At 59.7% G+C, this 56,599-nt stretch carries 55 protein-coding genes and 1 pseudogene (2 of these 56 running past the window's edge); 44 read left to right on the top strand and 12 right to left on the bottom strand.

The window, feature by feature from the left end; all coding sequences use genetic code 11:
- A protein-coding gene (gene hrpB, locus IE091_RS06895; RefSeq protein WP_189463166.1) for an ATP-dependent helicase HrpB crosses the window boundary here: on the top strand, positions 1-845 show its end. It extends 1,600 nt beyond the left edge of the window; 845 of the gene's 2,445 nt are visible here — the last part of the coding sequence; the start codon falls outside the window, past its left edge; it ends in the stop codon at positions 843-845.
- A 21-nt stretch (positions 846-866) separates the two neighbouring features.
- Here the strand turns inward: hrpB and IE091_RS06890 are convergent, their stop codons facing one another.
- Entirely contained in the window at positions 867-1,079 is a 213-nt protein-coding gene (locus IE091_RS06890) for a hypothetical protein (RefSeq protein WP_096922917.1), read from the bottom strand.
- A gap of 240 nt (positions 1,080-1,319) precedes the next feature.
- On the opposite strand from IE091_RS06890, the gene IE091_RS06885 reads away from it, so the two are divergent.
- From IE091_RS06885 to IE091_RS06865, 5 genes are all read left to right on the top strand, one after another.
- Positions 1,320-1,493, top strand: a complete 174-nt coding sequence (locus IE091_RS06885; RefSeq protein ID WP_084123813.1) for a DUF2970 domain-containing protein — start codon at positions 1,320-1,322, stop codon at positions 1,491-1,493.
- A 124-nt stretch (positions 1,494-1,617) separates the two neighbouring features.
- Positions 1,618-2,736, top strand: a complete 1,119-nt coding sequence (gene coxB / locus IE091_RS06880; RefSeq protein WP_039181877.1) for a cytochrome c oxidase subunit II — start codon at positions 1,618-1,620, stop codon at positions 2,734-2,736.
- A 45-nt stretch (positions 2,737-2,781) separates the two neighbouring features.
- Entirely contained in the window at positions 2,782-4,440 is a 1,659-nt protein-coding gene (gene ctaD, locus IE091_RS06875; RefSeq protein WP_039181874.1) for a cytochrome c oxidase subunit I, read from the top strand.
- A gap of 28 nt (positions 4,441-4,468) precedes the next feature.
- Positions 4,469-5,053: a cytochrome c oxidase assembly protein gene (locus IE091_RS06870; RefSeq protein ID WP_039181871.1), complete on the top strand. Its 585-nt coding sequence runs from the start codon at positions 4,469-4,471 to the stop codon at positions 5,051-5,053.
- Complete coding sequence (locus IE091_RS06865; RefSeq protein WP_039181869.1) at positions 5,050-5,910, top strand: cytochrome c oxidase subunit 3; 861 nt, start codon at positions 5,050-5,052, stop codon at positions 5,908-5,910. The genes IE091_RS06870 and IE091_RS06865 overlap by 4 nt, the downstream gene beginning before the upstream one ends.
- A gap of 4 nt (positions 5,911-5,914) precedes the next feature.
- Here the strand turns inward: IE091_RS06865 and IE091_RS06860 are convergent, their stop codons facing one another.
- Positions 5,915-6,106 (bottom strand): DUF2909 domain-containing protein, encoded by a 192-nt coding sequence (locus tag IE091_RS06860; protein WP_039181867.1) that lies wholly within the window; start codon positions 6,104-6,106, stop codon positions 5,915-5,917.
- 55 nt (positions 6,107-6,161) lie between these two features.
- Here IE091_RS06860 and IE091_RS06855 point away from each other — a divergent pair, with 55 nt between their 5' ends.
- The 13 genes and pseudogenes from IE091_RS06855 to IE091_RS06795 all read left to right on the top strand — a co-directional run bounded on the left by IE091_RS06855 (position 6,162) and on the right by IE091_RS06795 (position 18,360).
- Positions 6,162-6,809: an SURF1 family protein gene (locus IE091_RS06855; protein WP_308428120.1), complete on the top strand. Its 648-nt coding sequence runs from the start codon at positions 6,162-6,164 to the stop codon at positions 6,807-6,809.
- A gap of 4 nt (positions 6,810-6,813) precedes the next feature.
- A complete protein-coding gene (locus tag IE091_RS06850) occupies positions 6,814-7,317 on the top strand; it encodes a hypothetical protein (protein WP_039181860.1) in 504 nt (167 codons plus the stop codon).
- 37 nt (positions 7,318-7,354) lie between these two features.
- Entirely contained in the window at positions 7,355-8,407 is a 1,053-nt protein-coding gene (locus IE091_RS06845; RefSeq protein WP_189463165.1) for a COX15/CtaA family protein, read from the top strand.
- Positions 8,408-8,454: 47 nt separating this feature from the next.
- Complete coding sequence (locus IE091_RS06840; RefSeq protein ID WP_096922921.1) at positions 8,455-9,378, top strand: heme o synthase; 924 nt, start codon at positions 8,455-8,457, stop codon at positions 9,376-9,378.
- Positions 9,379-9,469: 91 nt separating this feature from the next.
- Positions 9,470-9,937, top strand: coding sequence for a DUF2489 domain-containing protein (locus tag IE091_RS06835; protein WP_144984616.1), 468 nt, complete (start codon positions 9,470-9,472; stop codon positions 9,935-9,937).
- Positions 9,938-10,181: 244 nt separating this feature from the next.
- Complete coding sequence (locus IE091_RS06830) at positions 10,182-11,051, top strand: OmpA family protein (protein ID WP_039181848.1); 870 nt, start codon at positions 10,182-10,184, stop codon at positions 11,049-11,051.
- A 206-nt stretch (positions 11,052-11,257) separates the two neighbouring features.
- Complete coding sequence (gene thrS / locus IE091_RS06825) at positions 11,258-13,180, top strand: threonine--tRNA ligase (RefSeq protein ID WP_189463162.1); 1,923 nt, start codon at positions 11,258-11,260, stop codon at positions 13,178-13,180.
- Between the two features lie 12 nt (positions 13,181-13,192).
- Complete coding sequence (infC, locus tag IE091_RS06820; RefSeq protein ID WP_081135803.1) at positions 13,193-13,732, top strand: translation initiation factor IF-3; 540 nt, start codon at positions 13,193-13,195, stop codon at positions 13,730-13,732.
- Between the two features lie 81 nt (positions 13,733-13,813).
- Positions 13,814-14,008 carry a 50S ribosomal protein L35 gene (gene rpmI / locus IE091_RS06815; RefSeq protein WP_039181842.1) on the top strand — a complete coding sequence of 65 codons (195 nt, stop codon included), beginning with the start codon at positions 13,814-13,816 and terminating at the stop codon, positions 14,006-14,008.
- Positions 14,009-14,061: 53 nt separating this feature from the next.
- Positions 14,062-14,415 carry a 50S ribosomal protein L20 gene (gene rplT, locus IE091_RS06810; protein WP_009097607.1) on the top strand — a complete coding sequence of 118 codons (354 nt, stop codon included), beginning with the start codon at positions 14,062-14,064 and terminating at the stop codon, positions 14,413-14,415.
- Between the two features lie 157 nt (positions 14,416-14,572).
- Positions 14,573-15,555, top strand: a pseudogene (gene pheS / locus IE091_RS06805) (phenylalanine--tRNA ligase subunit alpha).
- A 26-nt stretch (positions 15,556-15,581) separates the two neighbouring features.
- Positions 15,582-17,963 (top strand): phenylalanine--tRNA ligase subunit beta, encoded by a 2,382-nt coding sequence (gene pheT / locus IE091_RS06800; RefSeq protein ID WP_144984621.1) that lies wholly within the window; start codon positions 15,582-15,584, stop codon positions 17,961-17,963.
- A gap of 79 nt (positions 17,964-18,042) precedes the next feature.
- Positions 18,043-18,360 (top strand): integration host factor subunit alpha, encoded by a 318-nt coding sequence (locus IE091_RS06795; protein WP_039181832.1) that lies wholly within the window; start codon positions 18,043-18,045, stop codon positions 18,358-18,360.
- 71 nt (positions 18,361-18,431) lie between these two features.
- Here IE091_RS06795 and IE091_RS06790 read toward each other — a convergent pair whose 3' ends face one another.
- The gene (locus IE091_RS06790; protein WP_039181829.1) at positions 18,432-18,638 is read right to left on the bottom strand and encodes a DUF2788 domain-containing protein; all 207 of its coding nucleotides are present in this window, start codon (positions 18,636-18,638) and stop codon (positions 18,432-18,434) included.
- A 140-nt stretch (positions 18,639-18,778) separates the two neighbouring features.
- Between IE091_RS06790 and IE091_RS06785 the strand changes: the two genes are divergently transcribed.
- The 8 genes from IE091_RS06785 to IE091_RS06750 all read left to right on the top strand — a co-directional run bounded on the left by IE091_RS06785 (position 18,779) and on the right by IE091_RS06750 (position 28,160).
- Positions 18,779-19,240: a flavodoxin domain-containing protein gene (locus IE091_RS06785; RefSeq protein WP_039181827.1), complete on the top strand. Its 462-nt coding sequence runs from the start codon at positions 18,779-18,781 to the stop codon at positions 19,238-19,240.
- Positions 19,241-19,242: 2 nt separating this feature from the next.
- Positions 19,243-19,611, top strand: coding sequence for a hypothetical protein (locus tag IE091_RS06780; protein ID WP_189463161.1), 369 nt, complete (start codon positions 19,243-19,245; stop codon positions 19,609-19,611).
- Positions 19,612-19,785: 174 nt separating this feature from the next.
- Positions 19,786-21,138: a trigger factor gene (tig, locus tag IE091_RS06775; RefSeq protein WP_039181821.1), complete on the top strand. Its 1,353-nt coding sequence runs from the start codon at positions 19,786-19,788 to the stop codon at positions 21,136-21,138.
- Between the two features lie 66 nt (positions 21,139-21,204).
- Positions 21,205-21,822 (top strand): ATP-dependent Clp endopeptidase proteolytic subunit ClpP, encoded by a 618-nt coding sequence (gene clpP / locus IE091_RS06770; RefSeq protein WP_016913935.1) that lies wholly within the window; start codon positions 21,205-21,207, stop codon positions 21,820-21,822.
- A gap of 73 nt (positions 21,823-21,895) precedes the next feature.
- Positions 21,896-23,176: an ATP-dependent Clp protease ATP-binding subunit ClpX gene (gene clpX, locus IE091_RS06765; RefSeq protein ID WP_189463159.1), complete on the top strand. Its 1,281-nt coding sequence runs from the start codon at positions 21,896-21,898 to the stop codon at positions 23,174-23,176.
- A gap of 163 nt (positions 23,177-23,339) precedes the next feature.
- Positions 23,340-25,766, top strand: a complete 2,427-nt coding sequence (gene lon, locus IE091_RS06760; protein ID WP_144984627.1) for an endopeptidase La — start codon at positions 23,340-23,342, stop codon at positions 25,764-25,766.
- A 192-nt stretch (positions 25,767-25,958) separates the two neighbouring features.
- Positions 25,959-26,231, top strand: a complete 273-nt coding sequence (locus tag IE091_RS06755; protein WP_009724302.1) for an HU family DNA-binding protein — start codon at positions 25,959-25,961, stop codon at positions 26,229-26,231.
- 111 nt (positions 26,232-26,342) lie between these two features.
- Complete coding sequence (locus tag IE091_RS06750; protein ID WP_189463157.1) at positions 26,343-28,160, top strand: SurA N-terminal domain-containing protein; 1,818 nt, start codon at positions 26,343-26,345, stop codon at positions 28,158-28,160.
- A gap of 50 nt (positions 28,161-28,210) precedes the next feature.
- Here IE091_RS06750 and IE091_RS06745 read toward each other — a convergent pair whose 3' ends face one another.
- Positions 28,211-29,002: a UDP-2,3-diacylglucosamine diphosphatase gene (locus IE091_RS06745; protein ID WP_189463156.1), complete on the bottom strand. Its 792-nt coding sequence runs from the start codon at positions 29,000-29,002 to the stop codon at positions 28,211-28,213.
- Positions 29,003-29,016: 14 nt separating this feature from the next.
- Positions 29,017-29,517, bottom strand: a complete 501-nt coding sequence (locus IE091_RS06740) for a peptidylprolyl isomerase (RefSeq protein ID WP_189463154.1) — start codon at positions 29,515-29,517, stop codon at positions 29,017-29,019.
- Between the two features lie 156 nt (positions 29,518-29,673).
- Between IE091_RS06740 and IE091_RS06735 the strand changes: the two genes are divergently transcribed.
- The 10 genes from IE091_RS06735 (at position 29,674) to IE091_RS06690 (ending at position 42,262) form a co-directional block, all read left to right on the top strand.
- The gene (locus IE091_RS06735) at positions 29,674-31,353 is read left to right on the top strand and encodes a glutamine--tRNA ligase/YqeY domain fusion protein (RefSeq protein WP_189463152.1); all 1,680 of its coding nucleotides are present in this window, start codon (positions 29,674-29,676) and stop codon (positions 31,351-31,353) included.
- A gap of 11 nt (positions 31,354-31,364) precedes the next feature.
- On the top strand, positions 31,365-32,750 hold the full coding sequence (gene cysS / locus IE091_RS06730; RefSeq protein WP_189463150.1) for a cysteine--tRNA ligase: 1,386 nt from the start codon (positions 31,365-31,367) through the stop codon (positions 32,748-32,750).
- 104 nt (positions 32,751-32,854) lie between these two features.
- Entirely contained in the window at positions 32,855-33,778 is a 924-nt protein-coding gene (osmF, locus tag IE091_RS06725) for a glycine betaine ABC transporter substrate-binding protein OsmF (protein WP_039181798.1), read from the top strand.
- Positions 33,779-33,781: 3 nt separating this feature from the next.
- Positions 33,782-34,981 (top strand): ABC transporter permease, encoded by a 1,200-nt coding sequence (locus tag IE091_RS06720; protein ID WP_189463148.1) that lies wholly within the window; start codon positions 33,782-33,784, stop codon positions 34,979-34,981.
- Positions 34,978-35,937 (top strand): ABC transporter ATP-binding protein, encoded by a 960-nt coding sequence (locus IE091_RS06715; protein WP_039181792.1) that lies wholly within the window; start codon positions 34,978-34,980, stop codon positions 35,935-35,937. Before IE091_RS06720 ends, IE091_RS06715 begins: the two co-directional genes overlap by 4 nt.
- A gap of 98 nt (positions 35,938-36,035) precedes the next feature.
- A complete protein-coding gene (locus IE091_RS06710) occupies positions 36,036-36,746 on the top strand; it encodes an ABC transporter permease (RefSeq protein ID WP_308428121.1) in 711 nt (236 codons plus the stop codon).
- Positions 36,747-36,880: 134 nt separating this feature from the next.
- Positions 36,881-38,083 carry a thiamine pyrophosphate-dependent dehydrogenase E1 component subunit alpha gene (locus tag IE091_RS06705; RefSeq protein WP_189463146.1) on the top strand — a complete coding sequence of 401 codons (1,203 nt, stop codon included), beginning with the start codon at positions 36,881-36,883 and terminating at the stop codon, positions 38,081-38,083.
- Between the two features lies 1 nt (position 38,084).
- Positions 38,085-39,062 (top strand): alpha-ketoacid dehydrogenase subunit beta, encoded by a 978-nt coding sequence (locus tag IE091_RS06700; RefSeq protein WP_189463144.1) that lies wholly within the window; start codon positions 38,085-38,087, stop codon positions 39,060-39,062.
- A gap of 17 nt (positions 39,063-39,079) precedes the next feature.
- On the top strand, positions 39,080-40,381 hold the full coding sequence (locus tag IE091_RS06695) for a 2-oxo acid dehydrogenase subunit E2 (RefSeq protein WP_189463142.1): 1,302 nt from the start codon (positions 39,080-39,082) through the stop codon (positions 40,379-40,381).
- An 18-nt stretch (positions 40,382-40,399) separates the two neighbouring features.
- On the top strand, positions 40,400-42,262 hold the full coding sequence (locus IE091_RS06690) for a protein kinase domain-containing protein (RefSeq protein ID WP_039181777.1): 1,863 nt from the start codon (positions 40,400-40,402) through the stop codon (positions 42,260-42,262).
- Here the strand turns inward: IE091_RS06690 and IE091_RS06685 are convergent.
- From IE091_RS06685 to IE091_RS06655, 7 genes are all read right to left on the bottom strand, one after another.
- The gene (locus IE091_RS06685) at positions 42,259-42,924 is read right to left on the bottom strand and encodes an ABC-type transport auxiliary lipoprotein family protein (protein WP_189463140.1); all 666 of its coding nucleotides are present in this window, start codon (positions 42,922-42,924) and stop codon (positions 42,259-42,261) included. The two genes, IE091_RS06690 and IE091_RS06685, sit on opposite strands and share 4 nt — an antisense overlap.
- Entirely contained in the window at positions 42,921-43,862 is a 942-nt protein-coding gene (locus tag IE091_RS06680; protein ID WP_144984661.1) for an MlaD family protein, read from the bottom strand. Before IE091_RS06680 ends, IE091_RS06685 begins: the two co-directional genes overlap by 4 nt.
- A 5-nt stretch (positions 43,863-43,867) precedes the next feature.
- Positions 43,868-44,689, bottom strand: coding sequence for an ABC transporter ATP-binding protein (locus IE091_RS06675; RefSeq protein WP_039181771.1), 822 nt, complete (start codon positions 44,687-44,689; stop codon positions 43,868-43,870).
- The gene (locus tag IE091_RS06670; protein WP_052196465.1) at positions 44,683-45,795 is read right to left on the bottom strand and encodes an MlaE family ABC transporter permease; all 1,113 of its coding nucleotides are present in this window, start codon (positions 45,793-45,795) and stop codon (positions 44,683-44,685) included. Before IE091_RS06670 ends, IE091_RS06675 begins: the two co-directional genes overlap by 7 nt.
- Positions 45,796-45,879: 84 nt before the next feature.
- Positions 45,880-46,701 carry an IclR family transcriptional regulator gene (locus IE091_RS06665; RefSeq protein ID WP_039181768.1) on the bottom strand — a complete coding sequence of 274 codons (822 nt, stop codon included), beginning with the start codon at positions 46,699-46,701 and terminating at the stop codon, positions 45,880-45,882.
- Between the two features lie 100 nt (positions 46,702-46,801).
- On the bottom strand, positions 46,802-48,010 hold the full coding sequence (locus IE091_RS06660) for a 3-oxoadipyl-CoA thiolase (RefSeq protein WP_039181765.1): 1,209 nt from the start codon (positions 48,008-48,010) through the stop codon (positions 46,802-46,804).
- A gap of 46 nt (positions 48,011-48,056) precedes the next feature.
- Positions 48,057-49,589: a 3-hydroxyacyl-CoA dehydrogenase gene (locus IE091_RS06655; protein WP_189463138.1), complete on the bottom strand. Its 1,533-nt coding sequence runs from the start codon at positions 49,587-49,589 to the stop codon at positions 48,057-48,059.
- Positions 49,590-49,831: 242 nt separating this feature from the next.
- Between IE091_RS06655 and IE091_RS06650 the strand changes: the two genes are divergently transcribed.
- From IE091_RS06650 to IE091_RS06620, 7 genes are all read left to right on the top strand, one after another.
- Complete coding sequence (locus tag IE091_RS06650; RefSeq protein WP_039181760.1) at positions 49,832-50,983, top strand: acyl-CoA dehydrogenase family protein; 1,152 nt, start codon at positions 49,832-49,834, stop codon at positions 50,981-50,983.
- On the top strand, positions 50,983-52,584 hold the full coding sequence (locus IE091_RS06645; RefSeq protein WP_189463137.1) for a class I adenylate-forming enzyme family protein: 1,602 nt from the start codon (positions 50,983-50,985) through the stop codon (positions 52,582-52,584). Before IE091_RS06650 ends, IE091_RS06645 begins: the two co-directional genes overlap by 1 nt.
- The gene (locus IE091_RS06640; protein WP_189463134.1) at positions 52,581-53,051 is read left to right on the top strand and encodes a PaaI family thioesterase; all 471 of its coding nucleotides are present in this window, start codon (positions 52,581-52,583) and stop codon (positions 53,049-53,051) included. The genes IE091_RS06645 and IE091_RS06640 overlap by 4 nt, the downstream gene beginning before the upstream one ends.
- On the top strand, positions 53,048-54,433 hold the full coding sequence (locus IE091_RS06635; RefSeq protein ID WP_189463133.1) for a hypothetical protein: 1,386 nt from the start codon (positions 53,048-53,050) through the stop codon (positions 54,431-54,433). Before IE091_RS06640 ends, IE091_RS06635 begins: the two co-directional genes overlap by 4 nt.
- Positions 54,434-54,581: 148 nt before the next feature.
- Positions 54,582-55,331, top strand: a complete 750-nt coding sequence (locus IE091_RS06630; protein ID WP_189463132.1) for an electron transfer flavoprotein subunit beta/FixA family protein — start codon at positions 54,582-54,584, stop codon at positions 55,329-55,331.
- A gap of 14 nt (positions 55,332-55,345) precedes the next feature.
- Complete coding sequence (locus tag IE091_RS06625) at positions 55,346-56,272, top strand: electron transfer flavoprotein subunit alpha/FixB family protein (RefSeq protein ID WP_096923145.1); 927 nt, start codon at positions 55,346-55,348, stop codon at positions 56,270-56,272.
- Positions 56,273-56,476: 204 nt separating this feature from the next.
- Positions 56,477-56,599 carry the 5' end (the start) of an NAD(P)H-dependent flavin oxidoreductase gene (locus tag IE091_RS06620; protein WP_189463131.1) on the top strand. Its footprint extends 837 nt past the window's final position, so only the first 123 of its 960 coding nucleotides appear in the window; the start codon lies at positions 56,477-56,479; its stop codon lies off the right edge, out of view.

Below are 56,599 nucleotides of genomic sequence, written 5' to 3'. Positions count from 1 at the left end.
CGTATCTGGTGGCCGTTCACCTCGACAGCGCTAGCCGTGATGCACCGATCCAGAGGGCAGTGCCCCTCTCCGAACAGGCTTTGCGAGCCCTTTATCCGGCGACGGCGAGGTGGCACGAACGAGTTGCCTGGCAAGAGCCGCCAGGCAAGCTGGTGGCCGAAACGGTGCAGTGTCACGGTGAGCTGGTATTGGCGGCACGCCCGCTACAGACGCTGCCCGCCGCCGCTGCCGAACAAGCGCTGATGAGCGCTTTGCAGCGCCGCCCTTCAGCCTTGCTGAATGACGAGGTCAGGCGCTTGCAGGGGCGCATGGCGCTGCTCAAGCGTACTTTCCCTAGGCAATGGCCCGACTGGTCCGATGCTGCGTTGGTGGATGATTTGGACGAGTGGCTGGCGCCTTACGTGGCCGGTATGACTCGGCTGGCACAAGTCGAAAAACTGCCTTTCGCGCGGTGCCTGCTGGATACGCTGACCTGGGAAGCGCAGAGTGCGTTGGCACGTCTGGCGCCTATCGGCCTTACCGCGCCGAGCGGTAACACGATTACGCTGGACTATCTTCCCTGCCTGGAGGGCAGGCCGCCGGTGCTGGCATTGAAGCTGCAGGAGGCCTTTGGCTGGCAAGAAACACCGACCGTGGCCGAAGGGCAAGTGGCCGTGATGATTCACCTGCTGTCACCGGCCCGACGCCCTCTGCAGGTAACCCAGGACTTGCGCAGCTTCTGGCTGACCGGCTACCCGGAGGTGAGAAAAGAGATGCGCGGGCGGTATCCAAAGCACCCGTGGCCAGAAGACCCCTTGACGGCGCAAGCCACGGCACTGACCAAGCGCCGCTTGGGCAACGCTTGAAGGTCAGTCAAAGCGTGCTCTTTACTCTTGTGCAGGTTCCGGTACTTCTCCAGGGCGTTGATAGCGTACGCCGTCCGCGCGAGGTTCTTCGTAACGCTTGTTCTCATCTTCGGAAACCACCCCAAAGACCGTTTCCTGAGAGCCATCCGGCCATGTGTAAGTGGTACAGCCCGCCAGGCTCGACAGACCAAGAATAAAAACGAAACCAGACAGCGTGATACGACGCTTGGGCATGAAAAGCTCCCTGAAAATGGCACATGCTCATGAAAAAGGGTGACGACGAGTGCTGCGTAGTGTGAAGCGCACCGCCACTGCTCGCAAGCTAATTTCAATGGTGTCGATGCAGCAATGGAGATGATGGTCGGTGGCGGGCATGTTCACCTTGTGTCTATGCTGGGATATCAGTCAGGTGTCCTTGTAAAAGGGCGCCAGGAAGACGCCCAGGCGGTTGAGTGCAGAAGGTGGGGAGGGGACATGTGGTCAGTCTTGAAGTCGGTACTGGCAGCCCTGATCGGGGTGCAGAATGATCGGCAGCGCAGGCAGGACTTCTCCAGCGAGCGACCTGCGGCGTTCATTGTGACGGGGGTCGTCGTCACGCTCCTGTTCGTACTGGCGATTGCCTGGTTGGCCAAGTGGGTCGCCGGATGAAACGTTGAGGCAAATCACGCAAGGTTTGCGTGACGAATGGCATTTGTTTTCTATACTGAGATTGACGTCTTAATCCTGCTTTAATAAAAGCATGGCGAGAACAACAATAATAAAGGAGGTTTCTATGCCCCCAGTGTGGCGATGGCTACTACTTCCCTCATCGAGTCTTGCCGTCGCGTCAGCGGCGTCGGCCAATAGTTGGAATATGCCGGTGGGTGTCACGGACGTCAGCCGTGATATCTTCAATCTGCATATGACCATTTTTTGGATCTGCGTCGTCATTGGCGTCGTGGTGTTTGGCGTCATGTTCTACTCGCTGTTTCGCTATCGCCACGCCAAGGGAGCCAAAGCAGCCCATTTCCACGAGCACACCACGGTGGAAGTGTTGTGGACGGCCATTCCCGTGCTGATTCTGGTCGGTATGGCGATTCCCGCCACCGCTACGCTCAAGAACATGTATGACGCCTCGGAAGCCGACCTGGATGTGATGATCACCGGCCAGCAGTGGCGCTGGCGCTACGAATACCTGGGCGAAGACGTTGCCTTCAACTCCAACATGAGCACCCCTTGGGAGCAGATCCGCGGGCAGGAGGAGCGAGGAGAGCACTATCTGCTCGACGTGGACGAACCCCTGGTCTTGCCAATCAATCGCAAAGTGCGCTTTCTGATGACCTCAGACGATGTCATCCACTCCTGGTGGGTGCCCGAGCTGGCGGTCAAGCAGGACACGATTCCCGGCTTCATCAATGAAAACTGGGTGCAGATCAATACACCCGGTATTTATCGCGGACAGTGTGCCGAACTCTGTGGTGTCAATCATGGCTTCATGCCTGTCGTGGTACATGCCATGGAAGAAGAGGAATTCGATGCCTGGCTGGTAGAGCGGCGTGAAGCGGCCGAGCAGGAGGCCATGGGCGTCGACCGTGAATGGGAAATGGAGGAACTGATGGCCAGAGGGGAAGCGGTGTACCGCGCCATCTGTTCTTCTTGCCATCAAGCCGAAGGGCAAGGGGCGATGCCGGCCTTCCCTGCATTGGCCGGTAATGATCAGTTGATCGAAGACCTGGATTGGCATATCGACAGGATCGTCAATGGGGTCTCTGGCGCGGCGATGCCTGCCTTCCGGGCAACTCTGAACCCCGTTGAAATTGCCGCAGTGGTCACCTATACCCGCAATGCCTGGGGAAATGACACGGGTGAAACGGTACAGCCTGCAGCCATTGCTGAGCTGATAGCCCAATAACTCCACGTTTTTACCCATAACAACGAAAAGCAGGCGGAGAAGCTCATGGCGCCCCAACTACCCCCTCAGCATCCGTTGCAGCATAGCTCTACCACTCACGCTGGCACTCATGCCAGCGCCGGTTCTGCCCACCATGAGCATGCGCATCACCCGAAAGGACTCATGCGCTGGCTATTGACCACCAATCACAAGGAGATCGGTACGCTCTATCTGATCTTCTCGCTGACCATGTTCTTCATTGGGGGCATCTTTGCACTGGTGGTCAGGGCAGAGCTTTTTCAACCAGGACTGCAGCTGGTACAGCCCGAGTTCTTCAATCAGATGACCACCATGCATGGCTTGATCATGGTGTTCGCAGCCGTCATGCCTGCCTTCACGGGACTGGCCAACTGGATGATCCCGCTACAGATTGGAGCGCCTGACATGGCGCTTCCTCGGCTCAACAACTTCAGCTTCTGGCTGCTGCCCGTCGCCTTCACGCTCCTGCTTTCAACACTGTTCATGCCGGGCGGCGGGCCCAATTTTGGCTGGACCTTCTATGCGCCCTTGTCCACTACCTACGCGCCACCCTCCACGACCTTCTTCATCCTGGCCCTGCACATCGCCGGTATCAGCTCCATTCTGGGGGCGATCAACATCATCGCCACCATCCTCAACATGCGTGCCCCCGGTATGCGCATGATGGACATGCCGCTGTTCGTCTGGACATGGCTCATTACCGCTTTTCTTCTGATTGCCGTCATGCCCGTGCTGGCGGGGGTGATTACCATGATGCTCATGGATATCAATTTCGGAACCAGCTTCTTCGATGCCTCGGGGGGCGGTGACCCGGTGCTGTTCCAACACCTGTTCTGGTTCTTTGGGCACCCCGAGGTCTACATCATGATTCTGCCAGCCTTCGGTATCGTGTCGGCGATCATTCCAACCTTTGCGCGCAAGCGTCTGTTTGGCTATGCCTCCATGGTGTATGCCACGGGAGCCATTGCGCTGCTGTCGTTTCTGGTATGGGCGCACCACATGTTCGTGGTGGGCTTGCCGTTGGCGGCAGAGCTCTTCTTCATGTACACCACCATGCTGATCGCCGTGCCAACCGGCGTGAAGGTATTCAATTGGGTAACCACGCTATTTCGAGGCTCCATCAGCTTCGAGCCACCCATGCTGTTTGCACTGGCATTCGTGGTGCTGTTCACCATCGGTGGTTTTTCCGGGCTGATGCTGGCCATTGCACCGGCCGACTTTCAATACCATGACACGTACTTCGTGGTCGCTCATTTTCACTATGTGCTCGTGCCGGGGGCCATCTTTGCCATCATGGCAGGCGTGTACTACTGGCTGCCCAAATGGACCGGCCACTATCCCAACGAGCGTTTGGCTCAGTGCCATTTCTGGTGCTCGATCATTGGGGTCAACCTGACCTTTTTCCCCATGCATTTTGCCGGGCTGGCGGGCATGCCCAGACGGATTCCCGACTATGCGCTGCAGTTCGCCGACTTCAACCTGCTGTCCAGCATCGGCGCGTTCTTCTTCGGTTTCTCTCAACTGCTGTTCGTGCTGGTCGTCGTACTGTGTGTCAAGGGGGGTAAAAAAGCACCGGCCAAGGCTTGGGAAGGGGCTGAAGATCTGGAATGGAGTGTGCCTAGCCCGGCGCCACTGCATACCTTTGAGACGCCACCTGTCTTTCAACGCCATCAGGCACATGATTAGTCATGCGTAGTCGGGGGAGGGCTCCAAGATGGCCATCAGCAGTGCAGAGCAAACGGTAGCCGTTCGGCGTACGGTCATTCGCACCACGGCAGTACTGGTGGGGATGTTTGCCTTCGCCTTTGCCTTGGTCCCGCTTTACGACGTTTTCTGCCGTATCACAGGGCTGAATGGCAAGGTGGATACGACCGCCCAGGCCATCGTTCACGAAGAGGTGGACACGTCGCGTTTCATCACGGTCCAGTTCATTACTCGTGGCAGCGCGGGGTTGCCCTGGCAGATGAGTGTTGCCACGCGCCAGATGCGCGTGCATCCCGGGCAAACTGCCGAGGTCGATTTCACGTTCACCAATAATAGCCAAGCCCAGAGCTGGGGGCGTGCCGTGCCTAGCGTATCGCCTTCCAACGCCACGACACACCTTCGCAAGGTCAGCTGTTTCTGCTTTCAAGAGCAGCAGTTGCAAGGCCAGGAACGGCTGACCATACCGCTGGTATTTCAACTCGCCCGGGATCTGCCAGCGGACATCAATACGATTACGCTGGTGTACACCCTCTATCCCGTTCATCACGTCGCACTGAGTGACCCTTATGACAATGCCTCAGGAGGCAGCATATGAGCAGCGGCAGCTATTACGTACCTGCGACCAGCCGGTGGCCAGTATTGGGCTCGATTGCGCTGGGTGTGATGATGATCGGTGCCGGTATTCAGCTGGTCTATGGCACCGGTATGCCAGTCTTGGCGGTTGGATTGGTGGCCGTGGTGGCGGTCATGGGTCTCTGGTTCCGAGATGTCGTGCATGAGTCGATGGGCGGTTTGTACGATGCCCAGATGGATCGCTCGTTTCGCTGGGGGATGGGGTGGTTCATTTTTTCGGAAGTGATGTTCTTTGCAGCTTTCTTCGGGGCGCTTTTCTATGTCCGAACGTTTGCGCTTCCGTGGTTGGGCGGTGAGGGTGCCAAAGGTGTATCGGCGCTGCTATGGCCTGGTTTCATTCCCGAGTGGCCGCTGTTGAACCCTCCTGATGCTGCCGTGTCAGGGCCCCATGGCGTGCTGAGCCCATGGCAGTTGCCGCTGGTGAATACGTTGCTGCTGGTCACATCGAGCATCACCCTGACGGTCGCTCATGAAGCGCTCAAGCTGGGTTATCGAGCAACATGTCGGAATTGGCTGGCGGCAACGGTCGGTCTGGGCATTTGCTTCATCGTCATTCAGGGGGTCGAGTACTACGAAGCCTACCACCATTACGGGATTACCCTGGAAGCCGGTATCTTTGGCGCGACTTTTTTCATTCTCACGGGCTTTCATGGTCTACACGTGATCATTGGCACACTGATTCTGGCCACCATGCTGGTCAGAATCATCAAGGGACATTTCGCCAATGAGCAGCATTTTGGTTTCGAAGCTTCGTGCTGGTATTGGCATTTTGTCGATGTGGTGTGGGTAGGGCTGTTCATCTTTGTCTATGTGCTTTAATGCGTCAGCCCAGTTCGCCGGACCAGAAGCCAAAAATGAGCAATGCCATGAGCAGACAGCCCAGGCCGACACGCCACTTCAGCGAGGTCAGAAGGCGCCGTGAAGCGCCGTGGTCTCGCAATAAAAAACCAGCACCTGCGGCGAGGCTGGCCACCATGCCTATGAATACCAATGCGATCAGTAGCTTGAGTGCCATGCGTCGACGCTCCCGTGTTACCTTGCGGTTATGTGTATGGGGTTGTTTTTGGACCGTGGTGGTCGTTGCTGGTGTGCTGTTAGGACTATGGCAGTGGGAGCGTGCTGCTGACAAGCAGCGATCGCTTGACCAGCGTGCCGCAGCCCCCTCCCTGGTGTCACCGGTCAGTGAGCCAGTCGAGGGCGCCACGTTGCGCCTGCAGGGCGAATATCTGGCGGCGAACACGCTCTATCTCGATAACCGTATCCTCAATGGCCGCCTGGGCGTTGCCGTGCTGACCCCCTTGCGTGACGAACATGGTCAGCTCTGGCTGATTCAACGTGGGTTCATGGAAACCGGCAGCAGCCGAGAGCCACCGGTTTCGGCGACACCAGCAGGCCTGGTGCAGGTCATCGGCGAGTGGCAGGTGGCGCATTCGGATGGTCTCGTCTATGGCAATAATCTGGAAGGGGTGAGGCTGCAACGGCTCGACCTGGCTCCCTGGACGTCCGCACTTGGCGAGTTCCGTTTTGCCGGATGGGTGCATGCTCAGGAGGGCGATGGTGTCTTGATCCCCTGGTGGGAAGCCAATGTCGTGCCACCGGCTCGTCATCAGGCTTATGCGTTTCAGTGGTGGGGCCTGGCGTTGGCGGCTCTGGCGGTAATGCTGATCGGGGGCCACCGCCTCATGAATGACCCTCGGGTCGCGAGAATCAGGAGTTAACCCGATGTCCTCCAGCGCAAAGCGTTTTCCTCGTCTTATCCTGATGTTACTGTTCGTTGCGTTTGCCGCGCCGGTGGTGATCGCATGGGTCATGGTGACATGGCGCATCGGTATACCTTCCCATTACACCGCTCATGGCGATATTTCCGTGACTGCGCCACCACTGGAGGAGTGGCCACTAACGTCTAGACTTGAGCCTGGTGAGCAGTGGATGCTGGTGTTCGAGTGCGTGGAGCCCTGTGAAGCAAGACAGGATGAACTGTGGCGTTTGCACCGCGCGCTCGGACGGGAGGCAGGGCGCTTGCAACGCATCAGGATAGGCGGCGACTTGCAGATATTGCCTGGGGAGGCGGCTACGACATGGCACACCTTGCCCACTTGGCGTGGTGAGCAACGAGTCTGGGTGCTGGACCCCGCAGGCCGCCCAGCGCTGGCCTATCACACAACGGCCACTGCGTCAGACATGCTCAAAGATATCAGGCACTTGTTCAAAGTGAATGCTCTGTAATTTTCTCCCGGCGACTGAACAGCCGTAAGGACACGTGATGATTCATTCCGATAAGCACCGTTTGCGCCTGCTGGTAGCGTTGAGCCTGGCAGGCACGCTATTGACGATGCTGGTCATTCTGGTGGGGGCTTGGACTCGCTTGGTGGATGCTGGGCTAGGGTGCCCCGATTGGCCTGGTTGCTATGGGCGATTGCTGGTGCCTGATAGCGAGCATGCGGCACTGCGTCATCCGGATGTGCCGCTCGACCCGTTCAAGGCCTGGGTCGAGATGGGGCACCGCTATGTCGCCAGTTTTCTCGGGCTGCTGGTGATCGGAACGCTGCTTCTGGGGTGGCCATTGAGGCGCCGAGAAGGCTACCCGTGGAAGGTAAGCGTCGCGCTACTGGTAGTGATCCTCATCCAAGGCGCGTTTGGCGCATTTACCGTGACCTTGAAGCTCTGGCCACAGGTGGTCACGCTGCACTTGTTGGGCGGGCTGAGTGTGTTGATGCTGTTTTTCTGGCTTCATCTGCGTATCCGGCGGTCGGCAAAAGGGGTGTTGGCGTCTCCCCGAAAGCCAAGCCTGCTTTGGCTGCTGGCTGGGGTGGCGCTGGTGCTGCAATTGGCACTGGGGGGCTGGGTAACGAGCAATTATGCCGGCATTGCGTGCCAAGGGTTTCCCACCTGCAACACCCAGTGGTGGCCTGAAATGGATTTGAGCGAAGGGTTTCATCTGACCCAGACCGTGGGCCCCAATTATTTGCATGGTCAACTGCATGCCGATGCGCGCACTGCCATTCACGTGGTACACCGTTTAGGTGCGTTGCTGCTGGGTATCGTGCTGTTGGCGCTCTGGTGCCGCCATCGCCGCCAGAGTGAGGTCGTGGGTGCCTTGTCCATGGTCGTGTTGCTGTATGTGTTACAGGCAGGGTTGGGTGTTGCCAATGTGTTGCTCTGGCTGCCGTTGTGGCTGGCGTTGCTGCATACCGCTGGCGCCGTGCTGTTGTGCCTGGGTCTGGGGTGGGCCTGGTGGCGCTACCGTTATATGTCTGAACGGTCACACGCAGTGCAGGCGCTCGACGGGAAAGCGTTATACGTGCAGGCCCGATAGTCCAATGATTGACCTTGAAAACAATAACAATCCATCAGGTGATCACTATGCGATACGCAACACTGGATAGCACCTTGCCCGCCGTGCGCTGGGGAGTATTGAAAGAGCTGGTGTTACTGTGCAAGCTCAACGTGGTAGTCGTCATGTTGGTATGTACGGCCGTAGGCATGGCGCTATCGACACCAGGGGTGCCACCACTGAAAGCGGTCATCTACGGCCTTCTGGGTGTCGGGTTGGCCTCCAGTGGGGCCGCCGCGTTCAACCATATCATCGACCGCCATCTGGATGCTGTGATGACGCGTACGTCAAGGCGGCCGTTGGCGGCACACCGCTTGCCTGTCTGGGTGGCCGTGCTATGGGCCGTGGGGCTCTCGGTGGCGGGCATTGGACTGCTTGCCTGGCAGGTGAATACGCTAGTGGCTGCGCTGACGCTGGCATCCTTGGTGGGTTACGCCGTGCTGTATACCGCGTACCTCAAGCGTGCCACGCCGCAAAATATCGTCATTGGTGGTGTGGCAGGGGCCTCGCCGCCGCTGCTTGGGTGGGTCGCCGTGACGGGCAGCGTATCAGCAGAGCCCTTGTTGCTGATGTTGATCATCTTCGTATGGACACCGCCGCATTTCTGGTCGTTGGCTATCCACAAGCGTGACGATTACGCCCGAGCCGGCATCCCCATGTTGCCCGTGACGCATGGCGTCGTGTTTACGCAACTGCAGATCTGGCTCTACAGCTGGTTGACGGTTGCCGCATCACTTTTGCCGGTTGTCGTCGGGATGAGTGGCTGGGTCTATCTGGTGATTGCCGTAGCGCTCAATGCGCGGTTCATTTATTGGAGCTGGCGCGTATGGAAAGGGGATGACCAAGAAGCGCCGCTGCTTGCCTTCTGGTTTTCCATTCGTTACCTGCTGGGACTGTTTGGCGCGCTCTTGTTGGACCATTATACTTTTCTGCTGCCCTCGGCCCTTGGGTAGCGAGGACGAGCAAATGACAAAATTGGTCTACGCTGTAGAAAACGGTGTACAATTTTCGTTAAACTATTTCACGGTTGAATGAAGAGGTTTCATGAGCTCTACCGTTGCACTACTGTTGCTGGCTGTCGCGTTGATGGTGATTGCCGGGCTGGGGGGCTATGCGTATTCCCTGCGAAAGGAGGTAAAGCGTCGGGAAGCTTTTCGTATCGAGGAAGAGCAGCGTGCTCAGCAGAACAGCCTTGAAAATCTGGATTACGTCGTAAGCGCGCTGGTGCAGGAGCAGGTGGATATCACCGAAGGCTCTTGGCGGTGTAAGGTGCTGCTGGAAATCGTTGATCCTAGTCTTGCAGAAAGGCCAGAATTTCAAGCATTTGCCGAAGTCTACAACCGGACGCGGCATCTCAAGACCCACTCTGCTCGCAAGCAATTGACGCCCCGAGAGCGGATGCGTGAAGACAAGGAACGGCTCGAAGTGGAAGCTGAAATGCGACCTGCGGTGCTTGCCGCTGCCGCAGCTGTGATCCAGTGGCGAGCCAAAGGTTCCAAGGCGTTACACTGATTTTTAGTGTCATTGGTGTCAGCTTTGCTATGCTAAACACGTTGGTATTGGCAAGAAGTTGATATCACGGCATTGTTGCCTTCTAACGCTGAAACGTTAATGATAGGCACCTCGTTCGATTTCATGATGCGCTCCGGCGCCCATCCTGAAGAAGAACAGCGAAAAATGGATGCTCTCGCTAAAAGAAGCATTAGATAGATTTGGTCACAGACCATATCAGCATTGGATCAAGAAGGAGTCTTGCATGAAAAAATCAACAACTGGCTTGCTAATCGGTTCTGCCCTCGTAGTAGGCCTCTCTGGCTGCGCCAGCTCTGCCTCTCAGTCTTCTGGTCAGGCGAGTGCAAGCAGTGACCGTAGCTGGTACCAGCATCCCGCCGTATGTGGACTTGCTGGCGGCCTGATCGGTGGCAGCATTGGCTACGCGACTAGCGGCAGCTCTGACGAAGAGAGCGGCGCTGCCACTGGCTTCGCAGCTGGCGCTGCCATCGGTGGTCTGCTGTGTGCCGACCACACCCCTGAGCCGGTTGCACCGCAGTGCCCGAGCTATGGTGAAGTGCCTGCAGGCGTGGCAGTTGACGCTGAAGGCTGCCCGCTGGACTCAGACGGTGACGGCGTGCCGGATTACCGTGACCAGTGCCCGGGTACCCCTGCTGGTGTGGCAGTAGACGCCAATGGCTGTCCGCTGGACTCCGACGGTGACGGCGTGCCGGATTACCGTGACCAGTGCCCTGATACCCCCGCTGGTGTTGCCGTGAACGCGCTGGGTTGCCCGGAAAGCCTGGTACTGCGTGATGTCAACTTCGAGTTCGACTCCGCACAGCTGACTGCCAATGCACAGCAAGTGTTGAACGGTGTTGCCGAGCGTCTGGTCAACAACCCTGACGTACGTGTCAGCATCGAAGGCCACACCGACTCACGTGGTGCTGCCGAGTACAACCAGAACCTGTCTCAGCGTCGTGCCGAGTCCGTGGCTGCCTACCTTGCCCAGCGTGGCGTAGAAGCTAACCGCATGCGTGCTGTAGGTTACGGCGAAGAGCGTCCTGTTGCGACCAACGACACTGACGAAGGTCGTGCGCAGAACCGTCGCGTAGAACTGGATGAGTGGAACTAATCACTTGTCGGTATGATGCTCCTTGACAGGCCACATGTGTGGCGCTGAAAGAGAGTCAAAGAACGGGAGGCCATGGGCCTCCCGTTTTATTTTATGAAGTGCCAAAGTCTGTTAGGCTGTCGGCCGGTTTCGAGCCCGTTTTTCTACCGTTGATAGCGAAATGTGATCCCTGGTATGGATCACCACTGCGCTCAAGGAATATTTGAATGCCCATAGTGACACTGCCTGACGGCAGCCAGAGAACATTTGATAGCCCCATTTCCATCATGCAGCTGGCAGAGTCCATTGGTCCTGGTTTAGCCAAGGCCTGCGTGGCGGGCAAGATCGATGGGGTGCTGGTGGACGCAGCGGATATCATCGAGCAGGATGCCGATGTTTCCATCATCACGGCGCGGGACGACGAGGGGGTGGAGATCATCCGCCATTCATGTGCCCACCTGATCGGCCATGCCGTGAAGCAGCTCTACCCCAGCGCCAAGATGGCGATTGGCCCGGTTATCGATGATGGTTTCTACTACGATATCGATTTTGGTCAATCCGTGACGCCAGAAGATCTGGAGGCGATCGAGAAGCGCATGCAGGCGCTGATCGACCAGGAGTACGACGTAATACGTGAATACGTCGATAGTGCCAAGGCCATGGCCACCTTCGAAGAGCGTGACGAGCCCTACAAACAGGAAATCGTCCGTGATATTCCGGAAGGTGCTGCGATTCGCCTGTATCATCATGAAGAGTACACGGACATGTGCCGGGGGCCGCACGTGCCGAATACCCGGCACCTGAAAGCCTTCAAGTTGACCAAGCTGGCGGGCGCTTACTGGCGCGGCGACGCTTCCAATCCGATGCTCACGCGTATTTACGGCACGGCTTGGGGCGATAAGAAACAGCTCAAGGCTTACTTGCAGCGCTTGGAGGAAGCCGAGAAGCGTGACCACCGTAAATTGGCGCGCAAGATGGACCTCTTCCACCTGCAGGAAGAGGCTCCCGGTATGGTTTTTTGGCATCCCAATGGCTGGACCATGTACCAGGCCTTGGAAGAGTATATGCGTAACGTACAGCGGGCGCATGGTTATCAGGAGATCAAGACACCCCAGGTGGTCGATCTCTCGCTGTGGAAAAAATCAGGCCACTGGGGTCACTACAGTGAGCTGATGTTCACCACCGAGTCCGAAAAGCGTGAGTACGCGGTCAAGCCGATGAACTGTCCTTGCCATGTGCAGGTGTTCAATCAGGGGCTGAAGAGCTACCGCGACCTGCCTTTGCGTCTGGCCGAGTTTGGCAGCTGCCATCGTAATGAACCCTCTGGTTCACTGCATGGTCTGATGCGGGTGCGTGGGTTTACCCAGGACGATGCGCACATCTTCTGTACCGAAAAGCAGATTCAGGCAGAGGCCGAAGCGTTCATTGCGCTGACGCTGCAAGTCTACAAAACGCTTGGATTCGACGAGGTAGAGCTCAAACTGTCCACGCGTCCTGAAGACTTCCTTGGCGAAGCAGAAATGTGGGATCGAGCCGAGCAGGGCCTGGAAGCTGCCTTGAATGCCACGGGACTTGCGTGGGAGTTGCAGCCAGGTGAAGGGGCGTTTTACGGTCCCAAGATCGAGTTTGCGCTGCGCGACTGTCTGAATCGAGTATGGCAGTGCGGTACCTTGCAGTTGGACTTCAATCTTCCGGGCCGCTTGGGTGCTCAGTACGTGGATGAAGACGGTGCGCGCAAGACGCCGGTCATGCTTCATCGTGCCATTCTGGGCTCTTTCGAACGTTTCCTGGGTATTTTGATTGAGCACTATGCCGGTGCTATGCCATTATGGTTGGCCCCGCAGCAAGCGGTGTTGATGACGATTACCGATGCACAGCGCGATTTTGCTCTGGAAGTAGAGCGTCGGCTGCAAAAAATTGGCTTGCGGGTCAAGGCGGACTTGAGGAACGAGAAGATCGGCTTTAAAATCCGTGAGCATACATTACAGAAAGTTCCCTATCTCCTGGTGGTAGGAGATAAGGAAGTAGAAGCTGACTCAGTGGCCGTGCGTACTCGCAGCGGCGAAAATCTCGGCACCATGACCATCGACGAATTCATCGAAAGGTTCAGTGAAGAGAGAGCAGCCCTGGCGACATCGTCAATTGCCTAAGGAGACAGAGCAATCAAGCGAAGCAATCAGCGCGGGCGTCCACAAGATAAACGCCCACCAATGAACGAGCGGATCACCGAAGAAGAAGTACGTTTAATCGATGCCGAAGGCGAGCAGTTGGGCGTAGTGCCCACCTCCGAGGCTCTTGAGCGTGCAGAAGCGGCAGGTCTGGATCTCGTGCAAATCTCGAATGCCGACCCCATCGTCTGCAAGATCATGGACTACGGCAAATTCGTTTTTGAGACCAAGAAGCAGAAAGCGGCTCAAAAGAAAAAGCAGAAGCAAATCCAGGTCAAGGAAGTCAAATTCCGTCCTGGCACCGACGAGGGCGATTATCAGGTCAAGCTTAAAAACCTGATTCGCTTCCTGGAAGGTGGTGACAAGGGTAAGGTCACATTGCGCTTCCGTGGTCGTGAAATGGCGCATCAGGACATCGGCCGCAAGCTGATGGAGCGGATCGCGGCAGACCTGGAAGAGATCGGAGCGGTGGAGTCTTTCCCGAAAATGGAAGGCCGCCAGATGATCATGATCCTTGCCCCGAAAAAGAAGTGATCCAACGGCGTTGTTAACGGGCCAGCGCATTTGCGCTGGTCGGCCCTGGGTTTTCTAAAAAATATCGAGCGGAGTTATCTCATGCCGAAAATCAAAAGCAACAGCGGCGCTGCCAAGCGCTTCAAAAAGACCGCTAACGGCTTCAAGCACAAGCAGTCTTTCCGTAGCCACATCTTGACCAAGAAGTCGACCAAGCGTAAGCGTCAGCTGCGTGGCATGAAGCAAGTGCATGCTTCCGACAAAGCGCTGATTCAGCGCATGCTGCCGAACCTGTAAGGTCGAATTTTCTTATCTGAGCACCGTCTCAGTCATAAAGTCAGGAGTGTGTTATGACCCGTGTTAAGCGTGGCGTAGTTGCCCGTCGTCGCCATAAAAAAGTTCTGAAGCAGGCCAAAGGTTACTACGGTGCCCGTTCGCGTGTTTTCCGCGTAGCCAAGCAGGCTGTCATCAAGGCCGGTCAGTATGCCTACCGTGACCGTCGCAACCGCAAGCGCCAATTCCGCGCTCTGTGGATTCAGCGTATCAACGCTGGTGCACGTATCAACGGCATGTCTTACAGCCGCTTCGTAGGTGGCCTGAAGAAAGCCGGTATTGAAATCGACCGTAAAGTATTGGCCGACCTGGCTGTACACGAGAAAGCCGCATTTGCTGCTATCGTGGAAAAAGCCAAGGCTGCCCAATAAGGCACTTTTCACTGGGTTAGCCCAGCGTGAAATGCCCGTGGTCATTTCAGTGTGACCCATGCAGGGGAAGAGCAGCCGCTCTTCCCCTGTTTTTTTGTCACCTTCAACATGCCTGCCATCCCCGTGGATGGAGCCGCTTAATTCGGAGTGAAATCGGATGGACCACCTTCCTACTCTGGTGTCTGAGGCCCGCGAAGCTATCCAGGCTGCGCAGAGTGTCTCGTCGCTGGATGAGTTGCGCGTACGTTACCTGGGCAAGAAAGGCGAAGTGACTGCCTTGCTGAAAGGGTTGGGTAAACTATCGGCCGAAGAGCGACCTGCCGCAGGTGAGCAGATCAACCAGGCCAAGCAGACCCTGTCGGCGGAAATCGATAGCAAGCGCCAGCAGCTGGAAAATGCCGCCCTGGATGCGCGCCTGGCAGCAGAGCGGATCGATGTCACTCTGCCAGGGCGTGGGCAAGCCAGCGGAGGGCTGCACCCCGTGACGCGAACGCTGGAGCGTATCGAGGGGCTGTTTACCAGAATTGGCTACGATGTTGCGGTAGGGCCTGAAATCGAAGACGACTACCATAATTTCGAAGCACTCAACATTCCTGCCCATCATCCTGCGCGCGGCATGGCGGATACGTTTTACTTCGATGCGACGCGGTTGCTGCGTACCCATACCTCGCCGGTGCAAGTGCGTACCATGAAAAGTAGTGAGCCGCCCATCCGGATCGTTTGTCCGGGGCGCGTTTATCGTAGCGATTCCGACCTGACCCACACGCCCATGTTCCACCAGGTAGAAGGGCTGCTGGTGGATGAGGGCGTCAGTTTTGCCGACTTGAAAGGCACTATCGAAGACTTTCTGCAGGCGTTTTTCGAGCGTGACGACTTGTCAGCTCGGCGGAAGTCGATATTCAGTGCGTGATGTGCAGCGGTGAAGGGTGTCGTGTCTGTTCTCACAGTGGCTGGCTGGAAGTCATGGGTTGCGGCATGGTGCACCCTGAGGTGTTTCGTCATTCGGGGATCGATACCGAGCGCTATACCGGGTTTGCATTTGGCATGGGCGCCGAGCGTCTGGCCATGTTGCGCTATGGGGTCAATGATCTACGCCTATTCTTCGAGAACGATTTGCGCTTCCTGCGCCAATTCACCTGATACTGCTGCTTACGACGGGAAAAATTATGAAGTTTTCAGAACAGTGGCTGCGTGAATGGGTTGCTCCGCAGTTGGATGCGCAAGCCATTGCCGATCAGATCACCATGGCAGGGCTCGAAGTCGACGCGGTCGAGGCCGTTGCTGCAGCGTTCAGTGGCGTCGTCGTTGCCGAAGTGTTGAGTAAAGAGAAGCACCCGGATGCCGACAAGCTGAATGTGTGCACCGTGGATGACGGTACCGGCGCGCCTGTCCAGGTGGTGTGTGGTGCCGCCAACGTGGCAGTCGGTCAGAAAATTCCTTTTGCCCAGGTGGGCGGAGTGCTGCCGGGCGACTTCAAGATCAAGAAAGCCAAGCTGCGTGGTGTCGAATCCAATGGCATGATCTGCTCGGCATCCGAGCTGGGTTTGGAGGAGGAAACCTCGCCAGGCATTCTGGTACTCTCCGAGGCAGCTCCGGTCGGCGTCAGCTTCCGCGAGTACATGCAGTTGGACGACATGACCATCGAGGTCGATCTGACGCCTAACCGCGGTGATTGCCTGAGCATCAAAGGGTTGGCGCGCGAAGTGGGCGTGCTGAACAGACTGCCTGTCAGCGGCCCGCAGATTACGCCGGTGCCCGCCACGATCGACGATACTTTCCCTGTGCGCGTGGACGCCGCAGAGCAGTGCCCCCGCTATCTGGGTCGTGTCATCAAGGGTGTCGACGTACAAGTGGAAACGCCGCTATGGATGGTGGAGCGGCTGCGCCGCAGTGGCGTGCGCTCGATCGACCCGGTCGTCGATGTCACCAACTACGTCATGCTCGAGCTGGGCCAGCCGCTGCATGCCTTTGACCGCGACAACCTTCACGGCAGTATTTGTGTGCGCATGGCGCAGTCGTCAGAGCGACTGACCTTGCTGGACGGCCAGGACGTAGCGCTTCGTCAGGATACGCTGTTGATTACTGATGAGCGTGGGCCCCTGGCCATGGCTGGTGTCATGGGAGGGGAAAACTCTGGCGTCAGCGAGAAAACGCACACCATTTTCCTGGAGTCTGCATTTTTCGCGCCGCTAGCGATTGCGGGCAAGGCTCGCTCTTATGGCCTTCATACGGATGCCTCGCACCGCTACGAGCGTGGGGTGGATCCTGAGTTGGCCAGTAGCGCGATCGAACGGGCGACCCAATTGCTGCTGGAGATCTGTGGTGGTCAGGCTGGGCCGGTTACGGAAGCTGTTCACCAGCAGGCAATACCTGCACCGAAGACCATCATGCTGCGTGAAGCACGACTCGAAGCAGCGCTTTCCAAGCAGCTGCCAGGTGATGAGGTGAGCGATATCCTCGAGCGTCTGGGGCTGCAAGTGGAGCGCTTGGCGGAGGGTTGGAAGGTCAAGGCAGCCAGTTGGCGTTTCGACATTGCCATCGAAGAAGACCTCATCGAGGAGGTCGCCCGTGTGCATGGTTACAACAATCTGCCCGTCCGCCGACCAGCCGCTCGCCTGGCGCTGCGTCCTGCCAACGAGTCGACCCTGACGCTGGCGCGTCTGCGTAACCAGCTGGTGGCTCGTGGTTATCAGGAAGCGGTGACGTATAGCTTCGTGGCGCCAGACCTTCAGGCGGCACTGCTGCCCGACGCCGTATCACCCGTATTGGCCAACCCGATTTCGGCGGATCTGTCCGTCATGCGAGCCAGTCTGTTTCCGGGGCTGGTGAGGGCGCTGGAGCACAACCTCAATCGCCAGCAGTCGCGCGTTCGTCTCTTCGAGACGGGCCTGGTGTTCAATGGCCCGCTGGACGATCTTTCTCAAGTGCCCATGATGGGGGCGCTGGTGTGCGGTGGTCGTGAAGCAGAAGGCTGGAGTGGCGGTAAGGCAGCCGTCGATTTCTATGATCTCAAGGGCGACCTTGAGAGTGTGCTGGCACTAGGGGGGGCTGCAGAAGATTGGCGCTTCGAACCTGGCGAGCACTCGGCTTTGCATCCGGGGCAGACGGCCAAGGTGCTGCATAAAGGGAAGCCGGTTGGCTGGATTGGAACGCTGCATCCTCAGGTGCGTGCCAAATTGGGCCTGAAAGTGGATGCCGTGCTGTTCGAAGTGCGACTGGATGCTCTGAGTCAAGGTGCAGTTCCCGCCTTTGAACCACTTTCCCGCTATCCAGAAGTGCGCCGCGATCTGGCGTTCACGGTCAAGGAAGAGACGCCAGTGCAGGCTCTGCTCGACTGTGCGAAGTCTCAGGCGGGAGAAAGCTTGAAAGACATCAAGCTGTTTGATGTCTATGCTGGTAAGGGCGTTGCCGAAGGTCACAAGAGCATTGCGCTGGGCTTGACCTGGCAACACGCATCGCGCACGCTAAATGATGAAGAAATCAACCAGTTGGTTGATGCCATTGTGACTACCGTGCGTACCGAGCTGAACGCTGATCTGCGCGGTTGATGACGCCATGCCATGACATGACGCTTACCACGATCCTGGCAGTGCGTTTGCTACACCGTTTGCTACATGGAGGAGCCTTATGGGTGCGTTGACCAAAGCAGAGCTAGCAGAGCATTTACATAGCGAGCTGGCGCTGTCAAAACGAGAAGCAAAAGCGATGGTCGAAGCTTTTTTCGAAGAGATTCGCGCTTGCTTACGTGAAAACGAGCAAGTGAAGCTGTCAGGATTTGGTAATTTCGACCTGCGCGACAAGCGTGAGCGTCCAGGGCGCAACCCCAAGACCGGAGAGGAAATTCCGATTTCGGCGCGCCGGGTAGTGACCTTCAGGCCTGGTCAGAAGCTCAAGCAGCAGGTAGAGCGGTATGCGAGCGAAAGTGGTCTTGGCAAGCCGGATTAGCCTTGACCACCCATGTCGAAAAGGAGTGCTGGAAAGCACTCCTTTTTTTTATGGCTGAAAGATTAGAAAGGCTACAGGCCTCTCCCTTCGATCAACCAGGTGATGATGACTTTGATGATGTAACCCATCATGCCTGCGCCGAGTACGACGAACAGCATGATCGTGCCGAATTTGCCTGCATTCGACTTTTTGGCCAAATCCCAAATGATGAAGCACATGAACACGATCAAGCCGCCGATCATGATAGGGGTGATCCATGTCTCAAAGGCTTGCTGCATAAGCGCTCCTGCAGATAGAAGATGTAAGAGTAGAAGGAAGAAGGGCGTGCGCAACGTGCGCGGCTTTTGCCAGTCGTGTTAATATTTGACCAAATTCATCAGGTATTTGTCGACTGAACATTGTGAACTGGGAGTAAGCAATGCCAAAGATGACGATTGTGGTGGGCACCATGTATGGCGGTGCCCTTGACGTAGCCGAGCAGGTCAAGCCGCTGTTCGAGAAGGCGGGATATGCCGTAGTGGTGTCTGAACAGCCCACGTTGACAGACGTGAGTGGAGATAATGACCTGACGCTGTTTTGCTTGTCGACCACCGGTAGTGGCGACTTTCCTGGCAATATCGTACCGTTCGTGCGCAGCCTGAAAGACCAGTCACCTTCGCTCACCGGTCTTCGTTACGGACTGATCGCGCTCGGCGACAGCTCCTATGGCGATACGTTCTGCGGTGCCGGCCGTGCACTGGACGAGCTGCTGACATCGTTGGGCGCTCAGCGTCTCGGGGAGCGGTTGGAAGTCGATGCCATGGAGACCTTCATGGCCGATGATGCTGCAGTGCCGTGGGTGGAAGAGTGGATCGTGGCTCAGCAGTTGAAGGTGGCGTAACCATGCAGTCAGCGGCTCACTCTCCTGAACGGGTAAGCATTGCCATTGGCCTGTGCGTGGTCATGTTGTCTGCTTTGCCGCGCTATCTGGCGGGCGGGCATGAGACTCGTCAAACGCTGATCGTCATGGCCCTGGTGCTGGTGGCAGGGGCGGCTGCGGTGCAGTGGAAGATGCTTCCCGTCGAAGCTCGTCAGCGGTTGCCAGCGCTGCTCAAGCGCCTTAGTGTCATGATGGTGTTGGGCGCCATCATCATGGGTGGTTGGCATGCGCTGTTCACGGCGTGGATCAGTTGGCAGGAGTTCATCTCCCACGCGGCCACCTGTGGGCTACTGTTGCATGCCGTCACACTTTGGTGGCGTTCGCGCGCTTGAAGTCGTGCAGGCATTGTAATACGCCTGTTTTTGATGCCCGAACCCTTGAAATTGGGGGGCTAGCCCCCATCTTGCGAGCATGGCGCTTGCCTCCTTGCGTCAGGGTTCTTAAAATCGCCCTCTTGAATCAATTTTACGTAATCAACCCAACGCCCAGCCGCTAGAGGACAATTCATGCAAGTTTCCGTCGAGACGACCTCCCAGATCGAACGCCGTATCACTATTCAAGTGCCGGCAGCAGAAATCGATGGGGCCGTCAGCGCTCGCTTGAAAGAGACTGCGAAAAACGTTCGCCTGAACGGTTTTCGCCAAGGCCGGGTGCCGATGGCCGTTGTTAACCAGCGTTACGGCGACAGCGTGCGCAATGAAGTGGTTGGCGAAGTCATGCGCGAGCGTTACGTGCGCGCCATCACCGAAGAAGGCCTCAATCCTGCTGGCTTCCCGCAGATCGAGCCCAAGGTAAACCAGGCGGGCAAAGATCTCGAGTTCGTCGCGATCATGGAAATCTACCCGCAGGTCGAGCTGGCCTCCATCGAAGGTACTGAAGTAGAGCGTCCGGTCGTCGCCGTCAATGATGCCGATGTCGACGAGATGATCGACACCCTGCGCAAGCAAAACGCTGCATGGGAAGAAGTCGACGCCGCTGCTGCCTCTGGCGATCAGGTCACCATCGATTTTCAGGGCTTCCTGGGCGATGAGCCTTTCGAAGGCGGCAGTGCTGAAGGCCACGCGTTGGTCATCGGATCGAACAGCTTCATTCCTGGTTTCGAAGATCAGCTGATCGGTGCCAAGGCGGGTGAAGAGAAAACGATTTCCGTCACCTTCCCGGCGGATTACCAGGCCGAGCACCTGGCAGGTCAGGAAGCGACTTTCAAGGTCACTGTCCACAAGGTCAGCAGCCAGAAGCTGCCGGAAGTGGATGCGGCGTTCATCGAGCGTTTTGGCGTTGAAGGCGGCGACGAAAGCCAGTTCCGCGCTGAAATCAAGAAGAACATGACCCGTGAAGCGGCACAAGCCGTGGATAACCGTGTCAAGCAGCAGGTGCTGGATGCGCTGAAGAAAGCCAACGACATCCCCGTGCCGAGCGCGCTGGTACAGCAGGAAACCGACGCCATGAAGCGTCAGGCAGCTCAGCAGTTCGGTCTGGGTGAAGACTTCGACGTCAGCCAACTGCCCAATGAGCTGTTTGCCGACCAGGCCAAGAGCCGCGTGCAGGTAGGCTTGCTGCTGGCGGAAGTCATCAAATCCAACGAGCTGGATGCCGATGATGCCGCCATCAAGGCGAAGGTGGAAGAGCTGGCTGAGCAGTATCAAGACCCCTCGGAAGTCGTCGAGTACTACATGGGTAACGAGCAGCTCAAAACCCAGGTGAAGTCTGCCATCCTCGAAGAGAAGGCGGTCGAGAAACTGCTGGAGCAAACGAACGTCAAAGACGTTGAAATGTCTTATCAGCAGGCACTGGCAGCCGCCCAGCAGCAGGCTGAGCAAGATGAGACCGCTGAAGAAAGCGAGCAGGCGAGCGCCTGATCTCATCGAGTCGCGCACCTGTTCTCAGGTGCGCTTTTCCCTTACCGGACGCAAGGAATCACCCGAATGAGTGAGTTTGATATTCAAAACGCCGGCGGTTTAGTGCCCATGGTGGTGGAGCAAAGCGCCAAAGGGGAAAGAGCCTACGACATCTACTCGCGCCTGTTGAAAGAGCGCGTCATTTTTCTGGTGGGTCCTGTGGAAGACTACATGGCCAACCTGGTGGTCGCTCAGCTGCTGTTTCTGGAGTCTGAGAACCCCGACAAAGATATTCATCTGTACATCAATTCGCCTGGCGGTTCGGTCACGGCTGGCATGTCGATTTATGACACCATGCAGTTCATCAAGCCGGACGTCTCCACGGTGTGTATTGGTCAAGCGGCCAGCATGGGCGCCTTGCTGCTGACAGCGGGTGCTGCTGGCAAGCGCTACTGTCTGCCCAATTCGCGCGTCATGATCCACCAGCCGTTGGGCGGTTATCAGGGTCAGGCGTCGGATATCGAGATTCATACCCGTGAAATTCTCGGTATTCGTGAGAAGCTGAACCAGATTCTGGCCCATCATACGGGTCAAGATATCGAAACGGTGGCCCGTGATACCGACCGTGATAACTTCATGAGCGCCAATAAAGCAAAAGAGTATGGCTTGATTGACGCAGTGCTGGATAAGCGTCCTACATCCTGATAGCGTAGTAGGATTCTGCTTTTCTAAGAGCTTTTCAGGCGGCTCTGGCCGCCTTAGTGACAGAGGTACGCGAATGGCCGACGGCAAAGGCAAGGACGAAGGTGGCAAGCTGCTGTACTGCTCGTTTTGCGGTAAAAACCAGAACGAAGTACGCAAGCTGATTGCTGGCCCGTCCGTTTATATCTGCGATGAGTGTGTCGACTTGTGTAATGACATCATTCGCGAGGAAGTTCTCGAAGCCGATGCCGAGAGCGATGAGGAGCGTTTACCCACGCCCCGCGAAATACGTCATACATTGGACGATTACGTCATCGGGCAAGACCGCGCCAAGATGGTGCTGTCCGTAGCGGTATACAACCACTACAAGCGTCTCAAATCAGAGGTGCGCGAAGGCGACGTGGAGCTGGGTAAATCCAACATTCTCCTGATTGGTCCTACCGGTAGCGGCAAAACGCTGCTGGCGGAAACCATGGCGCGGCTATTGAATGTACCCTTCACGATTGCAGACGCCACTACGCTGACAGAAGCGGGCTATGTGGGTGAGGATGTCGAAAACATCATCCAGAAACTGCTTCAGAAGTGTGATTACGATGTAGAGAAAGCCGAGCGTGGCATTGTCTATATCGATGAGATCGACAAGATTTCTCGCAAGTCGGATAACCCCTCGATTACTCGTGATGTATCGGGTGAGGGTGTTCAACAGGCGCTGCTCAAGCTCATCGAAGGGGCCACGGCGTCCGTGCCTCCCCAAGGTGGGCGCAAGCATCCCCAGCAGGAGTTCGTACAGGTCAATACGGCCAACATCCTGTTCATCGTTGGTGGTGCTTTTGCCGGACTGGACAAAGTCATCCGTGATCGCGCTGAAAAAGGTGGTATCGGTTTCAATGCCAGCGTGAAAAGCAAGGAGTCCAGTCGGGGCGTGGGTGAGCTGTTGGCCGACGTCGAGCCCGAGGATCTGGTGAAATTTGGCCTGATTCCCGAGTTCGTGGGTCGTTTGCCTGTCATCGCCACGTTGACCGAGCTCACCGAAGATGCCTTGGTGCAGATTCTCACGGAGCCCAAGAACTCGCTGGTCAAGCAGTACGCCAAGCTGTTCGAGATGGAAGACGTGGAGCTGGAGTTCAGGGATGAGGCACTGCGTGCCGTGGCTGCCAAAGCCATGGAGCGCAAGACCGGAGCTCGTGGTTTGCGCTCGATTCTGGAGTCCGTGCTGCTGGATACCATGTACGAAATCCCTTCATTGGAAGGCGTCAGCAAAGTGGTCATCGAAGGTTCGGTGATTGCCGGCGAAAGCGAGCCACTGCTGATCTACTCCCAGCAAGAGGCTGCCCGCGTTGACGGCACCGATGGTTAACCGCCCGGGTTTCCGCGCGGTCTGATGACCACCGCATGCGCCAATCCAAGGGGTCGCCTAGGCGGCCCCTTGTTGTTCATACGTCTTGTATCATGAGCTGCTTGGCAAAGTATCCGGCTTGAATGCCGTTCAAGTACTCATCCGAAATTGAGGAACGTCTGCGATGCAGCAGAATGCCGATCAGACACAATGTCTACCCCTGTTGCCGCTGCGGGATGTGGTCGTGTACCCGCAGATGGTCATTCCGCTTTTCGTGGGTCGCGAAAAATCCATTCAAGCGCTTGAAGCCGCGATGGAAGCGGACAAACGTGTATTGCTGGTGGCTCAGCGTGAAGCGTCTCAAGATGAGCCGGACAATACGGACTTGTATGCCATGGGGACCGTGGCAGACATCATGCAGCTACTCAAATTGCCTGATGGCACGGTGAAAGTGCTGATCGAAGGCAGCTTTCGTGCGGATGTCGTCCGTATCGAGGAGAACGAGGCCGGTTACACTCAGGCCCATCTTCTGCCCCGCGACAGTGAGCCTCTGACCAGTCGTGAGCAGGAGGCGCTGGTGCGCGTGCTGCTCAATCAGTTCGAGCAATACGTCAAACTGTCGAAAAAAGTGCCCAATGAAGTGCTCAACTCTCTGTCGGGTATAGAAGATCCCAGCCGTTTGGTAGACACCATCTGCGCACACTTGTCATTGAAGATCGGTGACAAGCAGGACCTGCTCGAAATGGATCGGGTGCGTGATCGTATCGAGCACCTGATGGCGCTGATCGAATCAGAAATCGACTTGCTGCAGGTCGAAAAGCGGATCCGCTCCCGGGTCAAGGAGCAGATGGAAAAGACCCAGCGCGAGTACTACCTGAACGAGCAGATGAAGGCCATCCAGAAAGAAATGGGTGAGCTGGACAATGTGCCCAATGAGGCCGAGAAGTATGAGCGTGCCATTCAAGAATCGGGTATGCCGAAAGAAGCCTCCGACAAGGCAACCCAGGAGCTGAACAAGCTCAAGATGATGTCGTCGAATTCTGCCGAGGCTACCGTGGTGCGCTCCTACCTGGACTGGCTGATTGCCGTGCCCTGGAAAAAGCGCACTCGTGTCAAGCATGACCTGGTCAAAGCGCAAGAAGTGCTCGATCAAGACCACTATGGTCTGGAAGAGGTCAAGGCGCGCATTCTCGAATATCTTGCGGTGCAAAAGCGCGTTCGCAAGATGCGTGGTCCGGTACTGTGTCTGGTTGGCCCACCTGGCGTTGGCAAGACCTCTCTGGGGCAGTCCATCGCCAAGGCGACCAACCGCAAGTACGTGCGTCTGGCGCTGGGCGGCGTGAGGGACGAGTCCGAGATTCGCGGCCATCGCAGGACATACATTGGCTCTCTGCCTGGCAAGTTGATGCAGCGGATGAGCCGGGCAGGGGTCAAAAACCCGCTGTTCCTGCTGGACGAAGTAGACAAACTGGGCATGGACCATCGCGGTGATCCGGCCTCAGCGCTGCTGGAAGTACTGGACCCAGAGCAGAACAACAGCTTCAGCGATCACTATCTGGAGCTGGACTACGATCTTTCCGAGACGTTGTTCATCTGTACGGCCAACTCGATGAACATTCCTGGGCCACTGCTGGATCGTATGGAAATCATTCGTCTGCCGGGCTACACGGAAGACGAGAAGCTGGCCATTGCCAAACGCTACCTGCTGCCCAAACAGTTGGAGGCCAATGGCCTGAAAGACGAAGAGCTGGCGTTGGAAGATGATGCCTTGCTAGAGCTGGTGCGCTACTACACCCGCGAAGCGGGAGTGCGCGAGCTGGAGCGTCAGATCGCCAAGGTGTGCCGTAAAGTGCTGCGCGAAAGGCTGGAAGCGGAGCGTACTTCGGGCACCAAAGCCGGGAGCCAGCTGCAGGCGAAACAGGTGCTCCTGGCCGACGATATCGAGACTTACGCTGGCGTGCGTCGCTACAGCTACGGTCTGGCCGAACAAGAGGATCAGGTAGGGCGCGTGACGGGGCTTGCCTGGACCTCGGTAGGCGGTGAGCTGCTCAATATCGAGTCCGTCGTGACGCCTGGCAAAGGGCGTCTGCACAAGACCGGTTCACTGGGCGACGTCATGAAAGAGTCGGTCAGTGCGGCACAGACCGTGGTCAAATCACGGGCCGTTGCCTACGGTATCGATCCTCAGCGCTTTGAGAATGAAGATCTGCATATCCATGTGCCCGAAGGCGCGACTCCCAAGGACGGACCTAGTGCGGGTATCGCCATGGTCACTGCCATCGTGTCGGCCTATTCACTGCGTCCGGTTCGCTGCGACGTGGCCATGACCGGAGAGGTCAATCTTCGCGGTGAGGTACTGCCCATCGGGGGGTTGAAGGAGAAATTGCTGGCAGCTCGCCGCGGTGGTATAAAGACCGTCCTGATCCCTGAGGAAAATCGCCGAGATCTCAAGGAAGTGCCGGATAATATCAAAGGAGCACTTGATATTCGTCCCGTACGATGGATAGATGACGTATTGGCCGTTGCGTTAGCCGAATCGGTGGACGACAAGGCCGCGTTGAAAGCAGCGGATAAGTCGTTCAGTACCAATGCTGTTGCAAGCACCCATTAAGTGTTAAAGCAGTCCTGCTTTAATTTTGCTTAATAAATTTGCCCAATGCCTTGAGCGACGGGCATTTCACGGCGCGGTTGCTTGACAGGTGTTTCAAGGCATTGCTATAAAACGCAGCTATGCTTTGAGGTTGTTGCACTCGGTGACCGTGCCGTTCAAAGCCATTTTTTTGAAACAGTCAAGGGGTGAAGTGTGAATAAGTCCGAGCTGATTGAAGCTATTGCCGCATCTGCTGATATTCCGAAAGCAGCGGCAACCCGCGCATTGGATGCCATGGTGGAGTCTGTCACCGATAGCCTCAAAAAAGGCGAAAGCGTTTCTTTAGTAGGTTTTGGTACTTTCGCCATCAAAGAACGTGCCGCCCGTACGGGTCGCAACCCTCAGACGGGTCAGCCGATCGAAATCAGCGCTGCCAAAGTGCCCAGCTTCAAAGCCGGTAAAGCGCTGAAAGACGCCGTCAACTAATTGGCTCGCGTTTGCTGTAAGCTAATGGGCGCATCGCATCCGCGATGCGCCCATGTTCTTTTCTGGCCCGATGGTTTGGGCGATAAATGGCTTTGATGATCTGAGGCTAGCATGCTGCAAAGTATTCGAGATGGCTCCAGAAGCTGGGGTGCCAAGATAATCATTGGTGTCATGGTCGCGGCCATGGCGCTTTTTGGTGTGGAGTCGCTGTTCAGTGTCTTTGGTAGCGATCCCAATGAAGTGGCGAGCGTCAACGGCGAGCCCATCGTGCGTCAGCAGGTGGAGCTCGAAGTGCAGCGTGCGCTGCGCTCTGGGCAAGTGCCTCCTGAGCAGGAGCGGGCACTGCGCAACGATATGCTCGACCAGCTCATCACTCAGTCTTTACTGCGTCAGTATGCTGAGGACGGTGGTTTTTACGTCTCCGACGCTCAGCTTGACCAGATGATCGTGACACTGCCTGAGTTTCATGATCAGGATGGGCGCTTTTCTGCAGAAATGTTCCGGAATCGTCTGGCAGGAGCGGGTTACACGCCGCTCTCGTTCCGTGAAGAGCTGCGGATGGATATCAAGCGTCAGCAACTGCAGCAGGGCTTGGCCTTCAGTGACTTCAGCTTGGCCAATGAAGAGCAGCGTCTGGCAGACCTGCAAGGCCAGCAGCGAGATTTCCGCTACGTGATACTGGATGCCAATGATGCTGCTTATGAAGTAGAGGTCACCGAGGAGCAGATGCAGGCCTACTATGACGCCAACCAGGAACGCTTCGAGCGCCCGGAGCAGGTGCGCGTCGAGTACGTGGTGATCGACCGCCAGGCCATGGCTGAAGATATTGCTGTGGACGAGAGCGAACTCCGCGCTGCCTGGAGTGAGCAGAATCGCGATGCCGACCGTCGTGTTTCCCATATCATGGTGACCTTTGGTTCCGAGCGTGGCCGTGAAGAGGCCCAGCAGCTGGCCAATGAGGCGCTGGCTGACCTGAACAGTGGTGAGAGTTTCGCCGACACCGCCGTGCGTTTTTCGGACGACACCGCCAGTGCCGAGCAGGGTGGTGATCTGGGCGTGATCAGTCGCGGCTTCTTTGGCGATGCCTTCGATGACGCTGCGTTTGCCCTTGGGGTCGGTGAGACGTCCCAGGTCGTCGAAATGGACGGTGCTTTCCATATCCTGCAGGTTACCGAGCTGGATGCGCCTTCTTTCGAAGAGCAGCGTGACCGTTTGGCCCAGGAAGTGGCGCTGCGTGAGGTCAATGATGACTTCAATCGTCAGGTGCAGCGTCTGATCGATGAGAGCTTCGCGGCAGACGATCTGCAGTCCGTTGCGGATGACCTCGGCCTGACGCTCAACGAGAGCGACTGGTTGGCGCGTGGGGAAGGTGAAGGAGCGCTTTCCGAGCCGGGCGTGCTGGATGAGGCGTTCAGCGCTGACGTGCTGGGTGAAGGTTACAATAGCGAGGTCATCGAGCTGGACAGTGACCGTCGCCTGGTGCTTCGCGTGGCCGAGCATCGTGACGCGACGCTCTTGCCTCTTGACGACGTGCGTGATGAGGTAGAACAGGCCGTAGCGGCCCAGCAGCGCCAGCAGGCCTTGCAGGAAGAGGCCAGTGAGATGATTGCGGCTCTGCGCGACGGTCAAGCCTTGGAGCTGGACTGGATGAGTGCGTCCAACATCACCCGTCAATCGGACAGCACTTTGCCACAAACGCTGATCCGTGAAGTGTTCCGCATGCCACACCCTGAAGAGGGCGACAGCGTTTACCGTGCCGTGGCCTTGCCTCAGGGCGTTGCCGTCGTTGCATTGGACAGCGTCAACGAAGGGCAGGCCGACGAGCAGATGAATGCTTTCGTGTCACAAATGGCCGAACAGCTGCGGGCTCAGGCGATCATTCAAGGTTTGATCGATGACCTGCGCAGTGATGCCAGGATAGAGCGCTAAAACGAAAAAGCCGATCCATGTGATCGGCTTTTTCATGACGGGGCCTGTGCTCAGAGCGATTCGCTGTCGACCCCAGGCGGCTGGGTCAGCGAGAACTGGCGCAGTACGGGCTCCGGGTGGCGCTCGCTCGAGTGCTCCACGACAATGTCCCAGCCGTGCGTCTCGTCCCAGTCGCCCAGCACGAAGCGCTTGGCAGGCACATCTTCGACGGTGAGGTCATGGACCTTGGGGCGATGGGTGTGGCCATGGATCATGATGTTCACCCCATGGCGCTGCATCGTGGCCACGACTTCTGCGTGGGTCACATCCATGATGGCCTCGGCCTTGTTGGCGTTGGCATCCCCAGACTGCATACGCAGGCTCTTGGCCAACTCTAGCCGCTGCTCCAGCGGCATGGCCAGGATCTGCGCCTGCCACTCTGGGTGGCGAGACTGGGCGCGAAACGCCATGTAGGCCTCATCTTTGGTGCACAGGCTGTCACCGTGCAGAATGACGGCGGCTACGCCCTGCAATTCCACTTGCTCACTGTCGGGCAGCAGGGTGGCCTGACAGGCGTTGATGAAGCGTTCGCCGATCAGAAAGTCCCGATTGCCGTGGATGAAAAAAATGGACGTGCCCGCATCGCTCAGTGCCCGCAGACGCTTGATCACCTCATGGGCCACCCCGCTGAGGGGGTGAGGCGTATCCAGCAAGTCGTCTCCGATCCAGGCGTCGAACAGGTCGCCCAGAATGTAAAGATCCTCGGCCCCTTTGGCGGTATGCTCCAGGTAACGATAAAACCCCTGATTGAGCTCAGGGGTGTCGTTACTCAAATGCATGTCAGCGATCAGCAGCGTACGCATAAGACTCCCGACGGTTATTCCGCAACCTTCAGGTAGGCGCGCTCGATGACCACGTCTTCGGCGGGTACGTCTGCGTGCATGCCACGGCGCGTGGTGCTCACGGCCTTGATGGCGTTGACCACGTCCATGCCGTCCACTACTTCACCAAATACCGCGTAACCCCAGCCTTGCAGGCTTTTGCCGCTGTGGTTCAGGAAGCTGTTGTTACCGACGTTGATGAAAAACTGGGCGGTGGCAGAGTGGGGGTCCTGGGTGCGGGCCATGGCCAGCGTGCCGATGGTGTTCTGCAGACCGTTGTCGGCTTCGTTTTCGATGGGGTCGCGTGTCGGCTTCTGGTTGAACTCCTGGTCGAAGCCGCCCCCTTGAATCATGAAACCATCGATGACCCGGTGGAACAGCGTGCCGTCGTAAAAGCCATCGCGCACGTATTGCTCGAAATTGGCTGCGGTGGCAGGCGCTTTTTCGTGATTGAGAGCAATAGTGATGTCACCGTGGTTCGTCTGTAATACGATCATGGATAAATTCCTGTTCAATAAAGGCGTTCGCCTTGGCGCTGTGCATCGGCGTCACGTTATAATAGCGGTTTTGCTCGGCACCGCGAAGCGCTAACCCGTTTAGCATAGGCATCGGTTGCCCGGCACGCCATCCACGATGAGGTTATCAACACCACCATGACCAACGAGACCACCCCAGCGCCGAACTTCATTCGCAACCAAGTACGCGACGAGATAGCGGGCGGCCAGGTCACCAAAATTGTGACGCGCTTCCCTCCGGAGCCCAACGGCTTCCTGCATATCGGCCATGCCAAGTCGATCTGCCTGAATTTCGGGCTCGCCGAGCAGTTGGGTGGTGAGTGTCATCTGCGGTTCGACGACACCAACCCGGCGAAGGAAGAGCAGGCGTATATCGATGCCATCAAGGAAGACGTCAGTTGGCTGGGCTTCGAGTGGGCAGGCCCCGTACGCTTTGCCTCCGACTATTTCGAGCAGCTCTATGCCTGGGCACAGCACCTGATCCGCGAAGGGAAAGCCTATGTCGACGACCTCTCTCCCGATGAGATTCGGGAGTATCGCGGTACCTTGACCGAACCCGGCAAGCCCAGCCCTTACAGGGAGCGTAGCGTCGAAGAGAATCTCGATCTGCTGGAGCGTATGCGCAAGGGCGAGTTTGCCGAAGGCGAGAAAGTGCTGCGCGCCAAAATCGACATGGCGTCGCCCAACATCAATCTTCGCGACCCCATTCTGTACCGTATTCGTCACGCCCATCATCACCAGACCGGTGACGCCTGGAAGATCTATCCTTCCTACGACTTCACCCACGGCCAGTCGGATGCCATCGAAGGGATCACCCACTCCATCTGTACCCTGGAGTTCGAAGACCATCGTCCGCTGTACGAATGGTTCCTGAACAATCTGCCGGTGCCCGCCAAACCCCGCCAGATCGAGTTTGCGCGGCTGAACCTCGACTACACGCTGACCTCCAAGCGCAAGCTCAAGCTGCTGGTGGATGAGCAGATCGTGGATGGCTGGGACGACCCACGCATGCCGACCATCTCGGGCATGCGCCGCCGCGGCTATACCCCGGCTTCGATCCGCAAGTTCTGTGAAATGATCGGCGTGACCCGTTCGGATGGCGGCCTGGTGGACATTGCCATGCTGACTCATGCCATTCGTTCTGACCTTGAAGACAACGCCCCCCGCGCCATGTGCGTGCTGAAGCCGCTGAAAGTGGTGTTGACCAACGTGCCGGAAGACCACGAAGAGGTCTACGAAGTGCCGGGCCACCCCGCCCGTGACGACATGCCGATGCGCAAGGTGCCGTTTGGTCGCGAGCTGTACATCGACCAGGACGACTTCATGGAGGATGCGCCGAAGAAGTTCTTCCGACTGGCCCCTGGCAAGGAAGTGCGTCTGCGCAATAGCTACGTGATCCGCTGCGATGAAGTGGTCAAGAACGACGCCGGCGAGATCCAGGAGCTGCACTGCTCGGTGGATTTCGACACCCTGGGCAAAAATCCGGAAGGCCGCAAGGTCAAGGGCGTCATTCACTGGGTCAGCGCCGCCCACGGTGTGCCGATGGAAGTACGCCTCTATGACAACCTGTTCATGGTCGAGCAGCCGGATCGCGACAAGGATGTGGATTTCCTCGAGCACCTGAATCCCGAGTCGCTGGTCATCTGCCAGGCCATCGGTGAGCCAAGCCTGGCCAGCGCCGCGCCGGAAGATCGTTTCCAGTTCGAGCGGATGGGCTATTTCTGCGCCGACCGCCACGCCTCCAGTGCAGAGCATCTGGTGTTCAACCGCACCGTGGGCTTGAAAGATAGCTGGGCGAAAATCAAACAGAAGGGTTAAGGAAACGTCATATGCACATTTACAATACGCTGACACGCCGCAAAGAGCCTTTTAAGCCCCTTGTCGATGGCAAGGTAAGCATGTACGTCTGCGGCATGACGGTGTATGACTACTGTCACCTTGGCCACGCCAGGGTGATGGTGGCCTTTGACGTGATTACCCGCTACCTGCGCCACCGTGGCTACGACGTGACCTACGTGCGCAACATCACGGATATCGACGACAAGATCCTCAAGCGTGCCGAGGAGAACGGTGAGGCCATCAGCGCGCTCACCGAGCGCATGATCGCGGCCATGCATGAAGACGAGGCGCGGCTGAATGTGCTGCCTCCCAGCCAGGAGCCCCGTGCCACGGGGCATATTGGCGACATCATCCGCATGATCGAAACGCTGGTGGAAAAAGGCTTTGCCTACGCCGCGGAAAACGGCGACGTCTACTATCGGGTGCGCAAGTTTGCCGATTACGGCAAGCTCAACAACCGCCAGCTGGATGACATGCGCTCTGGCGCGCGCGTGGAAGTGGACGTGCACAAGGAAGACCCGCTGGACTTCGTGCTCTGGAAAGCGGCCAAGCCGGGAGAGGCCCATTGGCACTCCCCCTGGGGGGACGGCCGCCCAGGCTGGCATATCGAATGTTCGGCCATGTCCACCTGCTGCCTGGGGGACACCTTCGATATTCATGGCGGTGGGCCGGATCTGACCTTCCCCCATCACGAAAACGAGATTGCCCAGTCGGAAGCGGCCACGGGCAAGACCTACGTGAACACCTGGATGCATGCCGGTGCCGTGCGCGTCAATCAGGAAAAGATGTCGAAGTCGCTGGGCAACTTCTTCACCATTCGTGATGTGCTGGCGGAGCATGACCCGGAGGTCGTGCGCTATCTGCTGGTGGCCAGCCACTATCGCAGCCCGATCAACTACTCCGTGGATTCGCTGGTCGAGGCACGCAAGTCGTTGACGCGCCTGTATACCGCCCTTGAAGGTGTCGAGGTGGCGTCTGAGGGTGAGCAGGGGAGTTATGCCGAGCGCTTCACTGCTTCCATGGATGATGATTTCAATACCCCGGAAGCGCTGGCCGTACTGTTCGACCTGGCAAGGGATCTCAACCGCGCCAAGAGCGACCAGCCGGAAGCTGCGCCCCGCCTGGCCGGAGAGCTGCAGCGCCTGGCGGGAGTGCTGGGGCTCTTGCAGCAGACGCCGCAGGCTTTCCTGAAAGGGGCGCAGCATTCGATGGCGCTGAGTGAAGGCGAGATCGAAGCCAGAATTGCCGAGCGTCAGGCGGCCAAAGCCAACAAGGACTTCGCCCGCGCCGATGCCATTCGTGACGAGCTGGCAGCGCTTGGCATCGTGCTGAAAGACTCACGAGAAGGCACGACTTGGGTCATCGAAGCGCCTTGATGACGAAGGAAGTCGGATGCCGTTGAGGCGGCGTCTGACTTCAACGCAGTTGCCTCGTATACTGAAGCGACACTCTCAGGATGCTCACTCAAAGGATGACCCCCATGCGCCGACTGCTGAACCCCCTGCTGACCGCCTGCTTGTCCACGGTGGTCGTTACCTCGACGGTACTCACGACGGCCCATGCCAGCGAGCCGGTGGTGGTCTCTTCCAAAATCGACACGGAAGGCTCGGTGTTGGGAGAACTGATCATCCAGACCCTGGAGCGCAATGGGATTGCCACCCAGGACCGCCTGCAACTGGGAGCGACCAGCGTGGTGAGGAATGCCCTGCTGGCCGCTGAAATCGACGTCTATCCAGAGTATACCGGTAACGGTGCGTTCTTTTTCGATATGACCGACAGTCCGGTGTGGAACAGTGCTGATGATGCCTATCAGACCGTTCGTGAACGGGATGCGGAGCAAGGCTTGATCTGGCTGCAGCCGGCCAGTGCCAACAACACCTGGGCCATGAGCATTCGTCAGGATGTGGCCGAGACCCATGGGCTCGACACCCTGGAAGACCTGGCCAGCTATCTGGCCGACGGGGGCGAGTTCAAGTTTGCAGCCAGTGCGGAATTCGTCGAATCCGAGCAGGCCCTGCCGGCGTTTCAGGACGCCTACGGCTTCGAGTTGAGCGATGACCAGTTGCTAGTGCTCTCCGGAGGCAATACCGCCGCCACCATGCGTGCAGCCGCTCAGCAAACCAGCGGCGTCAACGGTGCCATGACCTACGGTACCGATGGCGGGCTCACCGCGCTGGGTCTGCGGGTGCTGGAGGATACGCTGGGCGTGCAGCCGGTCTACCAGCCTGCGCCAGTGATACGAGAAGACGTGCTGGCCCAGTATCCCGACATCGAAGGCCTGCTCAATGACGTGTTTGCGACGCTGGATCTGGTGACCCTGCAAACGCTCAACGCGGACGTGGCCGTCAACGGTCGCTCTGCCGACCAGGTGGCTCGCGAATATCTCGATAGCCTGGATGACTGATGAATGTCGTTGATCGACGCACTGCCATCGCCAGCGGCCATTCGTCGCCGCTGGCAACCTAATGTCGTACTGCTGTGCCTGAGCGCCGCCATGCTGGCGGCAGCCTGGTCTTTCCATCTGGTGACCGTGGCGCCCAATCGGATCGTCACGGGAACGGGGTTTGGAATGGTGGCGGCCATTGGCTGGCCAGGTGGCGTACTGGTATCGCTTCTGTTCATCGCCATGGCCGCCCTGGCCTGGGTGCCCAGCACGCGCCATTATCGGGCGCTGCTGGGGGTGATTACCCTGACGCTGTTGCTGATGCCGTTTGGCCTGATGGTCGCCGGGCACTGGCTGATACCCGTGGATGCGCCCCAGGCCAGGCTAGGCATCGGGACTGCCTACTGGACGGTGCTGTTCGTGCTGTTGCTGTGTCTGGTGGAAGTACGCCTGCGGCTTGGGCTATCCCGATGGTGGACAGCGCTGCTGCTGCTCGGCATCGGCATCTTGTGGTGGCTGTGCGCTGCCTTCGGATTGCAGGCGCTGGCCCTGGTGCAGGAGTTTCAGGCCCGGGAGCGGCAGTTCTACCGTGCGTTGAGCCAGCATATCGTGCTGGTCAGCAGTGCCGTGAGCGTCAGCGTCGTGATGGGCATGCTGCTGGCCATGCTGATGCGCCGCTACCGGCGCCTGCAAACCGTCGCCTTTGGGCTACTCAATTTTCTGCAGACGATTCCCAGTCTGGCGCTGTTCGGCTTGCTGCTAGCCCCCTTGGCCTGGCTGGCGGCCAATGTGCCTGCCTTGGCAGCCATGGGCGTCAGTGGAATTGGCAATGCCCCGGCGCTGATCGCCTTGATTGCCTACAGCCTGTTGCCCATGGTGCGTAATACTTACGTTGCCCTGGAGGAGGTCAGTGCAGAGACCCTGGAAGCGGCCAAGGCCATGGGAATGCGGAGCCCGCAGCGGTTCTGGCAGGTTCGGCTACCGCTGGCGCTGCCGGTGTTGCTGGAAGGGGTAAGAGTCACCGCCGTACAGGCCATCGGGCTCACGGCGGTGGCGGCGCTGATTGGTGCCGGGGGGCTCGGCACCTTCATTTTTCAAGGGTTGGGGCAGGCGGCCATGGACATGGTGCTGCTGGGTGCGCTGCCAATCCTGGTGCTGGCGCTGATCGTGGATGCAGGATTAGGGGCGCTGGCGGAAGCGCTACGCCCCGGAGGACAGCAATGATCGAGCTTTCCCATGTCTCCAAGCAGTTTGGTGACGAAACGGCGGTGGATGATATTTCACTGCGGGTGGCCAAGGGCAAGTTCTGTGCCCTGGTGGGTACCTCCGGATGCGGTAAGTCCACCACGCTACGCATGATCAATCGGCTGATCGAACATACCCGTGGCGACATCATTCTGGATGGCCAGGCGATAGAGCACTACGACCCGGTCAAACTTCGCCGACGTATCGGCTACGTCATCCAGAGCACCGGCCTGTTCCCGCACTGGACCGTCGCGCGCAATATTGGCCTGGTACCGCGGCTGTTGAAGTGGGCACCTGCCGAGGTCAACCGTCGTGTCGAAGAGCTGATGGGCTTGCTGGGGCTGCCGGTGGGCGAGTTTGCGCACAAATACCCGCATCAGCTTTCCGGCGGGCAGGCACAGCGCGTGGGCGTCGCCCGCGCGCTGGCCGCAGACCCGGATATTTTGCTGATGGACGAGCCGTTTGGTGCCCTGGACCCGATCACCCGGGACAAGCTGCAGGATGAGCTGGCCCGCCTGCAGGCTCGGCTGCACAAGACCGTGGTGCTGGTGACTCATGACATGGATGAAGCCCTGAAGCTGGCCGACCACCTGGTCGTCATGCGCGAGGGGCGTATCGTCCAGCAGGGCACGCCTTTGGCCCTGCTGCAGAATCCCGCCGACCCTTTCGTGGATTCGCTGTTGGGCGGCCTGGAGCGGGGGCTCAAACAGGCAGGGCTGACGCGCGTCAAGGATCACATGGCGTCTCTGGGCCCCACGCTGCCAGCCCAGTCGCGTATTCCCGCTGACTTTTCGCTGCGGCAGGGGCTTTCCATGATGCTGCGTGACCACTGCGACCGCTTGACCGTGGTGGACCAAAACGATGTGCCCATAGGCGAGCTGTCGCTGCGTAGAATCGTCAAGGAAGCCCAGTTGGACAGGGGCACCCCAACGTGAGGCCGGATCCATCTCGCTCTGCGTCTTCGACCTCAGCCACTTCCAGCGCTGTCCCCGCGAGTTCCACCGCTTCGCGCTATGCCGCGTGGGGCTGGCCACTGGCCTGGGCGGCCTTGCTGCTGGTGCTGGTGTTGGCCATGCCCACTCTGGAACCGCTGTTTCGCTGGGTAGAGCCCAATGCGCGACAGGTCATCTACGGGCGTGCCGATTTTGTCGATTTGCTGGCGCGGCATCTGCTGGTTGTGAGCGTGGCCGCGCTGGTCACGCTTCTGGTGGGCGTTTCGGCCGGCATTGCCGTCACCCGGGCCAGGGGGCGGGATTTCCTGCCGCTGGTCGCTCAGCTGTCGTCGCTGGGGCAGACGTTCCCGCCAGTGGCGGTGCTGGCGCTGGCCGTGCCGGTACTGGGATTTGGCACACTGCCGATCATCGTGGCGCTGATGCTGTATGGGCTGCTGCCCATCGTGCGTAACACCTTGACGGGGATCAACGAGGTTGATCCTGTGGTCAAGCAGGCGGCCATCGCCATGGGCATGACGCCCTGGCAACTGCTGCGTCATGTCGAGCTGCCGCTGGCCTTGCCAGTCATTCTGGCGGGCGTTCGCACTTCGGTCACCATCAACATTGCCACGGCGGCGCTGGGCGCAACCGTGGGGGCCAGTAATCTGGGTGACCCGATCATCGCGGGGATCATCAATGACAACATGGCGTATATCGTCCAGGGGGCGCTGTCGATTGCCCTGCTGGCGCTCACTGTCGATAGCGCCTTCAATGCCCTCCAACAACGCCTTGCACGCCGATCTGCGTCTTAAGTTGAATCCCTAACGGCGGGAGACTGCGTTACTGTCCAAGTGTTGCGTTGACATGTGTCAGATAAATCCACTGGCACAAACGGTCATCACCAACAACACTGCCCTCAAAAGGGGTAAAAACAAGGACAATAACGATGACTCAGTTCGTACATCAGCCGACCTTCATGACCGGCGACGAATTCTCCATAGACACCTTCAGCGTGCTCAGCCCCGAGGGCGAGCTCCATGAAGGTGCCGACGAGCCCGCCTTGAGCCGCGACCACGCCCGCAGGCTCTACCAGGCCATGCTGGCCACGCGTATTCTCGATGAGCGCATGATGGCCGCGCAGCGCCAGGGCAGGCTCAGCTTCTACATGCAGTGTACCGGTGAGGAGGCCGCGGTGGTGGGAGCCACCGCAGCTCTGGACGATGCCGACATGATCATGGCGCAGTACCGCGAACAGGGCGCACTCATGTATCGCGGGTTCTCCATCGACGAGTTCATGAATCAGCTGTTTGGCAACGAGCTGGACTATGGCAAGGGTCGGCAGATGCCGATTCACTATGGTTCCCGCAAGCTGCATTACATGACCATCTCTTCGCCGCTGGCCACTCAGATTCCCCAGGCAACCGGCTATGCCTATGGCCAAAAGCTCGCAGGTGAAGGCCACTGTACCCTGACGTTCTTCGGTGAAGGGGCTGCCTCGGAAGGCGACTTCCACGCCGCCCTGAACATGGCCTCGGTGCATCAGGTGCCGGTCATTTTCTTCTGTCGCAACAATGGCTATGCCATCTCGACTCCCGCCACCGAACAGTTTGCCGCGGATGGCATTGCCCCGCGTGCGTTCGGCTATCACATGCATGTCATCCGCGTGGATGGCAACGACGCCCTGGCCGTCTTCGAAGCCACCCGCCAGGCGCGCAAGATAGCCGTGGAGCAGCATCAGCCGGTGCTGATCGAAGCCATGTCGTACCGCTTGGCGGCGCACTCCTCCTCGGACGACCCGTCGGGCTATCGTGCCAAGAGCGAAGAGGAGGCGTGGCGAGTCAAGGACCCGCTATTGCGCATGCAGCGCTGGCTGGTGAGTAAAGGGTGGTGGAGCGACGACGAAGAGGCCCGCCAGCAGGAGAGCCTGCGGCGGGAAGTGCTGGACACCATGAAGCGCGCCGAAAAGCGTCCGCCGCCGCCGCTGGACTCCTTGATCACCGATGTCTATGCCGACGTGACGCCCGCCTTGCAGCGCCAGCTGGATCAGTTGAAACGGCACATTCGCCGCTATCCCGATGCCTACCCGCGCGGCGCTCAGTCGCTGGACCCCAGCGTATCGACGGCCCACGACGCACAGGGAGATGCCTAGGATGAGCACCATGAACATGCTGCAGGCCATCAATAACGCCCTGGACATCGCCATGGCGGAAGATGACAAGGTCATCTGCTTTGGTGAAGACGTGGGGATTTTTGGCGGGGTATTCCGAGCGACCAGCCATTTGCAGGAGAAGTATGGCAAGGCGCGCTGTTTCAACACGCCGCTGGTGGAGCAGGGCATCATCGGCTTTGCCAACGGTCTGGCTGCCCAGGGCTCGGTGCCCGTGGCGGAGATTCAGTTCGCCGACTACATCTTTCCCGCCTTCGACCAGATCGTCAACGAAACCGCCAAGTTCCGCTACCGCTCTGGCGATCTGTTTAACGTGGGTGGCCTGACCATCCGCACGCCGTATGGCGGCGGCATCTCGGGTGGCTTGTATCACTCTCAGTCGCCAGAAGCCTACTTTACCCACACGCCGGGCCTGAAGGTAGTAGTGCCGCGCAACCCCTATCAGGCCAAGGGGTTGCTGTTGGGGGCGATCCGTGACCCCGACCCGGTCCTGTTTCTGGAGCCCAAACGCCTCTACCGGGCCGCCGTGGGCGAAGTGCCCGAAGACGACTATCAGCTGCCCATTGGTGAGGCCGAGGTCGTCAGGGAGGGCAGCGATATCACCCTGGTGGGTTGGGGAGCGCAAATGGAAGTGATCGGCAAGGCCGCCGAGCTGGCCGAAGAGCAGGGCATTGCCTGCGAGGTCATCGATCTGCGTTCACTGCTGCCCTGGGATGTGGATACCGTTGCCGAGTCGGTCTTCAAGACCGGTCGTATGATCGTCAGCCACGAAGCGCCGCTGACCGGAGGTTTTGCCGGTGAGATCGCCGCCACGATACAGGAGCGCTGTTTTCTCTATCTGGAGTCGCCGATTACTCGGGTGACCGGTCTGGATACACCTTTCCCGCTGATCCTGGAGAAAGAGTACCTGCCGGACCATCTGAAAATTTTTGAAGCGATTCGCGAAAGCGTGAATTTTTGACGCAAGGGAGAACGGTCATGAGTGATTTTTTACTACCGGATATCGGTGAAGGCATCGTCGAGTGTGAAGTGGTGGAATGGCGAGTGGCCGAAGGCGACACCATCGAAGAAGACCAGCCCATCGTCGAGGTCATGACCGACAAGGCGCTGGTGGAGATCACTGCGCCCGAAGCGGGCACGGTGACCAAACTGTATGTGCCCCAAGGGAAAATCGCCAAGGTGCATGCGCCGCTTTACGCCTATCAAGGTGCAGAAGAGGGTGCCAAAGAGAGTGCAGAAGAGGTTGCAAAAAAGAGTTCAGAGAACACTCGTTCCCCTGCCAGCGACGCTGCTGATATCAGCAAAACGCCACCTTCCGCGCCATCGCCCAGCGTCGAACAATCGACGCCACAGTGCCCGACGGAAGGGCCAGCCTGCCCGGTGAAAACCCCGGCCAGCCCGGCCGTCAGGCGGCTGGTGCGCGAGCATCGGCTGGTGCTGGCGGACATTGCCGGTAGCGGCAAGGATGGCCGCGTATTGAAGGAAGACGTGCTGGCGCATGTGAAGTCCAGCCACGCTGCGCCCAGCGACACGGCCCATCACACCCAAGGGAAACTGGCGGTGGGCCAGTCAGGTCCCGCCCGGGTCGAGCCCCTTCGCGGCGTGCGCGCCGTCATGGCTCGGCGCATGGTGGAAGCCGCGACGACCATACCGCACTTTCATTATGGGGAAGAGGTGGATGTCACTGAGCTGCTGGCGCTGCGCGAGCGCCTCAAGCCCCGGGTAGAAGCGCTGGGGGAGCGGCTGACGCTGATGCCGTTCTTCATGAAGGCGCTGGCGCTGGCCGTGGCCGAGCACCCCATCCTCAATGCGCAGCTCAATGCCGAGGGGGACGAGCTGCACTATTTTGCCCAGTGCAATATCGGCATGGCGGTGGACAGCAAGGCGGGCTTGCTGGTGCCGAACGTGAAAGCGGTGGAGCAGCTGAGCCTGCTGGACATTGCCAAGGAGGTGAGCCGATTGACTCAGGCGGCGCGGGAAGGTCGTGTGGATCAGGCGGACCTCAAGGGTGGCACCATCAGCATTTCCAATATTGGCGCCCTGGGCGGCACCTATGCCGCTCCCATCATCAACGCCCCGGAAGCGGCCATCGTGGCCATCGGCAAGACCCAGTGGCTGCCGCGTTTCGATGCCGAGGGCGCCGTGCAGCGACGCGCCATCATGACCGTGACCTGGGCGGGAGACCATCGATTCATCGACGGCGGCACCATTGCGCGCTTCTGCAATCACTGGAAAGCGTCTCTGGAAGCGCCAGAGACCATGCTGCTGCATTTGGCCTGACCCAAGGCCATTGCCCCCATGAGTCAGGCAGCGCTACAGCAGTTCTATATTCCAGAGGAGCAGTCGGTCTATCTGCTGAGCCATCACGATGCGCGCAAGCTGAAAGACTGGGTAGCGCTGTGCCAGGCTCAGCTGGTGCAGCTGGGATACCGGGACATCGAGCTGATTGGCAAGGGGGCCTATGGTTTCGTGTTTGCGGGCAGCGCTCAGCAGCAGGGGCAGCCCACCCACTATGTGTTCAAGTTCTCGCGCATCACGCTGCCTACACACTTGCAAGAGCGCCTCGAAGAAGAGGCGTTCATGCTCGATCAGGTCAGCCACCCTCTGATTCCCGGACTGATCGCCTATCAGCGCGTGCGCGGTCAGTCCATTCTGGTCATGGAGCGCGCGCCCGGCTGGAATCTCGAGCAAGTATCGCTGCGCCAGGGGCGGCTTTCGCCGCGCCTGGTGGTGCATATTGCCGCACAGTTGGCGGATATTCTGGTCACCCTGCGCCGGGAAACCGGCCCCCATGCCCGCCCGGTGGTGCATGGCGACATCAAGCCTTCCAACCTGGTGTTCGACGCCAGCAGGGAAAGCATCGCCCTGATCGATTGGGGGTCGTCGGTCTTTGCCCAGCTGGATGCGGCGCTGCAGTTCGTCGGTGCCAACGTGATGGAGCTGATGTCGGATAACCTGCAGCAGACCAACGCACGGCTGGGCGATGTCTACTTCATCGGCGATGAGCAGCTCAACGGCGCGCTGTCATCGCCGCGTTTCGACGAACAGGGGGTGGCGGGGACCCTGTATGCCCTGGCATCGGCACAGTCCTGCCGTTTTGGCTGCCGGGCGATTCCGGCCAGTGCGTTGGGCCTGCCCATCGAGTTTGCCCGCACGCTGGATGGGCTGCTGGATGCCGACCCGGCCATTCGCCGCCGCGCGGGGGATCACTTCATTCGTGAAATGCCGCGCATGGCCAGAACCGTGATGATCGACTTGCCTGCCGTGCCGCCGCCGCCCCTGGTGCCGATCTGGGGGCATCGCCAGCGTCGGGAGATCGATACCGTGGTGTACAGCTCTCGCAAGGCCTTTCTGCGCGAGGCCAGCGTCGAAGAAACCCTCAATGACGTCAATGACGTGCAGCTGGACCGCTACTACAAGCAGTTCATGCAGGGCATGGGCGACACCGAGAAAGCCTTTCTGGCGTCGGTGAGCCGGTTGGGCAAATACCCCGTGGTGGGCGGGCTGGCCGTGCGCTGGGAGCGGGAGGGTGTCTATATCGACTCGTCGCTCAATCTGCACGACCCCGACCTGAAGCCTGCCTTTACCGAAGCGGTGAATAACATGGTGCATCTGGCGCGGGCCATCCATCGCCAGGGTATTTTCAAGAGTTGCCTGTTCAATGCGCGGCAGACGCTGCACCTGGAGCGGGAAAGCGCCGATGCATCGTTCGCTGCGCAGCCGGGCATGACCATCGGGTATGAGGTGAGCGCCGTGCCGGAGATGGAGGATCGCACCCGCCAGCACAGCTACTTCGAAGATGGTCCGGATCCAGAAGAGCTGCTGGTGTTGCCCGAAAGCATCATGGCCCTGTTGGAGCAGCTCAACGACATCCACCATACCGGCATGATCATCTTCGAGGCGCTGCCCAGACACCTGAAGATTCATAGCTACTACCGTCTGCTGGACCCACGCCGAGAGCAGGCGTTCTCTGCGCTGCTGGCGCACATGCTGGACAGCGTCAATCAGATCGAAGGGCTGGGGGTGTCGGGCTTCATGAAAATGCCCTACAAGGACACCCGGTTCTTTACCCACCTGGAGTGCCAGCCTGCCCACTACTACCCCAGAGACCCGCGCGACTATCTGCGCAAGCTGAGCGGTGGAGCAATCGATCCGCGTTAGCGGGTTACCTCGCGGGTCAGCCACTCGCCCAACTGCTGATTCAAATCATCGGACGCTGCGCCGAAGGCATCGACCACGTCGGCAATGGCGACGCTGCTGGCACGCTTGCGTATGGCGAAGCTGCTGGTCGCCAAGGGCGCGCGGTTACTGTCAACCAGCTGTACATCCAGCTGCACGTTGACGCTGGGCGGCGTATCGTCATATTCGCTCTGGAAGTGGCGCAGCTCGCTGAGCAGGGTCAGGTCGTGGGGCAGGCGATCACTGCCGACGCTCGCAAACCGCTGCTGGGCCTGCAGGCCTTCGATGAGCCGGGCCTTGAGCATGTCCGGAGCGTCCTCGTGCCAGCGTGCGCCTTCGTAGACGTTCACCACGTTGCCTTCCGGAAATACCACCATGCGGTTGCTGCCCAGCAAGTGCCCCGTTTCTGGCGTGGCGATGCCCAGCGTCATGGCGTGGGTGGCCGCTGCATTCGGCTGCCCTGAGGTGTCTACGGCCGGCAGCCGATAGAGCGTGGCCGGTTCGTTGTCGGGCAGGATCGAACAGGCCGTCAGGGTGGCCAGAATGATCAGCAGGGCGCCTGTACGCAGGGGGCTGATTCGAAGGGCCCCGTTTCGAAGTAGCCTGATGTGCAGGGCTTTGGCTAGCAGGGTCTTGAACATCATGGGCGGAACTCCTCTATCTGGTCACGACCCAGCAAAAAGTTGGTGGGGTTCTCTTCGAGCTGGCGGGTAATGCGATCCAGGGTGGTCAGGGTGGCGCGCAGCGCCGCCAGGGCCGGGGCAATATCGCGGGTGCTTTGCAGCGTGCTTTCCACGGCACCTGCATTGTCATCCACCAGCTGTTCGATGCGCTGGGCGGCGTTGGCCACGTCGCGGCTGGCATTCTCGGCGCTCTGCATGACCTCTCGACCTTCGCGGCTGAGCAGCGAATGCGCTTCCTGGCTTAAGGTCTCGATGCTTTCCAGGGTGGCGGTGGCCTGACGCGAGACCTCCCCGAACAGGGCCATGTTCTCGTCCAGAGCAGACTGCTGGGAGGCAATCATGTCGGTGATCTGGGCAACGTTGGTGAGAATGTTGCCTGCCTCCTGGCGATTGTCGTCGTTGAACAGCTCGTTGACGTTTTTCAGAATGGCGTTGATGTTGTCGATCATCTCTTCGCCCTCTTCGAAGAGCGTGGCAATCGGCGACGGGTCGGCGCGAATGAACGGCATGTCGTCATCGCTCTGGTCCAGCAGGCGCGGGGTCTCCGGCGTGCCGCCATGCAGCTGAACGGACATGCTGCCAGTAATGCTGGCAAAGGCCAGACGTGCCCGGGTATCGGTCTTGACCGGGGTGTCGTCGTACACACGGATACTGGCCAGCACCTGGCGGGGGTCATCCGGGTTGAGGCTCAATTCGGTGACATCACCTACCTCGATGCCGTTGTACTGCACCTTGCTGCCCACCGCCAGGCCGCTGACGCTGCGCTCGAACAGGATGCGGTAGGGCTGGTAGTCGCGCTCGCCCGCCGCGTGGCTCATCCATAGGGCAAAGAGCAGGGCAGCGGCTGCCGTGAGCACGGTGAACAAGCCGATCATGATATGGTGCGCGCGGGTTTCCATATGTCTCACTCCTCGCGGGAAGTCGGTTCGGCAGAGCGCTGCGCGGCGCGTCCACGGGGGCCATTGAAATAGTCCTGTATCCACTCGTCGTCGGTCTGGGCGACTTTCTCCAGGGTATCGGCCACCAGCACGCGCTTCTGGGATAACACCGCGACGCGGTCGCAGGCGGCGTAGAGCGTGTCCAGGTCGTGGGTGACCAGAAAGACGCTGAACCCCAGGGCGTCTCTCAAGGTGACCAGCAGCTGATCGAAGGCGGCGGCCCCGATAGGGTCCAGCCCGGCGGTGGGTTCGTCGAGAAACAGAATGTCAGGGTCCAGGGCCAGGGCGCGAGCCAGCGCGGCGCGCTTGACCATGCCCCCCGACAGCGACTCCGGGAACTGTCGCGCCGCCTGCGGGGGCAGGCCGACCAGCGCCAGCTTGATGCGCGCCAGGTACTCGGCTTCTTCTCGGGACAGCTTGGCGTGCTCGATGAGGGGGAGCGCGACGTTTTCCTGTAGCGTCAGCGAGCTGAACAGGGCACCACGCTGGAAAAGCACGCCAAACCGCCGTTCGACCTGGCTGCGCTCGGCATCGCTCAGCTCGTCGAGCCGGTTGCCCAACACGTCGATGCGGCCCCCATCGGGCTTCTTGAGACCGACGATACTGCGTAGCAATACGGATTTGCCGGTGCCCGACCCGCCGACCACGCCGAGAATTTCACCGCGCTGCAGCGTCAGGTCGAGGTCTTCGTGGACCACGTGGCTTCCAAAGCGGTTGACCAGCCCCTCGACGGTGATGGCCGCGTGGTCGTCGCGGGCATCGGGTGTCTTGTGGTGTTCCTTTACCATCCCATCTCCATGAAAAAGAGTGCCGCCAGGGCGTCCAGTAGAATCACCATGAAAATGGATTGTACGACGCTGGAGGTCGTATGGGTGCCCACGGACTGGGCACTGCCGCTGACCTTGAAGCCTTCCAGGCAGCCAATCACGGCAATCACGAAAGCAAACACCGGGGCCTTGCTCATGCCCACCAGAAAATGCGTCACCGAGACGTCGTTCTGGAGCGTGTCCATGAATTGGGTCAGGGAGATATCCAGCGAGAGGGTGGCGACCATGGCGCCACCGACCAGGCCACTGAGCATGCCGACGAAGGCCAGCAGGGGCAGGCTGATCAGCATGGCCATGACCCGGGGCAGCACCAGCAGCTCGATGGGGTCCAGCCCTTGGGTTTTGAGGGCGTCGATCTCCTCGTTGGATTTCATGGCCCCCAACTGCGCCGTGAAGGCGCTGGCAGTACGCCCCGCCAGCAGAATGGCCGCCAGTAGCACGCCGAATTCACGCAGGAAGGAAAACGCCACCAGATCGATGGTGTACACCGTGGCCCCAAAGTCTTCCAGCACCGTGGCCCCGAGAAAGGCCACCACGGCCCCCACCATGAAGGTCAATAGGGCCACGATGGGCACGGCATTCAGGCCACTTTGCTGCACATGGGCCACCGTAGCGGTGATGCGCCAGCGGCTGGGCCGTAACACGAGCGGTGCGAAGGCCGCCAGCACCAGACCGATGAACCCCAGCAGTTGACGCTGCTGAGACCACAAACCGCTCATCTGCTGACCGATGGAAGCCAGTGCTTCGCTGACGCGAGAGGCGCGCGGTTGGTCATTTTCCAGCGGGGATGCCATCGCCTCGGCCAGACGCATCAGCAGAGCTTGCTGCGCGTCCGGTAGCTCGCTGGCCCACTCATTTACCTGCTTGGCTTTGTCAACGCCTACCAGCTCGATGACCAGCGCGGCGCCCGCCGTGTCCAGTTTGTCGAAGCCGGGCAGCTGGATAGACGCCTCAGAGACCTCCTGCTGTCGATTCAGCGTGTCTCTCAAGGCCGAATAGTGGCGAAGCGTCCATTCCCCGTGCAGCGCTATGTGATCATCGTGTTGCGTGATCCACTCGTTTGGCATCCCTGCTCCCCATGTGCCGACAAGGCGATTAATGCTCCATGATGCATTCAAACGAGCGTTAGTGAAAGGTCGTCGGCAACGGGATTAACGTGAAGCCCCATATTTGGGGGCGAGTTCCTGCTTGATGCGGGCAGCGACCTCCTTGAGTCGTGGGCCAAGATTGTTGACCAGGCGATCATGATCCAGCCGCAGGCTGGAGCCGCCACAATTGATGGCCATGACTTCCGCACCATCTTCCAGAATCAGCGGCATCGCCACCGCGCTGATATCCCGCTGCCAATCCTGTTCGGAGAGGCAGAAGCCGTACTCGGCATAGTCGTGCAGGCTCTGTTCGATGCCCGCCTGCAGGCGGGGCCAGTCGCTGCCATGAAACGCGGCCAGCTCTTGCATCACTTGATGGCGACGCTCGCCAGACAGCCCGCAAAGCCACGCGCGCCCGATGGCCGACGTGGCGATGGGCAGCCGGGAGCCCACGTCCAGGCGAATGATCAGCGGGCCGTGGCCATGGCAGGTTTCCAGATACACCATGTCGCTGCGGTCGGCACTGCCCAGGCTGACGTTACAGTCGGTGGCATCGGCAAACTGCTGCAGATGGGGGCGGGCGACTTCGCGTATCCCCATGTTGGCCAGAAAGCGGTAGCCCAGTGCCAGCACCCCTGGCCCCAGGCGGTACTTTTCCAGATGGCGGTTATGCTGCAAGTAGCCAAGCTGGGTCAGCGTGTAGGTCAGCCGTGACACCGTGGGGCGGGGAATGCGGGTGCGATTGGAGAGCTCCGCATTGCCCAGGTACTCCTCGCCCGTTCCAAAGGCGCGGAGCAGTTCCAGCCCACGCGCCAGCGCGGTGACGAAGTTGCGGTCTTTTTCGGAGGGTTGCGGCTCATCAGCAGCGGCGTCGGTGGGTTCCATCAAGCGTCTCGGCTAATCGTTCATTGAGTGGCAAGTATCGCATACCTGCGCTGGGGCGATGCAAAGCGTGATGACAAATGCCATCAACGCTTGGCCTGCGTCAGCGGTCCAGGCGCTCGATGATGGTGGCAATGCCCTGACCCACGCCGATACACATGGTCACCAGCGCATAGCGCCCGCCGGTGGCTTCCAGCTGGCGCAGGGCCGTGAGGGCCAGGCGCGCGCCCGAGGCACCCAGCGGATGGCCGATGGCAATGGCGCCGCCGTTGGCGTTCAGGCGTGGGTCGTCGGCGGAAAGCCCGAGCTGCTGAACGCAGCCCAGCACCTGCACCGCAAAGGCCTCGTTGATTTCGATGACGTCCATCTGTGCCAGCTCAAGGCCAGCCCGGGCCAGCGCTTTTTGCGACGCGGGCACCGGCCCCAGGCCCATCACCCGAGGGGCAACGCCCGCCACGGCGCTGGCCACGATACGGGCACGGGGGGCAATTCCGGCACGCTCGCCCGCAGCCAGGGTGCCGACGATCAGCGCCGCCGCCCCGTCGTTCAACCCGGAAGCGTTGCCTGCGGTCACGACGCCGTTGTCGAACAGCGCACCCAGCCTGGCCAGTTTCTCTTCGGTGCTTTCCGGCCTGGGGTGCTCGTCCTTGTCCACCATCAGTGGCGGCTGTTTGCGCCCCTGGGGTACTTCGACGCCGAACATCTCGCCGTCATAAAAACCGTTGGCCAAAGCCTGGGCGTAGCGAGCCTGGGAGCGGGCGGCAAAAGCGTCGCTGGCGTCGCGGCCAATGTTCAGGTCGTGGGCGATGTTATCGGCGGTTTCCGGCATGCTGTGGCTGCCGTACTCTTTGGCAATCCACGGGTTGGGGAAGCGCGAGCCAATCACGGTATCGAACATGGGCTGATTGCGCGCGTAGGGGGAGTCGGCCTTGCCCAGCACGTAGGGCGCACGCGACATGGACTCGACCCCGCCCGCCAGGAACAGCTCGCCTTCGCCCAGACGCGCCGCCCGGGCGGCGTCCATCATGGCGGCCAGGCCGCTGCCGCACAGGCGGTTGACCGTCTGCCCCGCGACATCAATGGGCAGGCCCGCCAGCAGCGCCCCGTGGCGGGCCACGTTGCGAGAGTCTTCGCCCGCCTGGTTGGTGCAGCCCGCCAGCACTTCTTCGTAGCTTTCTGGGGCAAACGGATTGCGCGCCACCAGCGCTTTTAATGTCAATCCCAGTAACTCATCCGGGCGAATGGCCGCCAGACTGCCGCCATGGCGGCCAAAAGGGGTGCGTAATCCGTCGTAGATATAAGCGTCTTGCATGGTTGTTCTCCTTGTTTGGGTGAGCCGTATCGGCAACTGGGGGGTGTCAGCCCGTTGGCCCGTTCGTCAGGGACATGCCTAGCGCAGCGCGGCGGCGCAGCCACGGGCTGGGGCGGTAGCGGGGGTCGCCGGTGGCGTCCAGCAGGTTGTGCAAAATGGTCAGGATGCGCGAGGCGCCGTAGTGGTCGCCCATGCGTAGCGGGCCGAACGGATAGCCCAGGCCGAGTTCTACCGCCCGGTCGATGGTGGCAGGCGCTGCGACCCCTTGCTGAGCGATATCCGCCCCGACATTGACGATGCAGGCCACCACCCGCTGCAGCACGAAGCCATTGCTGTCCTGAAGTGTGCTGACCGGCGTGCCATCGGCATTGAGCAGGCTGGCCGCAGCCGCGATGAGGCTGGCGCGGGTCAAGGGCGACGCCATCAGGCTGCGGCGCTTTTCCAGCCCTGCCAGCATGTCCACCGCCACGCACTGCTCGGCGTTCAGGCCCTGGCGCAGGGCGCACTGGGTGGTGTCTTCACCCAGCGGCGTCAACAGGCACAGCGCCTCGGGGGAAGGCTGCTGCCCGCTCTCCAGCGGCCAGCCTGCAGCTTCGACCAGCTCGGCAAGCCGAGCGGCGCTGTTCGGGTCCTCCTGGCTGATCCACACCGGGCAAGCAGGCGTCGCCTGGCGGGGGCGCTCCTCTGGCATCTGCTGCTGGCCCTCCACGTAGCGGTAGAAGCCTTCGCCGGTCTTGCGCCCCAGCAGCCCCGCCGAAAGCCGCTGGCGGGTCAGGGGTGAGGGCCGAAAGCGCGGCTCTTCATAATATTGGTGGTACACCGATTCCATCACCGCATGGGAAACGTCGAGACCGGTCAGGTCCAGCAGCGTGAACGGCCCCATGCGAAAGCCGCCCTGGTCGACCATGATGCGGTCAATGGTGGCGGGGTCGGCCACGCTCTCGCTCAGAATACGCAGCGCTTCGGTGCCAAAGGCGCGCCCGGCGTGGTTGACCAGAAAACCGGGGGTGTCGGTGGCCTGGGCGGTGAAGTGGCCCATGGCAGACCCCAGCGCATCGACCCGCTGGGTAACGCTGTGATCCGTTCTCAGCCCTGGAATCACCTCGACGATTTTCATCAGCGGTACCGGGTTGAAGAAGTGAAAGCCAATCACCCGTTCCGGGTGCTGGCAGGCGGCCGCAATCGCGGTCACCGACAGCGAAGAGGTGTTGGTGGCCAGCACGGCATCCTGGCGAACGATGCTCTCCAAATCGCCAAACAACCCCTGTTTGGCGTCCAGCTTCTCGACAATGGCTTCGACGACGATGTCGCAAGGGGCCAGGGCGGCGAGGTCGCGGGCCTCGACCAGTCGCTCGCCATACTGCTCGGCTTGAGCCTGGGTCATTCGCTGCTTGTCGGCGCTGCGCTGCCATAATCCTTGAATAAAGGCTTTCGCTTCCGCCACCGCGCCTTCCTTGACATCAAATAGCATGACCTTCAGACCCGCCTGCGCGGCGAGCTGGGCTATGCCTCTCCCCATGGCCCCCGTGCCGACAATGCCGAGGGTGGTGAACGAATGGGCGATTGGGTCATTGGACATGGATCAACATCCTCGCTATGAGCGTTTTTGTTCTGCATTGCAAAATAGTGTTTCGTTTATTGACTGCCATCCTAGGCTATGCAAAAGTGCCTGACAAGAGAGTGAGCGCTGGTTTCGCCATGCAAAACAACCAGGCGAGGCAGTGTGCCGGGCAGAGGTGTCGACCACCGATAAAGCGCATTGGCAGGCATCACTGCCCCGAAAACGCCAACCATAAAAATATCGTTGCCCCAGGAGCCGTCATGATCCGTGATCCCGAACTGCTGAATCAGTTGGTTGATACCATTGCCCGTTTCGTCCGAGAGCGTTTGATTCCCAATGAAGCCAGGCTGGCCGAAGAGGATGCAGTGCCCGCCGAGATCCTGGCCGAGATGAAGGAGATGGGGCTGTTCGGCCTGTCGATTCCCGAAGAGTACGGCGGCCTCGGACTCACCATGGAAGAGGAAGCTTTGGTAGCCATGGAGATCGGCAAGACCTCCCCGGCGTTTCGTTCGGTGTTTGGTACCAATAACGGTATCGGCGCCCAGGGCATCTTGATCGATGGCACCGACGCCCAGAAAGCCAAATACGTGCCGCGGCTGGCCACCGGCGAGATTCTCAGCTCGTTCTGCCTCACCGAGCCCGACTCTGGGTCGGATGCTGCCAGCCTGCGCACCACCGCCGTCCGCGATGGCGACCACTACCTCTTGAACGGCACCAAGCGCTATATCACCAACGGCCCGGAAGCCGACCTGTTCACCGTGATGGCGCGTACCGACCCGGACAACAAGGGCGCAGGCGGTATCTCGGCGTTTATCGTTGAGGGCGATACGCCAGGCCTGATTCGTGGCCCGGCAGATAACAAAATGGGCCAGAAGGGCGCGCATACCTGCGATATCATTTTCGACAACTGCCGGGTGCCCGCTGAGAACATCATTGGCGGTCAAGAGGGCCAAGGCTTCAAGACTGCCATGAAGGTGCTCGACCGTGGGCGGCTGCATATCTCTGCGGTGTGCGTGGGCGTGGCCGAACGGCTGGTGGAAGAGTCGCTGCGCTACACCATGGAGCGCAAGCAGTTTGGCGCGCCGCTGGCAGAGCACCAGCTGGTGCAGGCAATGCTGGCAGATAGCAAGACCGAGGCCTATGCGGGCAAAACCATGGTGATGGACGCCGCCAGACGCAAGGACGATGGCGAAAACGTCTCCACCCTGGCCTCCTGCTGCAAACTGTTCTGTGCCGAAATGGTCGGCCGCGTGGCCGACCGGGCCGTGCAGGTTCATGGCGGAGCAGGTTACATGTCGGAATACGCCGTAGAGCGCTTTTATCGCGATGTGCGTCTGTTCCGCATTTACGAAGGAACGACGCAGATCCAGCAGCTGGTGATCGCGCGCAACATGGTGCGGGAGGCGTCCTGATGGCTCTGTCGGTCCCTTACCAAGCGCCAGACGAGACGATCTTTGGTCGCTTAGCGAGCGAGCTGTTGGCGGAGCTACCCGAGCGTTTGAGCACCCGCGTGCTGGAAAACGCTCAGCGCCTGGCGGATCACCCCGCGCTGGTGGATGGCAGCGTCCGCTGGAGCTACGCCGAGCTGGGCCAGGAGATTCGGGCCGCCTGCGAGTGGCTGGGCGCCTTGGGCGTGCGCCCCGGCGACCGGATCATGACGGTCAGTGAAAACTGTCGGGCACTGGTGGTGTTGCTGTTGGCCGCCAGTGAACTGGACGTCTGGGTCGCCATCGTCAACTCGCGCTTGTCGGCGCAAGAGGTGGACGCGATTCGCGGGAATTGCCAGCCACGGCGTATCTTCTATACCTGCGAAGCCTCTGCCGAAGCGGTTCAACACGCCCAGCGTCACGCAGCCGACCGTTACCAGCACCCTCAACTGGGTAGCCTGGCCATTTCGCCACTGTGCGATAGTGAGCCCGAGCCCGTAGAAGCCAGCGGTGCCGAACAGGTGGCGGCGATGATCTACACCTCGGGCACCACCGGCACGCCGAAAGGCGTGATGCTCACCCATCGTGGCATTCTGTATATCGCCTCGATTTCCGGCGGCATGCGCCATCTCAACGAAGGGCAGCGGGTGTATGGCGTGCTGCCCATGTCCCATGTGTTTGGCCTTTCGTCGGTGTGCATGGGCTCGCTGTACAACGGGGCTTGCCTGTATACCGTACCGCGCTTCGAGGCGCCGCACCTGCTGGCCACTTTGAAAGAGGAGCGCATTACCGTACTGCAGGGGGTGCCCGCCATGTACGCTCGGGCGCTGGAGTACCTGAAGCGCGAGCAGCGGGCGTTGGAAGCGCCGGCGCTCATTTATATCTCGGCAGGCGGTTCACCCCTGGACAGCGATACCAAGACCCGGGTCGAGGCCGCGTTTGGCCTGACCCTGCACAATGGTTATGGCCTCACCGAAGCCAGCCCGACCATCAGCCAGACGCGTATCGACGACCGCCACCAGAGCAGCACCGTGGGCCGGGTGCTGCCGCTGCTGGAGTATCGGCTGGAGCCCTTGGGCAGTCACGGCACCACCGAGAACGCAGGAGAAGAAGTAGGCGAACTCTGGGTGCGTGGCCCCAACGTCATGAAAGGCTATTTCCGCCAGCCGGAGGCGACCCGCGCCACCCTGACGGAAGATGGCTGGCTCAATACCGGCGACATCGCCAGGCTGGATCACGACGATCGGCTCTATATTGTCGGCCGCAGCAAAGAGCTGATCATCCGTTCGGGCTTCAATATCTATCCGCCGGACGTGGAGGCGGTGATCAACGAGCACCCGGCAGTCACCTTGACCGCCGTGGTGGGGCGGCAGGTGGCGGGCAATGAGGAAGTGGTGGCGTTCGTGCAGTGCGAGCCGGGTATCGAGGTCGATATGGCCGAACTCAAAGCTTTCATTGCCGAACGGCTGGCGCCCTACAAGCGGCCGACTCAAATTGTCTTGATGGAGTCATTGCCTTCCACCGCCAGCGGGAAAATTTTGAAAGGGCGGCTGCGGGATCTGGCCCAGCAGGAGAGCGCCTCATGAGCGAAACAGACAGCCCAAGCACCTCGACCACGCCCCAGGCGCTGATGGGCTATCACGAATTGCTGGGGATGCACGTAGTCGAGTGGCAAGAGGGGCGCGCGGTGGTGGAACTCACCATCGAGCCCAAGCACCTGAACCGCAGCGGCAACGTCCACGGCGGCGTACTGGCCTCGATGCTGGATAGCGCGCTGAGCCTGGCGGGCCTGCACTGCGATGTGCCGGGCAACATTCGTCGTGGCATGACGCTTTCTCTGACCACCACCTTCGTGGGGCCCGCCCGGCAGGGCGTATTGCGCGCTACGGGCACTCTGCGCGGGGGCGGCCAAAAGACCTACATGACCAGCGGTGACATCGTCGATGACCAGGGCCGCCTCGTGGCCATGGGTGAGGGGTCGTTTCGCCGCCGCAGCGGCAGCGAGTCGGCTCACGGCATGCCGGACCCACAGGCGGAGGAGCCAAACGAGTGAGCCCAGCCCGTGTGCGGGTCTCCTGTCTACTGCTGGTAACGCTGGCTACCCTGATCCATCTGGTAGGGGGCAGCGTGCTGTGGCAGGCCGTGGGCATTGTCGCGCTGCTGCTCTATCTGGCGACCCTGCGAGGCCAGTTGACGCGTATGGCCAAGGGGCTGCTGTGTGCAGCGGGCCTTCTGACTTTGCTGGCGCTGTGGCGCTCGCCAACCCCCGGCCAACTGCTGTTCGAGGCAAGTGGACGCTTTGCGTTCTTTGCCACTTTCGTGGTGGCGCTCAGCATGCTCAGGTTGCCCGCCTATCGCTCCCGTCTGGTGCGCCGCTGTGGCCAGAGCATGCTGTTGCAGCCCCCGGGCCGCCGCTACCCGATTCTCTCGCTGGGGTCGGCGCTGTTTGGGATCATTCTGAACATTGGCGTGCTCAACCTGTTTGCCGCCATGATCGAAAAGAGCAATACCCTGAGCGCCGCCCAGGGCCGTACCTGGGTGCAGCAGGCGCGCCAGCGTCGTATGATGCTGGCGCTATTGCGCGGTTTTTCGCTGGCCCCGCTGATTTCGCCCATGGGCATCGGGGTGGCCGTGGTGCTTTCCAGCCTTCCCCAGGTCACCTGGCTGCAGCTAGCCCCTTACATTCTGGGAGCGGCTGGGCTGATTTTCATGGCGGGCTGGGCGGTGGATTACCTGACGGGTCCGCATCCGCCCGCCAACAAATCCTCCGTTTCCCCCTCGCTGTGCCCTCTGGCCCAGTTCAGTGTGCTGCTGATCGGCATCGTGGCACTGGTGTTTTCGCTGGCCTGGCTGCTCGACGTGCGTCTGCCGATTGCCGCACTGCTGGGAGCCCCCAGCGGGGCGCTGCTATGGCTTGCCTGGCAGCGGCGCCGGCTGGGTTACGCCGGGCTGCCTGCAGCGCTAACGGCGGTTCATCGCCAGCTCCCCTGGCTGCTGTCGCCCAGCGCCAACGAGATCGTGGTGCTGGGGGCGGCGGGCTACCTGGGGCATCTGTGTGTGGGCCTGGTGGATACCCAACAGCTTGGGCCGCTGCTGGCGGTGCTCGGCCCGCTGGGCACCTTCAACGCAGTCTTGGCGATGCTGATGGTCGTGGGGCTGGCGCAAATAGGCGTCAATCCTATCGTCACCGTGACGCTGCTGGTGGGCCTGCTGCCCACTCTGGACATCCCTGGGCTGACACCAGCGCTGATCGGGGCGTCGTTGATGGTGGGCTGGGCACTGGCGCTGATGTCGTCGCCCATGACGGCGTCGATGCTGATTCTGTCGCGCTTTACCGGCGTGCCCGCGACCCGTATTGGCTACCGCTGGAATGGGCGTTTTTTGGTTGCGTCGATTCCGCTGCTGGCGCTCTGGTTTGGCTGGTCGCCGTTTTAGCAGGCGGTCGTTGTCTGAAACGCTTGACCTTTGGCAGGCGTTTTTTTATTGTTCTTTTTATAAAGTGAAATATTATTTTACTGTGCGGAATTAAGCCTAAAAGCTGAAGAGCTAAAAAGCTGATGATTCAATCGTAGGAGCATGCCTTATGAAAATCCTCGTCGCGGTAAAACGCGTCATCGACTACAACGTCAAGATCCGCGTCAAGGCGGACCACTCCGATGTGGATCTGACCAACGTCAAGATGGCCATGAACCCCTTCTGCGAAATTGCCGTGGAAGAGGCCGTGCGCCTGAAAGAGAAGGGGACAGCCAGCGAAGTGGTCGCCGTGACGGTAGGCCCCAAGGCTGCCCAGGAGCAGCTGCGCACCGCGCTGGCGCTGGGCGCCGATCGCGCCATCCACATCGAGACCGACGAGCGCGTCGAATCGCTGGCGGTGGCCAAACTGCTGGCCAAGGTGGTGGATGAAGAGCAGCCTGGTCTGGTGATTCTTGGCAAGCAGGCCATCGACACCGACAACAACCAGACCGGCCAGATGCTGGCGGCGCTGACCAATCTGCCCCAGGGCACGTTTGCCTCGGAAGTCGCCATCGATGGCGACAAGGTGAACGTGACCCGTGAAATCGACGGCGGCCTGCAAACCGTCGCCCTCACGCTGCCCGCCATCGTCACCACCGACCTGCGCCTCAACGAGCCGCGTTACGCCAAGCTGCCGGACATCATGAAGGCCAAGAAAAAGCCGCTGGGCGTCAAGACCCCCGCCGACTATGGGGTCGAGGTCGCGTCGAACGTCACGCTGCTCAAGGTCGAGTCACCCGCCGAGCGCAAGGGCGGTATCAAGGTCGCCTCGGTGGACGAGCTGATCGATAAACTGAAAAACGAAGCCAAAGTGCTTTAAAAGGAGCTGATCTCATGAGCATTCTGGTACTTGCCGACCTGCATGAAGGTCAGTTGGCCAGCGCCACCGCCCACGTCGTGGCAGCCGCCCAGGCGATCGGTGGCGATATCGATGTACTGGTCGCCGGTGAAGGCGTCCAGGCCGCCGCCGAAGCCGCCGCGACACTCGACGGCGTGAGCAAGGTGCGCGTGGCAGACAACGCCGTCTACGCCCATCAGCTTGCCGAGCCCATGGGCGCGCTGCTGGTCGCCCTGGCCGACGACTACACCCACGTGCTGACCAGCGCCTCCACCACCGGCAAGAACGTGCTGCCCCGGCTGGCCGCGCTGAAAGACGTCAGCCAACTGTCGGAAGTGATTGGCGTCGAGAGCGCCGACACTTTCCTGCGCCCGATCTACGCCGGTAACGCCATCGCCACGGTGAAAAGCGACGACCCGCTGAAAGTCATCACCGTGCGCACCACCGCCTTCGATGCGGTAGGCAGCGGCGGTAGCGCCAGCGTGGACGCCGTGGACGTGGTCGTCGACAACGCCCAGTCCCGTTTCGTGAAGCAGGAGCTGGCCCAGAGCGACCGCCCGGAACTCGGCGGTGCCAAGGTCGTCATCTCCGGCGGCCGCGGCATGGGCAACGGCGAAAACTTCAAACTGCTGGACGGCATTGCCGACAAGCTGGGCGCCGCCATTGGCGCGTCTCGTGCGGCGGTGGATGCAGGCTTCGTGCCCAACGACATGCAGGTAGGCCAGACCGGCAAGATCGTCGCCCCCGAGCTTTACATTGCCGTGGGCATCAGCGGCGCGATTCAGCACCTGGCGGGGATGAAAGACTCCAAAGTGATCGTGGCGATCAACAAGGACGAAGAAGCCCCGATCTTCCAGGTAGCCGACTACGGCCTGGTAGGGGATCTGTTCGAGATCCTGCCGGAGCTGGAAAGCAAGCTGTAAAAGCTTCTTGCTTCCACGTCTTGGTCGGAATAACCCGTAGCGGGGGTCTTTCGCCATGGATGGCGAAAGTAGCGCCCATGGATGGGTTCACAGCGCCCCCGCGCAGGGTTGTTCCGACCATGCCACTGCAGTGCGTTATCTTCCTGAAAGGCCCAGTGGGGCCTTTTGCAGTATTGGTTCACAATAATAACTGGCGAGTTTTCCATGCTAACCCAACTGACTGCCTCAATGACGCTGCCGGTCATCGGCTCTCCCATGTTCATCGTTTCCGGCCCTGAGCTGGTCATTGCCCAGTGTCAGGCGGGGATTATTGGCGCGTTTCCGGCG

Origin of the sequence: Vreelandella hamiltonii (assembly GCF_014651775.1) — a bacterium.
GTDB classification, from domain to species: domain Bacteria; phylum Pseudomonadota; class Gammaproteobacteria; order Pseudomonadales; family Halomonadaceae; genus Vreelandella; species Vreelandella hamiltonii.
This window is presented reverse-complemented; position numbering and strand designations above follow the sequence as displayed.

What these genes read in the sequence shown, in the direction of transcription:
- IE091_RS06660 (WP_039181765.1), bottom strand. Translation starts at nt 48,010, where the DNA reads ATGCAAGACGCTTATATCTACGACGGATTACGCACCCCTTTTGGCCGC.
- IE091_RS06690 (WP_039181777.1), top strand. Translation starts at nt 40,400, where the DNA reads ATGAGTCAGGCAGCGCTACAGCAGTTCTATATTCCAGAGGAGCAGTCG.
- rplT (WP_009097607.1), top strand. Translation starts at nt 14,062, where the DNA reads ATGACCCGTGTTAAGCGTGGCGTAGTTGCCCGTCGTCGCCATAAAAAA.
- IE091_RS06750 (WP_189463157.1), top strand. Translation starts at nt 26,343, where the DNA reads ATGCTGCAAAGTATTCGAGATGGCTCCAGAAGCTGGGGTGCCAAGATA.
- IE091_RS06680 (WP_144984661.1), bottom strand. Translation starts at nt 43,862, where the DNA reads ATGGAAACCCGCGCGCACCATATCATGATCGGCTTGTTCACCGTGCTC.
- IE091_RS06885 (WP_084123813.1), top strand. Translation starts at nt 1,320, where the DNA reads ATGTGGTCAGTCTTGAAGTCGGTACTGGCAGCCCTGATCGGGGTGCAG.
- IE091_RS06745 (WP_189463156.1), bottom strand. Translation starts at nt 29,002, where the DNA reads ATGCGTACGCTGCTGATCGCTGACATGCATTTGAGTAACGACACCCCT.
- IE091_RS06865 (WP_039181869.1), top strand. Translation starts at nt 5,050, where the DNA reads ATGAGCAGCGGCAGCTATTACGTACCTGCGACCAGCCGGTGGCCAGTA.
- IE091_RS06670 (WP_052196465.1), bottom strand. Translation starts at nt 45,795, where the DNA reads ATGCCAAACGAGTGGATCACGCAACACGATGATCACATAGCGCTGCAC.
- lon (WP_144984627.1), top strand. Translation starts at nt 23,340, where the DNA reads ATGCAGCAGAATGCCGATCAGACACAATGTCTACCCCTGTTGCCGCTG.
- IE091_RS06655 (WP_189463138.1), bottom strand. Translation starts at nt 49,589, where the DNA reads ATGTCCAATGACCCAATCGCCCATTCGTTCACCACCCTCGGCATTGTC.
- IE091_RS06785 (WP_039181827.1), top strand. Translation starts at nt 18,779, where the DNA reads ATGCCAAAGATGACGATTGTGGTGGGCACCATGTATGGCGGTGCCCTT.
- IE091_RS06870 (WP_039181871.1), top strand. Translation starts at nt 4,469, where the DNA reads ATGGCCATCAGCAGTGCAGAGCAAACGGTAGCCGTTCGGCGTACGGTC.
- IE091_RS06650 (WP_039181760.1), top strand. Translation starts at nt 49,832, where the DNA reads ATGATCCGTGATCCCGAACTGCTGAATCAGTTGGTTGATACCATTGCC.
- IE091_RS06720 (WP_189463148.1), top strand. Translation starts at nt 33,782, where the DNA reads ATGTCGTTGATCGACGCACTGCCATCGCCAGCGGCCATTCGTCGCCGC.
- IE091_RS06830 (WP_039181848.1), top strand. Translation starts at nt 10,182, where the DNA reads ATGAAAAAATCAACAACTGGCTTGCTAATCGGTTCTGCCCTCGTAGTA.
- clpP (WP_016913935.1), top strand. Translation starts at nt 21,205, where the DNA reads ATGAGTGAGTTTGATATTCAAAACGCCGGCGGTTTAGTGCCCATGGTG.
- IE091_RS06890 (WP_096922917.1), bottom strand. Translation starts at nt 1,079, where the DNA reads ATGCCCAAGCGTCGTATCACGCTGTCTGGTTTCGTTTTTATTCTTGGT.
- IE091_RS06850 (WP_039181860.1), top strand. Translation starts at nt 6,814, where the DNA reads ATGTCCTCCAGCGCAAAGCGTTTTCCTCGTCTTATCCTGATGTTACTG.
- IE091_RS06700 (WP_189463144.1), top strand. Translation starts at nt 38,085, where the DNA reads ATGAGCACCATGAACATGCTGCAGGCCATCAATAACGCCCTGGACATC.
- ctaD (WP_039181874.1), top strand. Translation starts at nt 2,782, where the DNA reads ATGGCGCCCCAACTACCCCCTCAGCATCCGTTGCAGCATAGCTCTACC.
- thrS (WP_189463162.1), top strand. Translation starts at nt 11,258, where the DNA reads ATGCCCATAGTGACACTGCCTGACGGCAGCCAGAGAACATTTGATAGC.
- IE091_RS06780 (WP_189463161.1), top strand. Translation starts at nt 19,243, where the DNA reads ATGCAGTCAGCGGCTCACTCTCCTGAACGGGTAAGCATTGCCATTGGC.
- tig (WP_039181821.1), top strand. Translation starts at nt 19,786, where the DNA reads ATGCAAGTTTCCGTCGAGACGACCTCCCAGATCGAACGCCGTATCACT.
- IE091_RS06715 (WP_039181792.1), top strand. Translation starts at nt 34,978, where the DNA reads ATGATCGAGCTTTCCCATGTCTCCAAGCAGTTTGGTGACGAAACGGCG.
- IE091_RS06735 (WP_189463152.1), top strand. Translation starts at nt 29,674, where the DNA reads ATGACCAACGAGACCACCCCAGCGCCGAACTTCATTCGCAACCAAGTA.
- pheT (WP_144984621.1), top strand. Translation starts at nt 15,582, where the DNA reads ATGAAGTTTTCAGAACAGTGGCTGCGTGAATGGGTTGCTCCGCAGTTG.
- IE091_RS06835 (WP_144984616.1), top strand. Translation starts at nt 9,470, where the DNA reads ATGAGCTCTACCGTTGCACTACTGTTGCTGGCTGTCGCGTTGATGGTG.
- IE091_RS06630 (WP_189463132.1), top strand. Translation starts at nt 54,582, where the DNA reads ATGAAAATCCTCGTCGCGGTAAAACGCGTCATCGACTACAACGTCAAG.
- IE091_RS06840 (WP_096922921.1), top strand. Translation starts at nt 8,455, where the DNA reads ATGCGATACGCAACACTGGATAGCACCTTGCCCGCCGTGCGCTGGGGA.
- IE091_RS06845 (WP_189463165.1), top strand. Translation starts at nt 7,355, where the DNA reads ATGATTCATTCCGATAAGCACCGTTTGCGCCTGCTGGTAGCGTTGAGC.
- IE091_RS06665 (WP_039181768.1), bottom strand. Translation starts at nt 46,701, where the DNA reads ATGGAACCCACCGACGCCGCTGCTGATGAGCCGCAACCCTCCGAAAAA.
- osmF (WP_039181798.1), top strand. Translation starts at nt 32,855, where the DNA reads ATGCGCCGACTGCTGAACCCCCTGCTGACCGCCTGCTTGTCCACGGTG.
- cysS (WP_189463150.1), top strand. Translation starts at nt 31,365, where the DNA reads ATGCACATTTACAATACGCTGACACGCCGCAAAGAGCCTTTTAAGCCC.
- IE091_RS06695 (WP_189463142.1), top strand. Translation starts at nt 39,080, where the DNA reads ATGAGTGATTTTTTACTACCGGATATCGGTGAAGGCATCGTCGAGTGT.
- coxB (WP_039181877.1), top strand. Translation starts at nt 1,618, where the DNA reads ATGCCCCCAGTGTGGCGATGGCTACTACTTCCCTCATCGAGTCTTGCC.
- IE091_RS06790 (WP_039181829.1), bottom strand. Translation starts at nt 18,638, where the DNA reads ATGCAGCAAGCCTTTGAGACATGGATCACCCCTATCATGATCGGCGGC.
- IE091_RS06685 (WP_189463140.1), bottom strand. Translation starts at nt 42,924, where the DNA reads ATGATGTTCAAGACCCTGCTAGCCAAAGCCCTGCACATCAGGCTACTT.
- IE091_RS06795 (WP_039181832.1), top strand. Translation starts at nt 18,043, where the DNA reads ATGGGTGCGTTGACCAAAGCAGAGCTAGCAGAGCATTTACATAGCGAG.
- IE091_RS06705 (WP_189463146.1), top strand. Translation starts at nt 36,881, where the DNA reads ATGACTCAGTTCGTACATCAGCCGACCTTCATGACCGGCGACGAATTC.
- IE091_RS06740 (WP_189463154.1), bottom strand. Translation starts at nt 29,517, where the DNA reads ATGATCGTATTACAGACGAACCACGGTGACATCACTATTGCTCTCAAT.
- IE091_RS06645 (WP_189463137.1), top strand. Translation starts at nt 50,983, where the DNA reads ATGGCTCTGTCGGTCCCTTACCAAGCGCCAGACGAGACGATCTTTGGT.
- rpmI (WP_039181842.1), top strand. Translation starts at nt 13,814, where the DNA reads ATGCCGAAAATCAAAAGCAACAGCGGCGCTGCCAAGCGCTTCAAAAAG.
- IE091_RS06625 (WP_096923145.1), top strand. Translation starts at nt 55,346, where the DNA reads ATGAGCATTCTGGTACTTGCCGACCTGCATGAAGGTCAGTTGGCCAGC.
- IE091_RS06640 (WP_189463134.1), top strand. Translation starts at nt 52,581, where the DNA reads ATGAGCGAAACAGACAGCCCAAGCACCTCGACCACGCCCCAGGCGCTG.
- clpX (WP_189463159.1), top strand. Translation starts at nt 21,896, where the DNA reads ATGGCCGACGGCAAAGGCAAGGACGAAGGTGGCAAGCTGCTGTACTGC.
- IE091_RS06675 (WP_039181771.1), bottom strand. Translation starts at nt 44,689, where the DNA reads ATGGTAAAGGAACACCACAAGACACCCGATGCCCGCGACGACCACGCG.
- IE091_RS06860 (WP_039181867.1), bottom strand. Translation starts at nt 6,106, where the DNA reads ATGGCACTCAAGCTACTGATCGCATTGGTATTCATAGGCATGGTGGCC.